This window comes from Streptomyces sp. NPDC048191 (genome assembly GCF_040652655.1).
GTDB lineage: Bacteria > Actinomycetota > Actinomycetes > Streptomycetales > Streptomycetaceae > Streptomyces.
Genome location: NZ_JBEZMO010000013.1, coordinates 57,366 through 113,088, shown reverse-complemented (window position 1 = coordinate 113,088; position 55,723 = coordinate 57,366). Strand labels below are relative to the sequence as shown.

At 72.6% G+C, this 55,723-nt stretch carries 53 protein-coding genes (2 of these 53 only partly in view); 28 read left to right on the top strand and 25 right to left on the bottom strand.

Going from position 1 to position 55,723, the window contains the following annotated elements; all coding sequences use genetic code 11:
• From AB0D93_RS21945 to polX, 3 genes are all read left to right on the top strand, one after another.
• Positions 1–3,547 carry the 3' portion of a Pls/PosA family non-ribosomal peptide synthetase gene (locus AB0D93_RS21945; RefSeq protein ID WP_362121718.1) on the top strand. Its footprint begins 314 nt before the window's first position, so the window shows 3,547 of its 3,861 coding nt (coding positions 315–3,861); its start codon lies off the left edge, out of view; the stop codon is at positions 3,545–3,547.
• A gap of 71 nt (positions 3,548–3,618) precedes the next feature.
• Positions 3,619–4,956 (top strand): M1 family metallopeptidase, encoded by a 1,338-nt coding sequence (locus tag AB0D93_RS21940; RefSeq protein ID WP_362121716.1) that lies wholly within the window; start codon positions 3,619–3,621, stop codon positions 4,954–4,956.
• A 9-nt stretch (positions 4,957–4,965) separates the two neighbouring features.
• Positions 4,966–6,687 carry a DNA polymerase/3'-5' exonuclease PolX gene (gene polX / locus AB0D93_RS21935; protein ID WP_362121714.1) on the top strand — a complete coding sequence of 574 codons (1,722 nt, stop codon included), beginning with the start codon at positions 4,966–4,968 and terminating at the stop codon, positions 6,685–6,687.
• A gap of 24 nt (positions 6,688–6,711) precedes the next feature.
• Here the strand turns inward: polX and AB0D93_RS21930 are convergent, their stop codons facing one another.
• A complete protein-coding gene (locus tag AB0D93_RS21930) occupies positions 6,712–7,026 on the bottom strand; it encodes a dsRBD fold-containing protein (RefSeq protein WP_362121712.1) in 315 nt (104 codons plus the stop codon).
• A gap of 116 nt (positions 7,027–7,142) precedes the next feature.
• On the opposite strand from AB0D93_RS21930, the gene AB0D93_RS21925 reads away from it, so the two are divergent.
• The gene (locus AB0D93_RS21925) at positions 7,143–7,526 is read left to right on the top strand and encodes a YchJ family metal-binding protein (RefSeq protein ID WP_362121710.1); all 384 of its coding nucleotides are present in this window, start codon (positions 7,143–7,145) and stop codon (positions 7,524–7,526) included.
• A 57-nt stretch (positions 7,527–7,583) separates the two neighbouring features.
• Here the strand turns inward: AB0D93_RS21925 and AB0D93_RS21920 are convergent, their stop codons facing one another.
• Positions 7,584–8,285 (bottom strand): FadR/GntR family transcriptional regulator, encoded by a 702-nt coding sequence (locus AB0D93_RS21920; protein ID WP_362121708.1) that lies wholly within the window; start codon positions 8,283–8,285, stop codon positions 7,584–7,586.
• Positions 8,286–8,425: 140 nt separating this feature from the next.
• Between AB0D93_RS21920 and AB0D93_RS21915 the strand changes: the two genes are divergently transcribed.
• Genes AB0D93_RS21915 through AB0D93_RS21900 form a run of 4 tightly spaced genes read left to right on the top strand, consistent with a single transcriptional unit; the run spans position 8,426 to position 12,197 of the window.
• Positions 8,426–8,944 carry a gluconokinase gene (locus AB0D93_RS21915; protein ID WP_362121706.1) on the top strand — a complete coding sequence of 173 codons (519 nt, stop codon included), beginning with the start codon at positions 8,426–8,428 and terminating at the stop codon, positions 8,942–8,944.
• 40 nt (positions 8,945–8,984) lie between these two features.
• Positions 8,985–10,382 (top strand): gluconate:H+ symporter, encoded by a 1,398-nt coding sequence (locus AB0D93_RS21910; RefSeq protein WP_362121704.1) that lies wholly within the window; start codon positions 8,985–8,987, stop codon positions 10,380–10,382.
• 13 nt (positions 10,383–10,395) lie between these two features.
• Positions 10,396–11,157, top strand: a complete 762-nt coding sequence (locus AB0D93_RS21905) for an SDR family oxidoreductase (RefSeq protein WP_362121702.1) — start codon at positions 10,396–10,398, stop codon at positions 11,155–11,157.
• 14 nt (positions 11,158–11,171) lie between these two features.
• Positions 11,172–12,197 carry an L-idonate 5-dehydrogenase gene (locus tag AB0D93_RS21900; protein ID WP_362121700.1) on the top strand — a complete coding sequence of 342 codons (1,026 nt, stop codon included), beginning with the start codon at positions 11,172–11,174 and terminating at the stop codon, positions 12,195–12,197.
• Here the strand turns inward: AB0D93_RS21900 and AB0D93_RS21895 are convergent.
• The 3 genes from AB0D93_RS21895 to AB0D93_RS21885 form a co-directional block, all read right to left on the bottom strand.
• A complete protein-coding gene (locus tag AB0D93_RS21895; protein ID WP_362121697.1) occupies positions 12,194–12,820 on the bottom strand; it encodes a cytochrome b/b6 domain-containing protein in 627 nt (208 codons plus the stop codon). The two genes, AB0D93_RS21900 and AB0D93_RS21895, sit on opposite strands and share 4 nt — an antisense overlap.
• Positions 12,804–13,532, bottom strand: coding sequence for a molybdopterin-dependent oxidoreductase (locus AB0D93_RS21890; RefSeq protein ID WP_362121695.1), 729 nt, complete (start codon positions 13,530–13,532; stop codon positions 12,804–12,806). Before AB0D93_RS21890 ends, AB0D93_RS21895 begins: the two co-directional genes overlap by 17 nt.
• 101 nt (positions 13,533–13,633) lie before the next feature.
• A complete protein-coding gene (locus AB0D93_RS21885; RefSeq protein WP_362121694.1) occupies positions 13,634–14,611 on the bottom strand; it encodes a hypothetical protein in 978 nt (325 codons plus the stop codon).
• A 329-nt stretch (positions 14,612–14,940) separates the two neighbouring features.
• Between AB0D93_RS21885 and AB0D93_RS21880 the strand changes: the two genes are divergently transcribed.
• Genes AB0D93_RS21880 through AB0D93_RS21865 form a run of 4 tightly spaced genes read left to right on the top strand, consistent with a single transcriptional unit; the run spans position 14,941 to position 17,099 of the window.
• Entirely contained in the window at positions 14,941–15,837 is an 897-nt protein-coding gene (locus tag AB0D93_RS21880; RefSeq protein WP_362121692.1) for a DMT family transporter, read from the top strand.
• A gap of 21 nt (positions 15,838–15,858) precedes the next feature.
• Complete coding sequence (locus tag AB0D93_RS21875; RefSeq protein WP_362121691.1) at positions 15,859–16,374, top strand: NUDIX domain-containing protein; 516 nt, start codon at positions 15,859–15,861, stop codon at positions 16,372–16,374.
• A 21-nt stretch (positions 16,375–16,395) separates the two neighbouring features.
• On the top strand, positions 16,396–16,788 hold the full coding sequence (locus AB0D93_RS21870) for a DUF202 domain-containing protein (protein ID WP_362121689.1): 393 nt from the start codon (positions 16,396–16,398) through the stop codon (positions 16,786–16,788).
• Positions 16,776–17,099, top strand: a complete 324-nt coding sequence (locus tag AB0D93_RS21865; protein WP_362121687.1) for a DUF202 domain-containing protein — start codon at positions 16,776–16,778, stop codon at positions 17,097–17,099. The genes AB0D93_RS21870 and AB0D93_RS21865 overlap by 13 nt, the downstream gene beginning before the upstream one ends.
• Positions 17,100–17,129: 30 nt before the next feature.
• On the opposite strand, the gene AB0D93_RS21860 is transcribed toward AB0D93_RS21865, so the two are convergent.
• Positions 17,130–18,137: an NADP-dependent oxidoreductase gene (locus AB0D93_RS21860; protein WP_362121685.1), complete on the bottom strand. Its 1,008-nt coding sequence runs from the start codon at positions 18,135–18,137 to the stop codon at positions 17,130–17,132.
• Between the two features lie 112 nt (positions 18,138–18,249).
• Between AB0D93_RS21860 and AB0D93_RS21855 the strand changes: the two genes are divergently transcribed.
• From AB0D93_RS21855 to AB0D93_RS21845, 3 genes are all read left to right on the top strand, one after another.
• Entirely contained in the window at positions 18,250–18,549 is a 300-nt protein-coding gene (locus AB0D93_RS21855) for a hypothetical protein (protein ID WP_362121683.1), read from the top strand.
• A gap of 168 nt (positions 18,550–18,717) precedes the next feature.
• Positions 18,718–19,740: a phosphotransferase family protein gene (locus AB0D93_RS21850; RefSeq protein WP_362121681.1), complete on the top strand. Its 1,023-nt coding sequence runs from the start codon at positions 18,718–18,720 to the stop codon at positions 19,738–19,740.
• Positions 19,741–19,746: 6 nt separating this feature from the next.
• Positions 19,747–20,961 carry an acyl-CoA dehydrogenase family protein gene (locus AB0D93_RS21845; protein ID WP_362121679.1) on the top strand — a complete coding sequence of 405 codons (1,215 nt, stop codon included), beginning with the start codon at positions 19,747–19,749 and terminating at the stop codon, positions 20,959–20,961.
• Between the two features lie 70 nt (positions 20,962–21,031).
• Here the strand turns inward: AB0D93_RS21845 and AB0D93_RS21840 are convergent, their stop codons facing one another.
• The 3 genes from AB0D93_RS21840 to AB0D93_RS21830 are packed head-to-tail and all read right to left on the bottom strand — an operon-like array spanning position 21,032 to position 24,089.
• Complete coding sequence (locus AB0D93_RS21840; RefSeq protein WP_362121677.1) at positions 21,032–21,625, bottom strand: TetR/AcrR family transcriptional regulator; 594 nt, start codon at positions 21,623–21,625, stop codon at positions 21,032–21,034.
• A 26-nt stretch (positions 21,626–21,651) separates the two neighbouring features.
• A complete protein-coding gene (locus AB0D93_RS21835) occupies positions 21,652–23,319 on the bottom strand; it encodes an AMP-binding protein (protein WP_362121675.1) in 1,668 nt (555 codons plus the stop codon).
• The gene (locus AB0D93_RS21830) at positions 23,316–24,089 is read right to left on the bottom strand and encodes an SDR family NAD(P)-dependent oxidoreductase (RefSeq protein ID WP_362121673.1); all 774 of its coding nucleotides are present in this window, start codon (positions 24,087–24,089) and stop codon (positions 23,316–23,318) included. Before AB0D93_RS21830 ends, AB0D93_RS21835 begins: the two co-directional genes overlap by 4 nt.
• Positions 24,090–24,193: 104 nt before the next feature.
• Here AB0D93_RS21830 and AB0D93_RS21825 point away from each other — a divergent pair, with 104 nt between their 5' ends.
• Both AB0D93_RS21825 and AB0D93_RS21820 read left to right on the top strand, forming a co-directional pair.
• A complete protein-coding gene (locus tag AB0D93_RS21825) occupies positions 24,194–25,414 on the top strand; it encodes a DUF1343 domain-containing protein (RefSeq protein WP_362121671.1) in 1,221 nt (406 codons plus the stop codon).
• A gap of 83 nt (positions 25,415–25,497) precedes the next feature.
• On the top strand, positions 25,498–26,802 hold the full coding sequence (locus AB0D93_RS21820) for a serine-threonine protein kinase (RefSeq protein ID WP_362121669.1): 1,305 nt from the start codon (positions 25,498–25,500) through the stop codon (positions 26,800–26,802).
• Between the two features lie 465 nt (positions 26,803–27,267).
• Here the strand turns inward: AB0D93_RS21820 and AB0D93_RS21815 are convergent, their stop codons facing one another.
• The gene (locus tag AB0D93_RS21815; protein ID WP_362121667.1) at positions 27,268–30,054 is read right to left on the bottom strand and encodes a penicillin acylase family protein; all 2,787 of its coding nucleotides are present in this window, start codon (positions 30,052–30,054) and stop codon (positions 27,268–27,270) included.
• Between the two features lie 208 nt (positions 30,055–30,262).
• Between AB0D93_RS21815 and AB0D93_RS21810 the strand changes: the two genes are divergently transcribed.
• The 3 genes from AB0D93_RS21810 (at position 30,263) to AB0D93_RS21800 (ending at position 33,616) form a co-directional block, all read left to right on the top strand.
• On the top strand, positions 30,263–30,865 hold the full coding sequence (locus AB0D93_RS21810) for a hypothetical protein (protein WP_362121665.1): 603 nt from the start codon (positions 30,263–30,265) through the stop codon (positions 30,863–30,865).
• A gap of 97 nt (positions 30,866–30,962) precedes the next feature.
• A complete protein-coding gene (locus AB0D93_RS21805) occupies positions 30,963–31,715 on the top strand; it encodes a 3-keto-5-aminohexanoate cleavage protein (protein WP_362121663.1) in 753 nt (250 codons plus the stop codon).
• Positions 31,716–32,548: 833 nt separating this feature from the next.
• A complete protein-coding gene (locus AB0D93_RS21800; RefSeq protein WP_362121662.1) occupies positions 32,549–33,616 on the top strand; it encodes an RNA ligase (ATP) in 1,068 nt (355 codons plus the stop codon).
• A gap of 279 nt (positions 33,617–33,895) precedes the next feature.
• On the opposite strand, the gene soxR is transcribed toward AB0D93_RS21800, so the two are convergent.
• Positions 33,896–34,363 (bottom strand): redox-sensitive transcriptional activator SoxR, encoded by a 468-nt coding sequence (gene soxR / locus AB0D93_RS21795; protein WP_362121660.1) that lies wholly within the window; start codon positions 34,361–34,363, stop codon positions 33,896–33,898.
• A gap of 114 nt (positions 34,364–34,477) precedes the next feature.
• On the opposite strand from soxR, the gene AB0D93_RS21790 reads away from it, so the two are divergent.
• A complete protein-coding gene (locus AB0D93_RS21790) occupies positions 34,478–34,939 on the top strand; it encodes a MaoC family dehydratase (protein WP_362121658.1) in 462 nt (153 codons plus the stop codon).
• 12 nt (positions 34,940–34,951) lie between these two features.
• Here AB0D93_RS21790 and AB0D93_RS21785 read toward each other — a convergent pair whose 3' ends face one another.
• The 3 genes from AB0D93_RS21785 to AB0D93_RS21775 all read right to left on the bottom strand — a co-directional run bounded on the left by AB0D93_RS21785 (position 34,952) and on the right by AB0D93_RS21775 (position 37,150).
• Entirely contained in the window at positions 34,952–35,575 is a 624-nt protein-coding gene (locus AB0D93_RS21785) for a TetR/AcrR family transcriptional regulator (protein WP_362121656.1), read from the bottom strand.
• A 74-nt stretch (positions 35,576–35,649) separates the two neighbouring features.
• A complete protein-coding gene (locus AB0D93_RS21780; RefSeq protein WP_069783954.1) occupies positions 35,650–35,937 on the bottom strand; it encodes a YiaA/YiaB family inner membrane protein in 288 nt (95 codons plus the stop codon).
• Between the two features lie 61 nt (positions 35,938–35,998).
• Positions 35,999–37,150, bottom strand: coding sequence for an acyl-CoA dehydrogenase family protein (locus tag AB0D93_RS21775; protein ID WP_362121931.1), 1,152 nt, complete (start codon positions 37,148–37,150; stop codon positions 35,999–36,001).
• 102 nt (positions 37,151–37,252) lie between these two features.
• Here AB0D93_RS21775 and AB0D93_RS21770 point away from each other — a divergent pair, with 102 nt between their 5' ends.
• The 3 genes from AB0D93_RS21770 to AB0D93_RS21760 all read left to right on the top strand — a co-directional run bounded on the left by AB0D93_RS21770 (position 37,253) and on the right by AB0D93_RS21760 (position 39,736).
• Positions 37,253–37,900, top strand: coding sequence for a TetR/AcrR family transcriptional regulator (locus tag AB0D93_RS21770; protein ID WP_362121653.1), 648 nt, complete (start codon positions 37,253–37,255; stop codon positions 37,898–37,900).
• 41 nt (positions 37,901–37,941) lie between these two features.
• The gene (locus AB0D93_RS21765; protein ID WP_362121651.1) at positions 37,942–38,655 is read left to right on the top strand and encodes a winged helix-turn-helix domain-containing protein; all 714 of its coding nucleotides are present in this window, start codon (positions 37,942–37,944) and stop codon (positions 38,653–38,655) included.
• Positions 38,656–38,806: 151 nt separating this feature from the next.
• Positions 38,807–39,736 (top strand): DMT family transporter, encoded by a 930-nt coding sequence (locus tag AB0D93_RS21760; protein ID WP_362121929.1) that lies wholly within the window; start codon positions 38,807–38,809, stop codon positions 39,734–39,736.
• 3 nt (positions 39,737–39,739) lie between these two features.
• Here the strand turns inward: AB0D93_RS21760 and AB0D93_RS21755 are convergent, their stop codons facing one another.
• The 9 genes from AB0D93_RS21755 to AB0D93_RS21715 form a co-directional block, all read right to left on the bottom strand.
• Positions 39,740–40,822, bottom strand: a complete 1,083-nt coding sequence (locus tag AB0D93_RS21755; protein WP_362121649.1) for a Zn-dependent alcohol dehydrogenase — start codon at positions 40,820–40,822, stop codon at positions 39,740–39,742.
• A 15-nt stretch (positions 40,823–40,837) separates the two neighbouring features.
• The gene (locus tag AB0D93_RS21750) at positions 40,838–42,226 is read right to left on the bottom strand and encodes an aldehyde dehydrogenase family protein (protein WP_362121647.1); all 1,389 of its coding nucleotides are present in this window, start codon (positions 42,224–42,226) and stop codon (positions 40,838–40,840) included.
• 159 nt (positions 42,227–42,385) lie between these two features.
• Positions 42,386–43,033: a class F sortase gene (locus AB0D93_RS21745; protein ID WP_362121645.1), complete on the bottom strand. Its 648-nt coding sequence runs from the start codon at positions 43,031–43,033 to the stop codon at positions 42,386–42,388.
• Positions 43,020–43,709 (bottom strand): hypothetical protein, encoded by a 690-nt coding sequence (locus AB0D93_RS21740; protein ID WP_362121643.1) that lies wholly within the window; start codon positions 43,707–43,709, stop codon positions 43,020–43,022. The genes AB0D93_RS21745 and AB0D93_RS21740 overlap by 14 nt, the downstream gene beginning before the upstream one ends.
• 101 nt (positions 43,710–43,810) lie before the next feature.
• Complete coding sequence (locus tag AB0D93_RS21735) at positions 43,811–45,046, bottom strand: MFS transporter (RefSeq protein WP_362121641.1); 1,236 nt, start codon at positions 45,044–45,046, stop codon at positions 43,811–43,813.
• A gap of 22 nt (positions 45,047–45,068) precedes the next feature.
• A complete protein-coding gene (locus AB0D93_RS21730) occupies positions 45,069–46,466 on the bottom strand; it encodes a citrate:proton symporter (RefSeq protein ID WP_362121639.1) in 1,398 nt (465 codons plus the stop codon).
• A gap of 126 nt (positions 46,467–46,592) precedes the next feature.
• A complete protein-coding gene (locus AB0D93_RS21725; protein ID WP_362121637.1) occupies positions 46,593–48,824 on the bottom strand; it encodes a molybdopterin oxidoreductase family protein in 2,232 nt (743 codons plus the stop codon).
• A 474-nt stretch (positions 48,825–49,298) separates the two neighbouring features.
• Positions 49,299–49,916, bottom strand: coding sequence for a TetR/AcrR family transcriptional regulator (locus tag AB0D93_RS21720; RefSeq protein ID WP_362121927.1), 618 nt, complete (start codon positions 49,914–49,916; stop codon positions 49,299–49,301).
• 66 nt (positions 49,917–49,982) lie between these two features.
• Entirely contained in the window at positions 49,983–50,570 is a 588-nt protein-coding gene (locus AB0D93_RS21715; RefSeq protein ID WP_362121635.1) for a hypothetical protein, read from the bottom strand.
• Between the two features lie 161 nt (positions 50,571–50,731).
• Between AB0D93_RS21715 and hmgA the strand changes: the two genes are divergently transcribed.
• Genes hmgA through AB0D93_RS21700 form a run of 3 tightly spaced genes read left to right on the top strand, consistent with a single transcriptional unit; the run spans position 50,732 to position 54,056 of the window.
• Entirely contained in the window at positions 50,732–52,078 is a 1,347-nt protein-coding gene (hmgA, locus tag AB0D93_RS21710) for a homogentisate 1,2-dioxygenase (RefSeq protein ID WP_362121633.1), read from the top strand.
• Between the two features lie 45 nt (positions 52,079–52,123).
• Positions 52,124–52,873, top strand: coding sequence for a GntR family transcriptional regulator (locus AB0D93_RS21705; protein ID WP_362121631.1), 750 nt, complete (start codon positions 52,124–52,126; stop codon positions 52,871–52,873).
• Positions 52,874–52,898: 25 nt separating this feature from the next.
• The gene (locus AB0D93_RS21700) at positions 52,899–54,056 is read left to right on the top strand and encodes a type ISP restriction/modification enzyme (protein WP_362121629.1); all 1,158 of its coding nucleotides are present in this window, start codon (positions 52,899–52,901) and stop codon (positions 54,054–54,056) included.
• Between the two features lie 350 nt (positions 54,057–54,406).
• Here AB0D93_RS21700 and AB0D93_RS21695 read toward each other — a convergent pair whose 3' ends face one another.
• Complete coding sequence (locus tag AB0D93_RS21695; RefSeq protein WP_362121627.1) at positions 54,407–54,916, bottom strand: aminoglycoside adenylyltransferase; 510 nt, start codon at positions 54,914–54,916, stop codon at positions 54,407–54,409.
• 29 nt (positions 54,917–54,945) lie between these two features.
• Complete coding sequence (locus tag AB0D93_RS21690) at positions 54,946–55,656, bottom strand: TetR/AcrR family transcriptional regulator (protein ID WP_362121625.1); 711 nt, start codon at positions 55,654–55,656, stop codon at positions 54,946–54,948.
• A 63-nt stretch (positions 55,657–55,719) separates the two neighbouring features.
• Between AB0D93_RS21690 and AB0D93_RS21685 the strand changes: the two genes are divergently transcribed.
• Positions 55,720–55,723, top strand: the start of a protein-coding gene (locus tag AB0D93_RS21685; RefSeq protein WP_362121623.1) for an ATP-binding cassette domain-containing protein. 965 nt of this gene lie beyond the right edge of the window; 4 of the gene's 969 nt are visible here — the first part of the coding sequence; the start codon lies at positions 55,720–55,722; the stop codon falls past the right edge of the window.

The following is a 55,723-nucleotide window of genomic DNA, read 5'->3' as shown; positions in this document are numbered from 1 at the left end:
CGCCGTCCTCGCCGCCGGTGCCGCCTACGTCCCCGTGGACGCCGAGGACCCGGACGAGCGGGCCGAGCTGGTGTTCGGGGAGGCCGGAGTGCGGGCCGTCGTCGGGGCCGGGCACGGCATCACCGTCCAGGGCGCCGCCGGCCCGCCGGCCGCGCGGCCCGGCACCGGGCACGACGCCTGGATCATCTTCACCTCCGGGTCCACCGGGAAGCCCAAGGGGGTCGCCGTCACGCACCGCAGCGCCGCCGCGTTCGTGGACGCCGAGGCGGCCCTGTTCCTCACCGAGGAGCCGATCGGGCCCGGCGACCGGGTCATGGCGGGACTCTCCGTCGCCTTCGACGCGTCCTGCGAGGAGATGTGGCTGGCCTGGCGGTACGGCGCCTGCCTGGTGCCCGTGCCGCGTTCGCAGGTCAGGAGCGGTGCCGATCTGGGGCCCTGGCTGGCCGAGCAGGAGGTCACCGTCGTCTCCACCGTGCCCACGCTGGCCGCGCTGTGGGAGCCCGAGACGCTGAACGACGTACGGCTGCTGATCTTCGGCGGTGAGGCCTGCCCGCCCGAGCTGGCGCAGCGGCTGATCACCGAGGGGCGCGAGGTGTGGAACACCTACGGGCCGACCGAGGCGACCGTCGTGGCCTGTGCGGCGCTGATGACCGGCGAGGAGCCCATCAGGATCGGGCTGCCGTTGAACGGGTGGGAGCTCGCCGTCGTCGACGAGACGGGTGAGCCGGTGGCCATGGGTGACAGCGGGCAGCTCGTGATCGGCGGGGCCGGGCTCGCGCGCTATCTCGATCCCGAGAAGGACGCCGAGAAGTACGCGCCGCTTCCGTCGCTGGGCTGGGAGCGGGCCTACCGCAGTGGTGACCTGGTCAGGGCCGAGCCCGAAGGGCTGGTCTTCCTGGGCCGGGCCGACGAGCAGATCAAGCTCGGGGGCCGGCGGATCGAGCTCGGTGAGGTGGACGCCGCGCTGCAGGCGCTGCCCGGCGTTGCCGGGGCCGCGGCCGCCGTACGCACCGCCCGCAGCGGCAATCAGCTCCTCGTCGGCTATGTCGTCACCCAGGACGGCTGGGACCACACGGCCGCCGTCGAGCGGCTGCGCGCCGAACTGCCCGCGGCGCTGGTGCCGTTGCTCGCGCCCGTCGCCGAGCTGCCGACCCGGACGTCCGGGAAGGTGGACCGGAACGCCCTGCCCTGGCCGCTGGAGGGCGTGCAGGCCCCCAAGGCCGGGCTGTACGGCACCGAGGCCTGGCTCGCCGAGCAGTGGGCGGAGGTCCTGGGCATCCCGGTGACCGGCGCGCACGACGACTTCTTCGCGATCGGCGGCGGCAGCCTGGCCGCCGCCCAGCTCACCACCCGGCTGCGTACCCGCTATCCGAGCGCCGCCGTCCTCGACATCTACCAGCAGCCCACCCTGCGCAAGCTGGCCCGGCGGCTGGAGGCCGCGGCGCAGGAGGACGGCAGGGCCCGCACGGTCGCGCCGGTGCCGGTCCGGGCCCAGGCCGCCCAGCTCCTGCTGCTGCTCCCCCTCGTCACGCTGCTCGGGCTGCGCTGGACGGTGCTCCTGGCCGCCGCCGGGAATCTGCTGCCCGGCTACGGCTGGCTGCCGACCGCCCCCTGGTGGCTGCTCGCGGCCGGCGCGCTGCTGTTCTTCAGCCCGCCCGGCCGGATCGCGCTCGCGGCGGGCGGCGCGCGACTGCTGCTGCGGGGGCTCGCGCCCGGGCGGTATCCGCGGGGCGGGAGCGTGCATCTGCGGCTGTGGACCGCCGAGCGGCTGGCCGAGTTCAGCGGGGCCACCTCGCTGACCGGGTCCTGGCTGGAGCGGTACGCGCGGGCGCTGGGCGCCAAGGTCGGGCAGGACGTGGACCTGCACTCGCTGCCGCCGGTCACCGGCATGCTCAAGCTGGGCCGGGGTGCGGCCGTCGAGTCCGAGGTCGACCTGTCCGGGTACTGGCTGGACGGCGACCGTCTGGAGATCGGCCCGGTCAAGGTCGGCGCGCACGCCACCGTCGGGACCCGGAGCATGCTCTTCCCCGGGGCCCGCGTCGGCAAGCGGGCCGAGGTGGCGCCGGGCTCCGCGGTCTCCGGGCAGGTCCCCACCGGTCAGCGCTGGGCGGGCGCGCCCGCGGTCAAGCTCGGCCGGGCCAAGCGCAACTGGCCGAAGGAGCGGCCGCGGCGGGGCACGTACTGGCGGGTGATGTACGGCGTGGCGGGTGTCGCGCTCGGTGTCCTGCCGCTGGTCGCGGGGGTGGCCGCGCTGCTGGTCGCCCGGGTCTTCGTGACGCCCGGCGGCCCGCTCGGCGAGGCCCTGCGCGGGGCGGCGCTCGGGCTGGTCCCGGCCACGCTCGCCTACGGGCTGGCGTACGCGCTGCTGATCCTGGTCGCCGTGCGTGCGCTCAGCCTGGGGCTGCGCGAGGGGACGTACCCGACGCACAGCCGGGTCGGCTGGCAGGCGTGGACCGTGACGCAGCTGATGGACCGGTCCCGGGAGGTGCTGTTCCCGCTGTACGCGGGGCTGGTCACGCCGGTGTGGCTGCGGCTGCTGGGGATGCGGATCGGGCGCGGCGCCGAGGTGTCGACCGTGCTCGCGCTGCCGAGCCTGACGACCGTGGGCGACGGGGCGTTCCTGGCGGACGACACGCTGACGGCGCCGTACGAGCTGGGGGGCGGCTGGGTGCGGATCGGACGCGCGGAGATCGGGCGGCGGGCCTTCCTCGGGAACTCCGGGATGACGGCGCCGGGCCGGAGCGTGCCGGACGGCGGCCTGGTCGGCGTGCTGTCGGCGACGCCGAAGAAGGCGAAGAAGGGCACCTCGTACCTGGGGCTGCCGCCGGTGAAGCTGCCGCGCAGCGCCTCCGGCGGGGACCGGAGCCGTACCTACGACCCGCCGGCCCGGCTGCTGTGGGCGCGCGGGCTGGTCGAGCTGTGCCGGATCGTGCCGGTGCTGTGTTCGGCGGCGCTGGCCGCGGCGACGGTGGCGGCGCTGTGTGCGCTGGGCGTGTGGGCGTGGCCGCTGTCGGGGCTGCTGCTGCTGGTGGCCGGTGCCGCGGCGGCCGTGGTGTCGATCGTCGCGAAGTGGCTGCTCGTGGGGCGGCACCGGGCCGGGGAGCATCCGCTGTGGAGTTCGTTCGTCTGGCGGAACGAACTGGCGGACACCTTCGTGGAGGTGCTGGCGGTGCCGTGGCTGGCCGGGGCGGTGCCGGGCACGCCGGTGATGACGGCGTGGCTGCGCGGGCTCGGCGCGCGCGTCGGCAGGGGCGTGTGGGTGGAGAGCTACTGGCTGCCGGAGACGGACCTGGTGACCCTTCAGGACGCGGCCACCGTCAATCGCGGCTGCGTCCTGCAGACCCACCTCTTCCACGACCGGATCTTGCGGACGGATACTGTGATCCTCCGTGAGGGCGCCACGCTGGGCCCTGGCGGGATCGTGCTGCCCGGCAGCACGGTCGGGGCCCGTACGACCCTGGGTCCCGCGTCGCTCGTCATGGCCGCGGAGTCCGTCCCGGACGACACCCGCTGGCTCGGGAATCCGATCGAGGCATGGCGTCCCTGAGCGCGGGCCGCCCGGGGCCGGTGGGCGCACCGGCACCTCGTGGTGGCACAGCGCAGGGAGCGGACACAGCAGTGGCAGTTCAGCAGCCGGCCGGACCGGACCCGTACTTCCCGGACAACGGCGATCCCCGGTACCGGGTGCACCGGTACGAACTCGCGCTGGACTACCGGCCCGGACCGAACCGGCTGTCCGGCACGGCCCGGATCAACGCCATCGCGGGCCGGGCGCCGCTGGCCGAGTTCCAGCTCAACCTGGCCGACTTCAGGATCGGCCGGGTGCGCGTGGACGGCCGGCAGCCGCACTACACGCACCGGGGCGGACGGCTGCGGGTCCGCCCGGCCAAGCCGGTCCGGGCCGGGGCCGCCTTCACGGTCGAGGTCCACTGGTCCGGCAATCCCAAGCCGGTGGCGAGCCCCTGGGGCGGGCTCGGCTGGGAGGAACTGACGGACGGGGCGCTGGTGGCGAGCCAGCCGGTCGGGGCGCCGTCCTGGTTCCCGTGCAACGACCGGCCCGCGGACAAGGCGTCGTACCTGATCTCGGTCACCACGCCGTCCGCGTACGCGGTGGTCACGGGCGGGCGCCTGCTGACGCGTACGACGAAGGCCTCGACCACGACGTGGGTGTACGAGCAGTCCGCGCCCACGTCCAGCTATCTCGTCGGGCTGGCGATCGGTACGTTCCAGACGGTGCTGCTCGGCGACCCGGGGCCGGGCGGTGTGCCGCAGCACGGGCACATACCGGCGCGGCTGCTGCCCGAGTTCTCCCGGGACTTCGCGCGGCAGCCCGCGATGATGGAGCTGTTCCAGGAGCTGTTCGGGCCGTACCCGTTCGACGGTTACGCGGTCGCGGTGACCGAGGAGGAGCTCGACGTGCCCGTGGAGGCACAGGGGCTGTCGCTGTTCGGCTCCAACCACGTGGACGGTGCCCGCGGTTCGGAGCGGCTGGTGGCGCACGAGCTGGCGCACCAGTGGTTCGGCAACTGCGTGTCCATCGCCGACTGGCGGCACATCTGGCTGAACGAGGGCTTCGCCAAGTACGCGGAGTGGCTGTGGTCGGAGCGCTCGGGCGGCCGTGGTGCCCAGCAACTGGCCGCCGCGGCACACCGGTTGCTGTCCACGCTGCCGCAGGACCTCCGGCTGGCCGACCCGGGGCGCAAGGCGATGTTCGACGACCGGCTCTACGAGCGGGGCGGCCTGGCCCTGCACGCGGTGCGCTGCGCGCTGGGCGACGACGCGTTCTTCCGCATGCTGCGCGGCTGGGTGCGGCTGCACCGGGGCGGGGTGGTGACGACGGCGGCGTTCGCCGAGCACGTGGCCCGGTTCGCGAGCGAGCCGACGGCCGGGCTGTTCCAGGAGTGGGTGTACGGGGCGGAGCTGCCGCCGCTGCCGGTGCTCGGGGACGTTCCCTAGACTTGAGGGGTGGCCCGGCCCAATGACGAGGTCGAGGCGCTCCTGCGGGAGTACGCGGACCTCATCGCGATCACGGGGGGCGACGCCTTCAAGGCGCGCGCCTACGAGAAGGCGGCGCGTGCCATCGGCGGGTATCCGGCTGACGTCTCCAAGCTGGACGCGGACGGGCTGAAGGAGATCCCGAACGTGGGGAGGTCGATCGCCGACAAGGTGGCCGAGTACCTGCGCACGGGGAAGATGGCGGCGGTCGAGGAGCGCCGGGCGAAGATCCCCTCCGGGGTGCGGGAGCTGATCACGATCCCCACCCTGGGCCCGAAGAAGGCGTTGCGGCTCTACGAGGACCTGCACATCTCGTCGGTCAGCGAGCTGGCCGCGGCGATCGAGGCGGACGCGCTGGCCGATCTGAAGGGCTTCGGGGAGAAGACGCAGGACAACATCCGGCACGGCATCGAGCTGCTCCAGCGTGCGGGTGCCCGGGTGCCGCTGTCGCTGGCGCTGGACACGGCCGAGGAGATCGTCGCCGAGCTGTCGGGGGTGACCGGGTGCAAGCGCTGCGCGTACGCCGGGTCGCTGCGCCGGATGCGGGAGACGGTCGGGGACCTGGACGTCCTGGTCGCGGCGAAGCGGTCGGAGGCGTTCATGGCGGCGCTGTGCGAGCTGCCGGCCACCGCGGAGGTCGTCGCGCGGGGCGCGAAGAAGACGTCGGTCCGCACGGCCAAGGGGCTCCAGGTCGATCTGCGGGTGCTGCCGCCGGATTCCTGGGGTGCCGGGATGCAGTACTTCACCGGTTCCAAGGCGCACAACATCCGTACCCGCACGATCGCCGTGCACAGGGGGCTGAAGCTGTCCGAGTACGGCCTGTTCGACGCCGAGAGCGGGGACTCGCTGGCCTCGCGCACCGAGGAGGAGGTGTACGCCCGGCTCGGGCTGGAGTGGATCCCGCCGGCGCTGCGGGAGGACCGCGGGGAGATCGAGGCGGCCCTGAACGGTGAGCTGCCCGAGGTGGTGACCGAGAAGGACATCCGCGGTGACCTGCACACCCACACCGATCTCACGGACGGCCTGGCCCCGCTGGACGTGATGGTGGCGGCGGCCGCCGAGCGCGGTCACGCGTACTACGCGGTCACCGACCACGCGCCCAACCTGTACATGCAGCGCATGACCGACGAGAAGATCCTCGCCCAGCGGGAGCGGGTGCGGGAGCTGGACGGCGCCCACCACAGGATGCGCCTGCTGCACGGCACCGAGCTCAACATCGACCCGGACGGCGAGGTGGACTGGCCGCAGGAGTTCCTGGCCGGCTTCGACCTGTGCGTCGCCTCCCTGCACTCGCACTTCGACCTGGGCCGGGCGGCGATGACCCGGCGGCTGGTGCGGGCCTGCGAGAACCCGTACGTCAACATCCTGGGTCATCCGACGACCCGGCTGATCGGCAAGCGGCCGGGCGTGGACGCCGACTGGGACGAGGTGTTCGCGGTCTGCGCGCGCACCGGTACGGCGCTGGAGGTCAACTCCCAGCCGGACCGTCTCGACCTGCGCGACGAGGACATCCTGCGCGCCAGGGAGCACGGGGTGAAGTTCGCCGTGAACACCGACGCGCACTCCGTCCCGCACCTCGCGCAGCTGCGCTACGGCGTCGGCACCGCGCAGCGCGGCTGGCTCACCCGGGACGAGGTGATCAACACCTGGCCGCTGACCCGGCTGCGCCGGTTCCTGCGCAAGGGGAGGTGAGAGGGCCCCTCCCCCGGCAGATGGTCACTCCCGGTCCAGCCACAGGGGTGACAGGTCCTCCTCCTCGTCGAAGGCTCCCACCGCCTTGATGTCCCCGTCGGCGGCCCGCAGCAGCCTGCGGCCCATGGCGATCAGGGCGCGTCCGGCGGCGAGTTCGTCGCCGATCTCCGGTACGTCGGGGTCGTACGGGTTGCGGCGGGCCTCCGCGTGGCTCTCCAGGACGTTCTCGCCGGTGTCGAGGATGATCCGGGCGGTGGTGTCCGGGTCGTGCTCGGAGAGGTACAGGTTCAGCCGCCACTCCTTGACGGCCGGAGGACGGCTGGTCACGGGTCGGGGCATTGGTCCGCCTCCTCGGTCCGCGGGTGGTGCCGCGATGGGCCGTCGGTCGTCTGCCGGTCCGGCTCTTCCACTGTGCACCCGGCCGTGCACGGGCGCCTTCCCACGGCCCGGGCACAATGGTGGCCATGACCTCGCGCACCTGCCCCTGCGGGCTTCCCCAGCCCTACGACGCCTGCTGCGGCCGTTTCCACGCGGGTGCGGCCGCAGCGCCGAGCGCCGAGTCGCTCATGCGCTCGCGGTACAGCGCGTTCGTGACGGGGAACGCGGGCTACCTGCTGCGCACCTGGCACCCGCGGACCCGGCCCGAGCGGCTGGACCTCGATCCCCGGATGAAGTGGACCGGCCTGGAGGTCCTGGACACCGCCGACGGGTCCGCGTTCCACCGCACGGGCACGGTGACGTTCCGCGCCTCCTACCGGGGTGGGTCGCTGCACGAGCGGAGCCGGTTCGAGCGGGTCGACGGGGCGTGGGTGTACGTGGACGGGGACTTCCTGGATTAGGTGCGCCGTCCCGGGACGTCGGTGACACGCGGGCCGGGACAGCACTCCTGGCTCCGGCTAGGGCGCCAGGATGTCCAGTTCCTGCAGGGCGCCCGTGGTGATCTCCCGGGTCAGCTGCTCGGCGCGGGCGGCGTCGCCCGCACGGACCGCCTCCGCCACCCGCACGTGCAGGGTGACCGCCGCGGGGTCGGGGTCCTCGAACATGACCTCGTGATGGGTGCGGCCGGCCAGTACCTCCGCGACGACGTCACCGAGCCGGGCGAACATCTCGTTGCCCGAGGCGCTCAGGATGACCCGGTGGAAGGCGACGTCGTGCACCAGGTACTCCTCCAGCTTGTGGCCGCGGGAGTTGGCCACCATCCCCAGTGCGCACTCGGTGAGTTCGGCGCACTGCCGTGCCGTGGCGTGCTGGGCGGCGAGGCCGGCCGCGACCGGTTCGATCGCGGAGCGCAGCACGGTCAGCGAGCGCAGCTGGTGCGGGCGGTCGGCGCCGGCGAGGCGCCAGCGGATGACCTGCGGGTCGTAGACGTTCCACTCGGCCTTCGGGCGGACGGTCACGCCCACGCGGCGGCGGGACTCGACCAGGTGCATGGACTCCAGCACGCGGACCGCCTCGCGCATCACCGAGCGTGACACCTCGAAGTGCTGTGCGAGTTCGTCCGTGCGCAGCACGCTCCCCGGCGGGTACTCGCCAGCGGTGATGGCGGGGCCGAGGGTGTCCAGTACATGGCCGTGCAGCCCCCGGCCCGGTGTGGTCATGCACTCAGCGTACGGCGTGGATCACCGACTGAAAAAGTCAGACTTATATGTCACACACTCTTGAATTCGTCGTACCTAATGGGTTTCAGTGTGGCGACGCCGATGCGGCGTCGGATGTCGAGGAAGACAGCGAGGCACTCATGCGAACCCCCCAGGTCGTCGTCGTGATGGGCGTCGCGGGGACGGGCAAGACCACGATCGGTCCCCTGCTCGCCGCGCGGCTGGGCGTCCCGTACGCCGAGGGCGACGACTTCCACCCGCAGGCCAACATCGACAAGATGTCGGCCGGGATCCCGCTCGACGACGCCGACAGGTGGCCCTGGCTGGACGCCATCGGTCACTGGGCGCACGGCCGGGCCGGGCTGGGCGGGGTGGTCAGCAGCTCGGCGCTGAAGCGGTCCTACCGCGACCGGCTCAGGGCCTCGGCTCCCGGTGTCGTGTTCGTGCACCTCACCGGGGACCGCGAACTGATCGAGGACCGGATGAGGCAGCGGCAGGGGCACTTCATGCCGACCGCGCTGCTGGACTCCCAGTTCGCCACGCTGCAGCCCCTGGAGCCGGACGAGGCGGGAGTCGCCGTGGACGTCAGCGGCAGCCCGCAGGAGATCACCGAGCGCGCCGTTCGAGCGCTGGACTCGCTTCCCGTGGCATCCGAGTAGCACCTCACCCCCGTCCCCCCGTTATCGCAAGGGAACCCCCGTGACCAGACTCAGCGTCGAGATGCTGGCAGCGGACGCACCTCCGCCGATCACCTCCGCCGGACACGCCCAGCTGGGCATAGCCGTCCTGGTGGGCATCGCCGTGATCGTCCTGCTCATCACCAAGTTCAAGCTCCATGCCTTCCTGGCGCTGACCATCGGGTCACTGACGCTCGGGGCGGTCGCCGGAGCGCCGCTCGACAAGGCCATCACCAGCTTCACCACCGGGCTCGGCACCACCGTGGCCGGCGTGGGCGTCCTGATCGCGCTCGGGGCGATCCTGGGCAAGCTCCTCGCCGACTCCGGGGGCGCCGACCAGATCGTCGACACGATCCTCGCCAAGGCGGGCGGGCGCTCGATGCCCTGGGCGATGGTGCTCATCGCCTCCGTGATCGGCCTGCCGCTGTTCTTCGAGGTCGGCATCGTGCTGCTGATCCCGGTCGTGCTCATGGTCGCCAAGCGCGGCAACTACTCCCTGATGCGCATCGGCATCCCGGCGCTCGCCGGCCTGTCCGTGATGCACGGCCTGATCCCGCCGCACCCCGGCCCGCTGGTCGCGATCGCCGCGCTGCACGCCAACCTGGGCGTGACGCTGGCGCTCGGCATCCTCGTGGCCATTCCGACCGTGATCATCGGCGGCCCGCTGTTCTCGAAGGTCGCGGCCCGCTGGGTGGACGTCCCGGCGCCCGACCGGATGCTGCCGCAGCGCCCCTCGGAGGAGCTGGAGCGCCGTCCGGGCTTCGGCGCGACGCTCTCCACGGTGCTGCTCCCGGTGGTGCTGATGCTGGCCAAGGCGCTGGTGGACATCGTCATCGACGACCCGGCGAACTCGACCCAGCGCGTCTTCGACGTCATCGGCTCCCCGTTGATCGCCCTGCTCGCCGCCGTGATCGTCGGCTTCTTCACGCTGGGCCGGCCCGCCGGGTTCAGCAAGGAGCGGCTGCAGCAGACGGTCGAGAAGGGCCTGATGCCCATCGCCGGCATCCTGCTGATCGTCGGCGCGGGCGGCGGCTTCAAGCAGACGCTGATCGACTCCGGGGTGGGCCAGATGATCCTGGACATCTCCCGGCACTGGTCGATCCCCGCCCTGCTGCTGGCCTGGCTGATCGCGGTCGTGATCCGGCTCGCCACGGGTTCGGCGACGGTGGCGACGGTCTCGGCGGCGGGCCTGGTGGCCCCCCTCGCGGCCGACATGTCGACCACCCACACCGCCCTGCTCGTCCTCGCCATCGGCGCCGGCTCGCTCTTCTTCAGCTTCGTCAACGACGCGGGCTTCTGGCTGGTGAAGGAGTACTTCGGGCTGAGCGTCGGGCAGACCGTCAAGACCTGGTCGATCATGGAGACGATCCTCTCGGTGGTCGGCGGCGGCCTGGTCCTGCTGCTGTCGCTGGTCATCTAGGGACGGTACGACGATGACGGCTCACCCTCTCTTCGACATCGGCGGCCGCACCGCCCTGGTCACCGGATCCAGCCGGGGCATAGGCCTCGCGCTGGCCCGGGGCCTGGCCGAGGCGGGCTGCACGGTGGTCCTCAACGGGCGCGACGCCGGCCGGCTGGCCGAGGCGGCGGCGCAACTCCCCGGTGACATCCGCACGGCGGTGTTCGACGTGACCGACGGTCCGGCCGTGGCCGCCGGGATCGCGGAGGTCGAGGAGCGGGTGGGCCCGCTCGACGTCCTGGTGAACAACGCGGGCATGCAACTGCGCGCCCCGCTGCTGGAGTTCGCCGACGCCGACTGGCACCGGATCCTGGACACCAACCTCACCAGCGCCTTCCTCGTCGGCCGCGAGGCCGCCCGGCGGATGACGGAACGCGGCCACGGCAAGATCGTCAACATCTGCTCGCTGCAGAGCGAGGTCGTCCGGCCCGGCATCGCGCCGTACGCGGCCACCAAGGGTGCGCTGAAGATGCTCACCAAGGGCATGTGCGCCGACTGGGGGCCGTACGGCGTGCAGGTCAACGGGCTCGGACCCGGCTACATCGAGACCGAGCTGACCCGTCCGCTGGTGGACGACGAGGAGTTCAGCTCCTGGGTCCGCCGGCGCACCCCGGCCGGACGCTGGGGCCGCACCGGGGACCTGGTGGGCGGCCTGCTCTTCCTGGCCTCCGCCGCCTCGGACTTCGTCAACGGTCAGACGCTGTACGTCGACGGCGGCATGACGAGCGTGCTCTGAAAGGGGCTGTGGCGATGCTGGGTTGTGTGATCCACGGCGCGGGCGATCTGCGGGTGGCGGAGCTGCCCGCGCCCCGCCCCGGGCCGGGCGAGGCCCTGGTGGCCGTCCGCCACGGCGGGGTGTGCGGCTCCGACCTGCACTACTGGCGCCACGGCGGGGTCGGCGACTTCCGGCTCCGGGAGCCCATGGTGCTCGGGCACGAGGTGGTGGGCACGGTGGTGTCCTACGGCGCCGGGGCCGACGGTCCCGGGCCGGGTACGGCGGTCGCCGTGCACCCGGCCACCCCGTGCGGGCGCTGCCCGGAGTGCGCCGACGGGCGGGCGAACGTGTGCCGGGACACCCGGTATCTGGGCAGCGCGGCCCGCTTCCCGCATGTCCAGGGCGGCTTCGCCGAGCGGATCGCCGTACCGGCCGGGCAGTTGCGGGCGCTGCCCGACGGACTGGGGCTGCGCCGGGCCGCGCTCGCCGAGCCGCTGGCGGTGGCCCTGCACGCGGTGCGGCGGGCCGGGGACGTGTCCGGCAGACATGTGCTGGTGACCGGGGCGGGGCCGATCGGGTGTCTGGTGGTCGCGGCGGCGAAGGCGGCCGGCGCGGCCCGGGTGACGGTGACCGACCTGGTCCCGCAGGCCCTCGGGTACGCGGCCGTGGCCGGCGCCGACACTCTCGTACGGGCCGACGATCCGGGTGATGCCGGGTGGCCGGAGGAGGTGGACGTGGCCGTCGAGGCGTCGGGGGTCGCGGCCGGGCTGGACACGTGTCTGCGGCTGGCGCGACGCGGGGGCGTGGTCGTCCAGCTCGGGATGCTGCCGCCGGGGCAGAGCCCGTTCGCCGGGAACCTGCTGGTGAGCCGGGAGATCGAGCTGCGTGGCGCCTTCCGGTTCGACGCGGAGTTCGACGACGCGCTGGAACTGCTGGCCGCTCGGGGCGAGTTCGACGGGCTGGTCAGTGCGGTGGTCCCGGTACGGGACGCCGAGGAGGCGTTCGTGCTGGCGGCGGACCGGAGCCGGTCCTGCAAGGTGCTGCTGGAATTCGGGGGCTAGGGACGCCACAGGGGGTGTTCCCGCTTCGCCCACTCCTGGCTCACCGTCCCCGTGCGCAGCCCCCTTCGCGCCTCGGGATCCGCCAGGGCCATGCCGATGTGGCCGGCCAGGACCACGCCGATCGTCAGGGCCAGCCAGTCGTGGACGAAGGTGGCCGAGGTGCGCCACATCAGGGGGGCGAGGTGGGTGAACCACATCAGCAGGCCGGTGCCGAGCATGACCAGCGTGGCGCCGGCGATCCAGGCGGCGTAGATCTTCTGGCCGGCGTTGAACTTGCCCGCGGGGCGTGAGGAGTGACGCTTGTCACGGCGCCGGGCGGCGCGCAGCCAGAGCCGGTCGTGCGGGCCGAAGCGGTTCAGGAGGCGCAGGTCGGCGCGGAAGGCGCGGGAGGCCAGGCCGAGCAGGACGGGGAGGGGCAGGGCGAGCCCGGCGCACTCGTGGATGCGCACGACCAGTTCGCGGCGGCCGACCATGACCGCGAACTGGGGGATGTAGAGGACGGCGGCCGTGACCACGCAGACGCCCATCAGCGCGGCCGTGGCGCGGTGTACCCAGCGCTGGACCGGCCCGAAGCGGCGGAGCCGGGCGCTGGGCGGGGCCGGGGTGTCAGCTCGTAGGCTCATCGGTCCGTCCGTTCGACCGGCCGACCCAGGCGTCGACGTCGTAGCCGAGGTGCTCCCAGTAACCGGGCTCGACCCGGTCGGTGACCGTGATCCCGGAGAGCCACTTGGCCGACTTGTAGAAGTACATGGGGGCGACGTAGAGGCGGACCGGGCCGCCGTGGTCGTGGGAGATGTCCTTGTCCTGCATGCGCAGCGCGACCAGGATGTCCGGCCGGCGGGCCTGTTCGAGGGTCAGGCTCTCGGTGTAGGTGCCGTCGAAGCAGGTGAAGCGGATCGCCTTCGCGGTGGGGCGCACCCCGGCCGCGTCCAGCAGGTCGGCGAGGCGCACGCCCTCGAAGGGGGTGCCGGGGACCCGCCAGCCGGTGACGCACTGGACGTCCTTGACCAGCCGGGTCTGCGGCAGGGCACGCAGATCGGCCAGGGTGTAGGTGTGCGGACGGTCGACCAGGCCGCCGATCTTCAGGTGGTAGTCCGTGGCGTCCAGGCGCGGCACCGACGCGGCGACGGAGTAGTAGCGGAAGCCGCCGCCGTTGGGCAGCAGGCCGGTCAGGCCCGTGGGGTCCTTGCCGGCGACGGCGCCGAGGAAGCCCTCCAGGCCGCGTTGCAGCGTGGGCGCGGCGACCACGCCGAGCGCGCCCAGACCGAGGGTGCCGAGGAAGACGCGGCGGCCGACGGGTGTGCCGCCCTGCTCCCCGGATTGTTCAGAGTTCACGCATTCATTCGAGCACTCGGGGCCACGGGGGGCCAGGGAATCCGGTCAGTGGTCAGGGTTCTGTAATCACTTCTTACGTACGTCTCGCGCAGGCGTGCCGTTCAGTGCCCCAGCGCGCGGGCGCGGGCTGCCTCGAAGGCCTCCCGCGGGTCGCGGTGCGCGTAGGACCAGGGGGCCGGGGTGGCGTGCCGGCCGATGCGCTGGAAGAGGGCCGCCGCCTCGGCCGGGCGGCCGGCGCAGGACAGGGCGAAGGCGAGGTGGTTGAGGTCGGTGTGGCGGCGGGGGTGTTCGTCGTGCTCCCACTCCAGCCACCAGTCGAAGCAGGCGCGCAGGATCCGGCGGGCCCGGGGGCCGGACCAGTGCCCGGAGGCGGCGGGGTCGGCCGGCGCCAGGCCGGTGGCGGCGAGGACCCGGTAGCGCTCGGCGTACGCGACGACCGGCAGGAGGGCGAGCGGGGAGTCGGCCGGGGCCTCGGCGGCGGCCAGCTCGGCGAGGTCGTACACCTCGTGGTCCTCGGCCGCCCGGCCGCCGGAGGGCCGTTCCGCGAGGCGCGCGAGGAGCAGGTGGTGGGCGTGGTGGTGCTCGGGGTGGCGGCGGCGCAGTTCGGCGAAGGCGCCGAGCACCTCGCGCTCCGGGCCGAGGGTGCGGGCCAGCAGGAGCAGGCCGAGCCACGGGGTGGGGTCGGCGGGGGCGTGCGCGGCGGCGGTGGCGCAGGCCTCGCGGGCCCGGTCGGGGTCCTCCTTGCCGCGCAGGGCGCGCTGGACCCGGGCCAGGGCGTGGAGCACGGCGGCGTCGGCGGAGCCGGGTTCGGCGTGCAGCCAGTCGCGGGCCCAGGCCACGGCGTACGGCTCCTGGGCGAGCACGGTGAGCCGGTGGCCGCGGCGGTCCCATTCGTCGCCCGTGTGCAGCAGCAGGGAGCGGGCGGCCTGCCGCCGGCCCTGGGCCAACGCGGCGCGTGCGGCGCGCAGTTCGGCGTCGTCGAGGGCGTCGTCGAAGGCGCCGGAGTCGTCCGGGGCGGTGACGCCGGACTGGTCCGTGACGGCCCGGCCGGCGCCGAGCAGGGGTGGGAGTGGGGGCACCGCGGGACTTCCTGTTTCTCGGGCTGCCATCGACCGATCACGCACAGCAAACCCCCAGCCAAGGTTTGCGTCAAGCGGAACGGGGCTGTTGCTGGGTTCAACTTCCGTCACGCACAGGGAACTTGGGGAACTCCGCGCAGGTGGGCGGTGCCCGGGCGGGGGTACCCGGCGGCGGGCTGTGGCGTACGCCATGGCGCCGGGCCGCCGGGCCCCCGACCATGGCGAGTCAACTGCCCTGTTCCCCGTGCTTCCGGGTCAATGCCGTACCGGGGGCGCTACAGTCGGCCACTACGCACCCGTGGTCCGGCCGGATGATCGAGGTACGCAGCGTGTCCGTTCTGGTTCTCCTTCTCGCCGTGAGTGCCGCCTGCTGTCTGGGCCTCGGATTCGTCCTGCAGCAGAACGCCGCGCAGAAGGCACCGCTGAGCGACTTCCTGTCGTTCCGGCTGCTGCTCGACCTGATGCGGGTGCCGCGCTGGCTGGGCGGGCTCGGGCTGATGATCGCGGGCATGGTGCTCGGCGCGATCGCGCTCGGCAAGGGCGAGATCTCCCTGGTCGAGCCGCTGCTGGCGACCAACCTGCTGTTCGCGCTCGCCCTGTCCCGGTACCAGACCAGGCAGTCCCTGGGCCGCCAGGGCTGGGCCGGGCTGCTGCTGCTCGCGGGCGGGGTGAGCGCGTTCATCATGGCGGGCGAGCCGCGGGCCGGCAGCGCCGTGTCCGATCCGCTGCGGCACTGGCTGATCATCGGCGCGACGGTCGGCGCGGCCCTGGTGCTCACGACGTACGGCAAGCGCTCCCGGCTGAGCTGGGGCCCGGTGCTGCTGGCCACCGCCGCCGGGCTGCTGTACGGCGTGCAGGACGCGCTGACCCGGGTGAGCGGCACCCGGTTCTCCGAGGGCGGCTTCACGGAGCTGTTCACGAGCTGGCAGCCCTACGGCGTGCTGGTGTGCGGGGCCACCGGGCTGCTGTTGGTGCAGAGCGCCTTCGAGACGGCCCCGCTGCGCATGTCGCTGCCCGCGCTGACCGCCGCCGAGCCGCTCGCCGGGATCCTGTGCGGCGTCGGCTTCCTCGGTGACCGGCTGCGCACCGACACCGGAGCGCTGGCCTGGGAGGCGGCCGGACTCGCGGCGGTGGTCACGGGCATCGTGCTGCTCGGGCTGCACCCGGCGATGCCGTGCGGCCCGACGGAGCCGGAGCCCTCGGCCCGGGATCTCCAGCGCCGCTGAGCCCCCTGCTTGGATGGGGCCATGAACCCTGCTGAGGAGATCCTCGACATCGTCGACGAGCACGACCAGGTGATCGCCCAGTCCCCGCGCGGCGAGGCGTACGCCCGGGGGCTGCGCCACCGCTGTGTGTTCATCGAGGCCCGGGACGCCGACGGCCGGCTCTTCGTGCACCGGCGCACCGCCACCAAGCTGGTCTTCCCCTCCCTGTACGACACGTTCGTCGGCGGGGTCGTCGGGGCCGGCGAGTCCTACGACCAGGCCGCCCTGCGGGAGGCCGAGGAGGAGCTGGGCGTGAGCGGGCTGCCCCGGCCCTCGTTCCTCTTCAAGTTCCTGTACGACGACGGGGCCGGGAACAGCTGGTGGTCGGCGGTGTACGAGGTGCGCTGCGAGCTGCCCGTGCGCCCTCAGGCGGAGGAGGTCCAGTGGCACGGCTTCCTGCCCGACGAGGAGGTGGAGCGGCGCCTCGGCACCTGGGAGTGGGTGCCGGACGGGCTGGCGGCGTACGAGCGGCTGAAGGCGTTCCGGGCGGGCCGGTGACCGCCCGGTAGGGTCGGCCGCGTGAGCGAATTCGTACAGAACATCCGGCTGTGGTTCGCGCCGGAGCAGGTGCGGGACGAGGGCGGCACGCCCGACTACCGGTTCTCGCTGGCCAACGAACGCACCTTTCTGGCCTGGCTGCGCACGGCGCTCGCGCTGATCGGCGGCGGATTCGCGGTGGACCAGTTCCTGCCCGGCCTGCGCTGGGGGTGGCGGGTCGGTCTCGCGCTCGCGCTGCTCGGCGCCGGTGTGCTGTGCTCCCTGCGCGCGGTGAACCACTGGGTGCGCTGCGAGCGGGCGATGCGGCGTGGCGAGGACCTGCCCGCGTCCCGGTTCCCGGCGGTGCTGAGCCTGGTCGTCGCGGTGGTGGCCGTGGCGATGGTCGTGGTGGTGCTGGCCGGATGGGCGGGGTGAGCACCGGCGGGCGCGACCCGGGGCTGCAGCCGGAGCGCACCCGGCTGGCCTGGCGGCGCACGACCCTCTCGGCCGGTGTCGCCGCCGTACTCGCGCTCAAGACCGCCCTGCACGGCGGCGTCTCGGTCACCGCGGTGGCCGTCTGCGCCCTGTGCTGTCTGCTCTTCCTGGGCTTTCTCGGGGTGGCCCACCGCCGGATCCGGGCCCTCACGGCCGGCCCGCGTCCACGGGTGCTCGCCCCCCGGCACGCGACGGCCGCCGCGCTGTACGCGCTGGCCCTGGCGGTGTGCGCGGCCGCGCTGGTGGTCTAGAAGTCCAGGCCGCGCTGGTGGTCCAGAGGTCTAGAAGGTGCCCTCCTGACTGGCGCTGTAGAGAGCGCTCCCCTCTTCCCTGGCCCAGACGCCGTCCTCCCCTGTCTCCTCCCTGTGCACCGTGACCACGATCTTGCCGCGGGTGCGGCCCTCCTGGTTCAGCCGCTGCGCGTCCGCCGCCCGCTCCAGCGGGAACGTCTCCTGGACGTGGACGCGGACGGCACCCTGTTCGGCCAGGCGGGAGAGCTCCTTCAGGTCCCCGGCGTCCGGGCGGACGAAGCAGTAGCGGCCGCCGTGACCCAGCACGTCCGGGTCGGCGATCGACGCCAGCCGGCCCTCCGGGGCGAGCAGGTCGGCCGAGGTCCGCAGCGTGTCGCCGCCGACGGTGTCGAAGACCGCGTCCACGCCCTGCGGGACGAGCCCGCGCACCCGTTCGGCCAGGCCCTCGCCGTAGGTCACGGGTTCGCCGCCGAGGCCGCGCACGAAGGCGTGGTTGCGCTCGCTCGCCGTACCGATGACCCGGGCGCCGAGGTGGACGGCGATCTGGACGGCGAGGGAGCCGACCCCGCCGGCCGCCGCGTGCACCAGCACGGTCTCGCCACCCCTGACCTCCAGCGCCTTGACGAGCACCTGGTAGGCGGTGAGCCCGGCGAGCGGGAGTCCGGCGGCCTCCTCGAAGGAGAGGTTGCGCGGCTTGCGGGCGAGGGTGCGCACGGGCGCGGCGACGTACTCGGCGAAGGTGCCGCGGGAGAGGAAGTCCTCGCGGCAGTAGCCGATGACCTCCTCGCCGGCCGCGAACTCCGTGACCGAGGCCCCGGGCCGGACGACCACCCCGCTGACGTCCCAGCCCGGGATGACGGGGAAGACGGCGTCCAGGAACGCGTCCAGGTGGCCCTCGCGGCACTTCCAGTCGACCGGATTGACGGCCGCCGCGCGAACCTCGACCAGCACCTGGTCGGGGCCGACCTTCGGGTCGGGCAGCTCGCCGTACTCCAGCACCTCGGGTCCGCCGTAGCGGCGGTAGCTGATGCCCTTCATGCCCTCGACCCTCCGGGGTACTCGTACGCCACGCAAGCGGTATGCGCCGATATGCGCCGCCTCCCGCATAGCCTTTCCGCCGTCAGATCCCTGTATCCCGAAGGTGAGCACCATGACCGTCCTTCACCAGGAACACACCGGACACGGCACGCACCGCCACGGTCCGGGCTGCGGGCACAACGCCGTGACGCACGGGGACCACCTGGACTACGCGCACGACGGGCACCTGCACCGCGAACACGACGGCCACTGGGACGAGTGCGAACCGGCCGGCCACACCGTCCACGAGGGCCATGAACACGTGCACTACGACGAGTGCGGGCACGCCCAGGTGACGCACGGCGACCACGTCGACTATCTGCACGACGGGCACCGGCACGCCGAGCACGAGGGACACTGGGACGACCACTGACCACGTCGGGAACAGGGACCGACGGCCCCTCGGGCTTCGCGCCCGGGGGCCGTCGGCATATCGTGGCCCCGATCACGTTTGACCTGATGTTGGGGTCACCCACTGGACTACATACCGACCGGTCGGCATCATAAGTGAGTCCTGTTCACCCGTTCGTAGGAGTGACGTATGAGCGCCGACCACCCGCCCGGACTCGACCTGGACCGGCTGCGCGCCCTGCTCGACCGCGAGCGCCCCGGTCTGGTGACCGGCCCCCTGACCGGCCGGCTGATCGAGGGCGGACGGTCGAACCTCACCTACGCGCTCTCCGACGGCACCTCGAAGTGGGTCGTACGCCGGCCGCCGCTCGGCCATGTCCTGGCCACCGCGCACGACATGAAGCGCGAGCACCGCGTGATCAGCGCCCTGCACCCTACCCGGGTGCCGGTCCCGCGCCCGGTGCTGCTGTGCGAGGACGAGGAGGTGCTCGGGGCGCCGTTCTACGTCATGGAGTTCGTCGAGGGCACGCCGTACCGCACGGCGGACCAGCTCGCCCCGCTGGGTGCCGAGCGCACCCGGAACGCCGTGCTGTCCCTGGTGGACACGCTGGTCGACCTGCACGCGGTCGATCCCGCCGAGGTGGGCCTCGAGGACTTCGGCCGCCCGGAGGGCTTCCTCGACCGGCAGCTGCGCCGCTGGGGCAAGCAGCTGGCCGCCTCCCGCAACCGCGAACTGGCGGGCATCGACGAGCTGCACGCGGCCCTCGGGCGCCGGCTGCCGGCCTCGCCCGCTCCCTGCGTCGTGCACGGCGACTACCGCCTCGACAACGTCCTCATCGGCGACGACGACCGGATCAAGGCGATCCTCGACTGGGAGATGTCGACCCTCGGCGACCCGCTCACGGACCTGGGCCTGCTGGTGATGTACAGCCAGCCGCTGGGCACGGCCGACTCCCCCGTCTCCACCACCGCCGAGGCCCCGGGACACCCCTCCCCGCAGGAACTGATCGAGCGGTACGCGGCGCGCTCGGGGCGCGACGTCTCCGGCGTCTCCTGGTACACGGCGTTCGCCTGGTTCAAGCTCGCCGTGATCCTGGAGGGCATCCACTACCGGTACACGCTGGGCCAGACGGTCGGGCGCGGCTTCGACCGGATCGGCGATCTCGTACCCGTCTTCATCGACCACGGACTGACCACTCTTCAGGAAGGCTGACCGGTCATGGACTTCGCGTTCGACGCGCGCACCGAGGAGCTGCGCGCCAAGCTGCTCGCCTTCATGGACGAGTACGTCTACCCGGCCGAGCCGGTCGCCGAGGAGCAGCGGGCGCGGCTCGCCTCCCCGTGGGACACCCCGGCGGTGGTCGAGGAGCTGAAGGCCGAGGCCCGCAGGCAGGGCCTGTGGAACCTGTTCCTGCCGGACGCCGAGTACGGTGCCGGACTGACCAACCTCCAGTACGCGCCGCTCGCCGAGATCACCGGCCGTTCCCCGCACCTCGCGCCCACGGCGACGAACTGCGCCGCGCCCGACACCGGCAACATGGAGGTGCTGGCGCAGTTCGGCAACGAGCAGCAGAAGAAGCAGTGGCTGGAGCCGCTGCTGGCCGGTGAGATCCGCTCGGCGTTCGCGATGACCGAGCCGGAGGTCGCCTCCTCTGACGCCACCAACATCACCACGCACATCGAGCGGGACGGCGACGACTACCTCATCACCGGCCGCAAGTGGTACATCTCCGGCGCGATGAACCCGGACTGCAAGATCTTCATCGTGATGGGCAAGACCGACCCGGACGGCGCCGACATCCGCCGCCAGCAGTCGATGGTCCTGGTCCCGCGCGACACCCCGGGCGTGACCGTCAAGCGCGCCATGCAGGTCTTCGGCTACGAGGACCACTCGCACGGCGGCCACGCCGAGGTGGTCTTCGACCACGCGCGCGTGCCGGTGACGGACCTGATCGGCCAGGAGGGCGGCGGTTTCGCCATCGCCCAGGCCCGGCTCGGCCCCGGCCGGATCCACCACTGCATGCGGCTGATCGGCATGGCCGAGCGGGCGATCGAGCTGATGTGCCGGCGGGCCGTCTCGCGTACCGCGTTCGGCAAGGCGCTGGCCCAGCAGGGTGTCGTCCAGAACTGGATCGCCGACGCCCGGGTCACCGTCGAGCAGCTGCGGCTGCTGGTGCTGAAGACGGCCTGGCTGATGGACACCGTCGGCAACAAGGGCGCCCACACGGAGATCCAGGCCATCAAGATCGCCACCCCGCGCGCGGTGGTCGGCATCCTGGACCGCGCCATCCAGCTGCACGGCGCGGGCGGCGTGAGCCAGGACTTCCCGCTGGCCGAGGTGTACGCGGCCGCCCGCACCCTGATGCTGGCCGACGGCCCGGACGAGGTGCACCAGCGGTCGCTGGCGCGGCAGGAGCTGAAGAAGTACCTGTAGCGCACGGTGCGCGGAACGCGCGTAAGGGGCGGTCGCCTGGCGACCGCCCCTTACGCATGTCGGGATGCCCCTACGGGCGCAGCGCCCTCAGCAGCAGATCCGCGAGGTGGTCGGCGACCTGCTGCCCGGTGAGCGGGCCGTCGGGGCGGTACCAGGTGGACAGGTGGTGGACGGAGCCGAAGTGGTAGTCCACGACCAGGTCGGCCGGGGTCGCCGTGGAGAAGACGCCCTCCTTCTGGCCCTCCTCGATGAGCGCGCGGAACCGTTCGTGGTAGCGCCGGCGCTCGGCGCGGACCTGCTTGTTCTTCTCCGGGCTGAGATGGTGCATGGACCGGAAGAAGATCATCGCGTCGTCGAGGTTGTCGATCGTCGTGACGACCACGTCCGCCGCGGCGGCTCTGAGTCTCTCCTCCACCGGCGCGTCCATGCCGGCGAAGTGGTCCAGCCGCTCCTGCTGGATGCGCAGCACGCGCGCGTACACCTCGTGCAGGAGGTCGTCCTTGGAGCCGAAGTAGTGGTACAGCGCCCCCTTGGTGACGCCGGCCGCCTCCACGATCTCCTGCACCGAGGTGCGGTCGTAACCCCGCTCGGCGAAGAGCCGGGTGGCGGCGGCCAGCAGCCGCTGCGGGACGGGCGTCCCGTCTCCGTCCGTCGTCCTGGGCACTGCCGCCACCTGCCTTCCAGAGATGCTTACCGATTGCCCTGCGCATGGGAACGCAGTTCCCGACGGAGGATCTTCCCACTTGCCGTCTTGGGCAAGTCGGGCAGGATCTCCACCTGCCGCGGGTATTTGTAGGCGGCCAGTCTCTCCTTGCAGTACACCGCGAGTTCATCGGGGTCCGTGTCGGCGTCCGGACGCAGGCTGATGTACGCCTTGACGGTCTCGCCGCGGTAGCCGTCGGGGACACCGACGACGGCCGCCTCGCGCACCGCCGGGTGGGTGTACAGCACGTCCTCGACCTCGCGGGGCCACACCTTGAAGCCGGACGCGTTGATCATGTCCTTCTTGCGGTCGACGACGTAGAGCCAGCCCTGTTCGTCCATGAAGCCGATGTCACCGGTGCGCAGCTCGCCGTCCGGGAAGGACTCGGCGGTGGCGTCGGGGCGCCCCCAGTAGCCGGGGATCACCTGGGGCCCGCGTACGACGATCTCGCCCTGCTCCCCGAAGGGCACCTCCTCGCCCTGCTCGTCCACGATCCTGACGACCGTGTCGGCGCCGGGCAGACCCACCGACAGCGTCCCGGAGACGGGGTCCACGGGGGCCTCCAGACCGGGCGGGACGGCGGCGCAGGGGCCGGAGCACTCGGTGAGGCCGTAGCCGACGCGGATGTACGGCCCGAAGCGCTCGCGGAACTTCTCCACCAGGGCCGGGGGCACCGGCGCGCCGCCGGAGGACAGGTTCACGAAGGAGGCGAAGTGCTCCGGGGAGGAGTCCGGGTGGGCGGCGAGCGCCATGTAGGCGGTGGACGGGCCGACCGTGTAGTGCGGGTGGTGCTCGGCGAAGGCCTCCAGGACGAGTCCGGGCTCGAACCGGTAGGCGAGCACCAGGGTGCCCGCGCTGTTCAGGCAGGCCCCGAACTGGCAGACCATGCCGGTGATGTGGAACAGCGGCGCGAGCGCGTAGTAGACCGGCGCCGCGGGCAGCGCGAGCCCGGTCCGCTGCCGCTCGGCGTTGTGCATGATGTTGCCGTGCGTGTTGGTGGCGCCCTTGGGAGTTCCACTGGTGCCCGAGGTGTAACTGATCAGCGCGATGTCGTCCGGGTGCGGCTCCCGGCCCTCGGGCGCCTTGCCGCCCTGCCGGGCGACGGCCACGAGGTCGTCGGCGTCCGGCGCCTTCGGCAGCCGCTCGAACCCGAGCACGCGCGCGTCGTTGCGGGTCTGGAAATCCAGCTCGCACGCGGTGAGCACGGTGCGCACCGGCGTCCCGTCGGCCGCCTCGCGCAGATACGACTCCCAGGCCCGGTCGGAACAGACCAGCGCGGCCACCTCGCCGTCCCGCAGGATGTGCCCGACCTCGGCCGACTTGTACATGGGGTTGACCGGGACGACGGTCGCGCCGGCCTTCCAGGCGCCCAGCACGGCGAGCACGAAGTGCGGGGAGTTCTGCAGCAGCACGGCCACCCGGTCGCCCCGCTCCAGCCCGCGCGCGGCGAGGTGGGCGGCGACCGAGTCGCTCAGCTGGTCCACCTCGCGATAGCTCAGTCGGGCGTCGAAGTAGGCCAGGAAGGTGCGCTCGGGTGCCTCGCCGACGGCGGCCCGCAGGGCGTGCACCAGCGAGTCGACGGGGTCGATCGGAGCGCGCTGGGCGTCGTCGAGCAGGGCCAGCCAGGGCCGTGCCGCGTACCGGGAGCCGGTCACCGGGCCTCCTCCCACTTGCGCTGCAGGTGGTTCATGCCGCTCAGCCAGCGGTCCGGATCGGCGGCCCGCGCCTGGTAGTACTCGGCCACCTCGGGGTGCGGCAGGATCAGGAAGCGGTCCTCCTCGATGCCGCGGAACAGGGCGTCCGCGACGGCTGCCGGTTCGATCGCGGTCGGCTGCAGCACCAGGTCCCCGGCGCTGCCGGTCGCGGCCAGCATGTCCGTGCGCACGCCCTGCGGGCAGATCGCGTGCACCTTCACGCCCCGGTGGCGGTAGGTCAGCGACAGCCACTCGGCGAAGGCGTAGGCGCCGTGCTTGGTGACACTGTAGGAGGGGGCGCCGATCATGGTGAGCAGCCCGGCGGCGGACACCGTGGACACGAACCGGCCGGCCCCCCGCTCCAGCCAGGACGGCAGCAGCTCGTGCGCCGCGCGGACGTGCGCCATCACGTTCACGTCCCAGGCGGCCGCCCAGGTCCTCTCGTCGAGCGGCCCCGCCTCGCCGCCGTCCTCGAAGGCGACACCGGCGTTGGCGCAGTAGACGTCGACGGTACCGCCGAGCGCCTCACGGGCGTCGCCGACGATCGCGGAGGCGTCGCCCGGCACGGCGATCCCGCCGATCTCCTCGGCCACCGCCTTGGCCCGGTCGCCGTCCAGGTCGTTCACGACGACCCGGGCTCCCCCGGCGGCGAACCGCCGGGCCAGCGCGGCCCCGATCCCACCGCCGGCCCCGGTGACGACCACTCCCGCATCCTGCACGGCTTCCACCATCGGTCTCCTTCGACACGACTTCGCGCGGCGCGCATCGGCTCTGACCGGTTCAGACTAACCGGTCGGTATGTGTGAAGGAAGGGTCATCGCACCAACCTCTAGCCATGCATCTGTCTCGACGGAACGTCCTCGCATCGGCCTCGATGGCGGCCCTGCCCGCCGCACCCCGACACCGCGAACGACCGCACACCGGCTTCGAGAGACTCGCGGCCGACGGTTACTCCCTGCTGCAGGGACAGCGCGTCGGCGTCGTCACCAACCCCACCGGCGTCACCCGCGACGTCCGGCACATCGTCGACGTCATGCACGCAGACCCACGCGTCGGCCTGAGGGCGGTCTTCGGCCCGGAGCACGGCTTCCGCGGCACCGCGCAGGCCGGCGGATCCGAGGGCCGCTACGACGACCCGGCGACGGGGCTGCCCGTCTACGACACGTACCTGAAGAGCGGACAGCAACTCGCCGACATCTTCACCACCGCGGGGGTCGACACGGTCGTCTTCGACATCCAGGACGTGGGCGCCCGCTTCTACACCTACATCTGGACGCTGTACGACTGCATGGAGGCCGCGCAACTCGCGGGCAAGCGGTTCGTCGTCCTCGACCGGCCCAACCCGGTGACCGGCCGCGCGGCCCAAGGGCCCGTCCTGCACAAGGAGTTCGCGACCTTCGTCGGCCGGCAGCCCATCGCGCAGGCGCACGGCATGACCGTCGCGGAGCTGGCGCGGCTGTTCAACGGCGAGTTCCTGAGCAGGCCGGTCGCGCTGGACACCGTCCTGATGAGCGGATGGAAGCGGACGGACTGGTACGACACCGCCACGCTGCCGTGGGTGCCGCCGAGCCCGAACATGCCGACCCCGGACACCGCCCTCGTCTACTCCGGCACCTGCATGTTCGAGGGCACCAACCTCTCGGAGGGCCGGGGCACCACCAGACCCTTCGAACTGCTCGGCGCCGACGGCGTCGACGGCCGCTGGGCCGCCGCGGCGAACGAACTCGCCCTGCCCGGCGTGCGGTTCCGGGAAGCGTACTTCGCGCCCACCTTCTCCAAGTTCCAGGGCAAGACGGTCGGCGGGGTGCAGATCCATGTGCACGACCGGGCCGCCTACGACCCCGTACGCACCGGGATCGGGCTCCTGGTCACCGCGAAGAAGGTCTGGGACGGCTTCGCCTGGCGGCCGGACAACTGGATCGACAAGCTCACCGGCTCCACCCGGGTGCGCACCATGATCGACGCGGGGGCGGCCACCGACGAGGTGACCGGCGCCTGGCAGGAGGAACTGGCCGCGTTCCGCAGGGTTCGAAAGGAATATCTCCTCTACAGGTGAGACGCGGTGTATGGCCAACCTTGCCCCGCCGCAGGACGATGCGTCCGAGACGCATGGATTCCGGGGGGACGAGGGAGCCTGGCATGGCGGATCCTGGGATGAGCGTGACTCCCTACTGGGAGCTGACCTTCGACGCGGACGGGGACGTGGACGGCCCCGAACGCGACCGACTGCTGCGGCAGGTCACGGAGCACGGCGTCCGCGACCTGATCGTCTTCTCGCACGGCTGGAACAACGACCGCTCGGGCGCGACCGCGCTGTACCGCCGCTTCTTCGCGCCCCTCCCGGCACTCGCCCCACGGGCCCGGCTCGGGTACGTGGGAGTGATCTGGCCGTCCATGCGGTTCAGCGACGAGCCGATCCCGGACTTCCCGAGGTCGGTGGCGGCCGAGGCGGCGGAGGCGGCGGCACCGTCCCCGGCCCTGGACAAGGACACCCGGCGCGCCCTGCTGGAGACCTTCCCGGGCCGGACGTCCGTGGTCGACCAGCTGGCCCGGATGCTGGACGAACGGCCCGGCGGGGCCCAGGGGCTGACGGACTTCGGCCGGCTGGTGCGGCTGCTGGTGGACGACGGCGGCCGGGCGGGTGTGGCGGACACCGACGAGGAAGGCGAGCCGACCGTGTTCACCGAGGACCCGGCGACCGCCTGCGACGAGTTCGCCGAGGCGCTGGCCGCGGTGCGGTCACCCGGCACGCCGGCCGGATTCAGCATCCCGAACCCATGGGACGGCGCCAAGGAGCTGCTGCGGCAGGCGACCTACTACACGATGAAACGGCGCGCCGGGACGGTCGGCGAGCACGGCCTCGGGCCGGTGATCGGGCAGGTCGCACAGGCGGCGCCGGGGGTGCGGGTGCATCTGGTCGGGCACAGCTTCGGGGGACGACTGGTGTCGTTCGCGCTGCGCGGGCTGCCCGACGGGGTGCGCGCGGTGAAGTCGGTGACCCTGCTCCAAGGCGCCTTCTCGCACTACGCGTTCGCCGACCGGGTGCCACAGGCTCCCGGCAAATCGGGGGCGTTGCAGGGCCGGCAGCGGCGCGTCGACGGCCCGCTGGTGTGCTGCTACTCGCACTTCGACGCGGCCCTCGGCACCTTCTATCCGCTGGCCTCGCGGCTGGCCGGGGACGACCGCTCGTGCGCCGGCAGCGAGATCGCGGCCGTGCTGGGACCGGAGTGGGGCGCCATGGGGCACGACGGGGTGCAGGCGGTGCCGGGCACCGCCCGGATGGACCTCGCCGCGGCCCTGGGCGGCCCGCTGCCCGAGTCGGGGTGCGTGAACGTCGACGCGGCCTCGGTCGTCTGCCACGGCGGCCCGCCGTCCGGGGCGCACAGCGACATCGTGCACCCCGAACTGGCCCGGTTGGTGCTGGCGGCGGGCCACATCACCTGACCTGCGGCCACCTGCAGTTGCTACGGGTGTTGACCAACAGGCGTTGACCAACCGGAGTTGACCAACAGGCGTTGACCAACAGGCGTTGACCCACGGGGGTGGGCCGTCAGGGGTGGACCAACAGGCGTTGGCCTACGGCCGTCGGCCATCCGGTGTCGGCATCGGCCGCTGGCCAATCGGGGCTGGACCGCGGCCGCCGGTCCACCGGTGTTGGCCAACCGGCGTTGACCTGCGGCCGCCAGCCCACTGGTGACCCACGCGTGTTGGCCCACCGGCGTCGACCCGTACGTGTTGGCCCACCGGCGTTGACCAAACGCCCGTTGGCCAACAAGTGTCGACCAACGGGCGTTGGCCGACGGGCGTTTGCCGACGCCGGTTCCCCGACACCGGTTCCCCAACGTCGGTTTGTCAACGCCCGTTCGCCAACGCCCGTTTGCCAACGCCGGTTGGCCAGCGGCCGGCTGGTCAGCGGTGCGAGGTGTACTCCACCACCTGTTGGAAGGTCGGCCGGTTCTGCCAGCTGATCTTGCCGTGCTTGATGCCGCCCAGGGTGCGCTGGACGATCGAGTCGGCGCACCACTGGTCGCCCGCCGAGCACTGGTCGTCGCCCGGGTAGACCTGGGCGGCGGTCATCCCGGCCGCCTGGTCCAGGGTGCTGATCAGGGCGTCGCGGCAGGCGCTGAGGCTGCCGCCGCCGCAGTACTTCTCGGCCAGCCCGCCCTGCACGTTCTCCCCGAGCACCGCCCGGATGTCCTTGTCGACATAGCTCCACCAGCCGTACTGGAAGGAGCTTCCGGCGTGCGAACCGGTCGGGCCGTGTCCGGCGGACGGGGCCTCGTCCACGGGGATGTCGTTCGTGATCGCCGTGTACAGGTCACTGCCAAGGCCCGGTTCGAACTCCGCCTTGACCAGCAGCGGCCACCACGCGTCCAGGATGCGGATCGCGTCGGCGTCGGCATAGGCCTTCGAACCGGCCGACGTCTCCGTGCGCTTGGCACCCGCGTTCACCCACGCCTGGAGCTTGCTCACCGCGGCGGCGGCCGTGGAGTCGGTCACCGCCGAGGAGTTGATCACCTTGAGCAGCTTGGGCAGCACGTCCTCGGCGCGCAGGTCGGCGAGGGCCGCGTCGGCCATGGCCTGCACCAGCTTCGTACGGGTCACCCCGCCGGCCGCGACCAGCCTCTTCACCCGGTCCTGGAGCAGGTTGCCGCGGTGCACGGAGCCGTCGCCCCAGGAGGCGGTCGTGTAGTCCTTGGCCTGCTTGTTGTTCCAGGAGATGTAGTAGTCCTGGTCGATGGAGCCGGGGTGGGCGGAGGCCGGGGTGTAGTCGGCGGTGTTGGTGGCCGGATCCCAGTTCCGCCACTCGTACGCCGGCTGCGCCCAGACCGGGAACTCGGAGTCGACGCCGGAGGCCCGCACCGGGTTGTCGCCGCTGTTGTAGTACGCGGTGTGCTGGGAGTCGGCGTAGAACCAGTTGAAGGTGTAGTTGATGTGCTGGGCCGCGCTCTGGAAGTCCTTCGGGCCCTTGACGAAATCGGGGTCGTTCAGCATCTGGAAGCCGATGATCGAGTCGGCCTCGTGCAGATACGAGGAGCGCAGCGTGGTGTAGGCGACCCTCTTGCCGCCGACGGTCGCGCGGTACTCCACCGGGCCGTACTTCGTCCGCCAGACGCGCATGGTGTACGACCCCGCCGGCGTGCTGTCGGCCGTGGTCGGCGACCAGGCGTTCTTCTGCTCGACCTTGTCCATGGCCGTACAGGTGCCGTGGTACAGGTAGTGGTAGTCGTCCTGGCACAGCTCGACGGCGTAGGTGTCGATGATGTCCTGGCCGGAGGTGGTCGCGGACCACGAGTAGTCCTGGCCGCGGCCGAGTTCGACGTACATGCTCAGGCCCGCGAAGGAGGCGCCGCGGGCGCTGATGCCCGGGCCCTGGATCTCCTGGAGCATGAGCAGCTGCGGGGCGAAGTAGCCGGTCTGCGGGCCGAATACGGCGATGGGATGCCCGCTCGCGGTGTACTTGCCGCTGACCACGAGCGCGTTGGACATCCCGCGCTTGGCGGAGCCGAGCGTGGTCTTCGCGGCGGTGGCGGAGGTGCTCTTGGCGGCCGCGGTGGCCGCGCTGCCGGTACGGTCGTAGACGAGCGGTTCCTGGGTGACCGAGCCGGCGTCGGGCAGGGCCTCGCCCTTGGCGTCGGCGGGCTTGGTGCCGTACGGGAAGCTCTCGCCGTTGTGGACGGTCAGGGCCGCCTCGGGGTCGTTGCGCTCGCGGAAGGACTCCCAGACCTTGGTGCCCTCCTCGACGCCGTACTTGTCCTGGGCGGCGAGCAGGGAGAGGGCGTTGCTGACCTCACCGCCTCCGCCGGAGCCGAACAGCGAGCCGATGACGGAGGCGAGGGCGACCAGGTCGGTGATCTTGAAGTGGTCGATGGTGCCGGCGTTGGTGATCGGGTCCTTGTGACCGGTCAGGTCGTACTCGCCGGGGAAGTAACGGCCGCTGTCCGAGGCGTCGATGTAGGCGTTGACGCCGGCGAGATAGGCGTTCGCGTCGGCGAGGGCCTGCTGGCCGCGGGCGCCGTTCTTGGCCACCGCGTTGTCGATCTGCGCCTGCAGGTCGGCCTCGGTGTACGGCGCGTTGCGGTAGAACTCCTGCTCCAGGCCCTGGTTGGCGGCGGCGCCGCCGGCGAAGGAGGTGAGCTGGCCGCGGCCGACGTGCCGGAAGACGTCCATCAGCCACAGCCGGTCCTCGGCCGCCGCGTAGCCGGCGCCGTACTCGGTGCCGTACCGGGTGGTGCCGGTGATGTGCGGCACACCGGTCTTCTTGTCCCGGACGATCGTCACGTCGCCGCGCCCGCCGGGCTTCTCGGTGGAGGCGACCTGGTCGGACGGGACGCCGAAGGAGGCGTCGTTGAAGAAGTTGTTGATGGTCGAGTCGGACAGGCCCGCGTAGCCGGTGGAGAGGCCCGCGTACGGGCCGAGCTGGTCCTCGGCGTGCGAGGGCTGGGTGCCGAAGGCCTGGTTGAGCAGGATCTGCGCGAGCGTCGCGTTGCCGTTCTCGCCGGGCGGCAGGATGTCGGAACACTGGCCGCCGCAGTAGTCGTTCGGGGCGGCGGCCGCCGCGGCGGCCGCCTGCTGGGTGAGTGGGGAGAGAAGACCGCCGACGAGAACGCATATCGACGCGGTCTTCAGGAACCCGGTGAAGCGGCGGGACGTTCTCAGTCTGTCAAGGGCGGTGCGTGGGGTTCGCCGTGGCATGGCAGCTCCTAGCGACAGGGGTGGCCGAACGTTACCGCCGGTATCCCCGAGTTTGAAGATGAACATGCGTCACTTTCTGGAGTCCGCAGGAAGACCCACGAGAAGAGATGGAGCCGAATCGCCTGTCGATACGTCTATTCGGCGACGTCCGTACGGAGACGCCGAAGTGACCGAAGTACAGGTGCAGGTGTGACGGAGGTGCAGGGCGATGGCCGGTTTCCGGAGTCTGGCGAGACAGGTACGCGATCCGGGCTGCGATCTGGCACTGCGGCGCTACTCACTGCGCAAGTGCCTTGAGAAGTTCGCCCCTTACGGGCATCGGGCGACCTGGGACCATCTGTGCTCCCGGGCGGGCTTCGGCCCCGAGGACCGCTCCCCCGACCCGGCGCGGCTCGTGGCCGCACTGGAGGAGCTGGAGGAGGCGCGGTCCGTCTGGCTCGCCTACGAGACCGACTTCACCGAGCGGCGCAGGAAGGAGAAGCACGACGGGCTGCGCCGGCCGGGCAGCGTGGACGACTGGCACCGGATGACCTGGGGTGGCTTCGGGGTCGCGTGGTGCGACGACCCGCGGGTCCATCCCGGCGAGCCGCTCGCCGAGGTGCTGCGCCGGCTCATCGCCGCGCTGGAGCGCGAACCGGGCGCGGGCTGCCCGGTGTGCGGCGGGGACCGCCTGGTCTGGCGGTACGGCCTGGACCACGAGCCGTCGTCCGGCCCGGTCTGCACGGACTGCGGAATCCTCGTGCCGCGTCCGGTGCTCACTCCGCAGGCGCTGGCCTTCGCCGGGCGGGGTCGGCTGCTGATGTCGGCCTGAGATCGGGGACTTCCCCCGGGGGGTGCGTAGGGGGATGCCGCACCCCTGTCGGGCTGGACGACCGCGGCCGCCCGACGGCATTGTCGTGACGCCACCCATGACGACCCTTCCAACGGAGCGTTTTGTGCAGGCGTGTCTGAACGGCCGCCGTTCCCCGGCGGACAGCGCCACCGTGCCGATGTCGCCCGAGGACATGGCCCGTTCCGCGGCGGAGGCGGTCGCGGCCGGTGCCACCTCGGTCCACGTCCATCCGAAGACTCCGTGCGGCCATGACAGCCTTTCCCCGCGCGTCCTCGCTCCGGTCCTGGAGGCGGTACGGGCGCGGGTGCGGGTGCCGGTCGGGGTGACGACCGGCGCCTGGGCGGAGCCCGGCCCGGAGGCCCGGCTCGCCCGGCTGCGCAGCTGGTCCGTGCTGCCGGACTTCGCCTCGGTCAACTGGCATGAGCCGGGCGCCGAAGCGGTCGCCGAAGAGCTGCTGGCCATCGGCGTGGGCGTCGAGGCGGGCATCTGGTCCGGTACGGACGCAGCGACCCGCTTCGCGGCCTCGCCGCTCGGGCCGAGGGTGCTGCGCGTGCTCGCCGAGGTGACCGACCCCGATGCGGCGACCGCGGAGGCCTCGGCGCGGGCCCTGCTGGCCGAGCTGGGGACCGCCCACGGCCGGCCGGTGCTCCTGCACGGCGAGGAGGGCGGCACCTGGCCGGTGCTCCGGCTGGCGGGACGGCTGGGCCTCGCGACCCGGATCGGGCTGGAGGACACCCTGTTCCTGCCGGACGGCCGACGCGCGTGCGGCAACGCCCAGTTGGTGGCGGAGGGACTGGTCCAGTACAGGGCGTTCCAGCGTTCGTCGTAGGGCGGGCCGAGCAGTTGGGCACGTTTGGCCAGGCCGACTTGCCCCGTGCCCGCAGGTGGGCGGGCGGGCGTGTGCCGGGCGGGCCAGGACCGCAGCCCGGTGACGGTGGCGGCCGCGTCGTCCCGGTCCCACCAGGTGAACGTCCACCCGTCGCTCATCAGGTCGTACAGCGGGGACCGCGAGGCGGGCGGGGCGGGCGTCGGCGACGGGACCGACCGGCCACCGGACGGGCAACGGGGTCATGGTGCCCAGGTTCGAGGCGCACGTCTCGGACACGTCCTCGGCCGGGTGGGGCGGCCCGGACGCCGGGAGCACGTCCTCCCACCCGGCGAGCGCGAACACCTCGACGGCCGGGGGCCTGCTGTGCGGGCGGGCCAGGCGCGCCGGTTCACCCGGCTCAGACCGTGCTGCCGCCGGCCGACGCCCTCCGGGGTGCCGCCGGCCGTCGCGCGGGCACACCGCGGCAGCAGGCGCCGCGTCACGGCGGCGTGATCCTCGGAGCGGTCCGGCACCTTGTGCGCGAACCGGTTCAGCTGGCCGGGCGGGAGACGGGTGCACGGCGTGCGCGGACACGCTGTCTCCCGCGGTGCGAAACAGCGCTCGCGGCCGGTCTTCGCGGGGCCGGCCCGGCCGTTGGACACCGTGTCGAGGTCGGCGAGGGTGGCGGCAAGGGCAGGCGTGGGCACGGGAGTCCGGCCCCGGACCGGTACTCGGTGCGCGGCGGCGCGGCCGGTCGAAGGGGCCGACGCTACCAGCCCCGAATCCGCTCGCTCCAACGGATTCCCGTCCGGACAGTGGAGGCGATGAAACCGAACCCATGAACGGGGAGTCCCATGTCCACTCTGCGCGTCACCGCCGAAGTACTGACCGTCCACGAGCATCCGAACGCCGACGCGCTCGAACTGGCCCAGGTGGGCTTGTACCGGGCCGTCGTCGCCAAGGGCGCCTACCGCACCGGTGAGGCCGCCGTCTACATCCCCGAGCAGTCGGTGCTCCCGTCCGGTCTGATCGAGGAGCTGGGGCTGACCGGGCGGCTGGCGGGCGGCGAGGCCAACCGGGTCAGGGCGGTGCGGCTGCGGGGCGAGCTGTCGCAGGGGATCGTGTGCAGGCCCGAGGCACTGGCGGACGTCGACCTGACGCGGGCGGCGGCCGAGGGGACGGACTTCACCGAGCGGCTGGGCATCACCAAGTGGGTCCCGCCGGTCCCGCCGACCATGAACGGCGAGGGGGAGTCCGCGCCCGGCCTGCTGCCCTGGGTCGACATCGAGAACATCCAGCGCTACCCGGACCTCTTCACGCCGGGCGAGCCGGTGGTCCTGACGGAGAAACTGCACGGCTCGGCCTGCCTGCTGACGTATGTCGCCGACGAGGGACGGGTGTACGTGTCCTCCAAGGGCTTCGGCGCCAAGTCCCTGGCGCTGCGGGAGGACCCCCGGAACCTGTACTGGCGGGCCGTGCGCGGGCACGGGGTGGCCGAGGCGGCGGCGAGGCTCTGTGAGCGGCTGGGCGCCTCGCGGGTCGGCGTCTTCGGGGAGGTGTACGGCGTGGGGGTGCAGGACCTGTCCTACGGCGCCGACGGGCGGCGGGACACGCTGGGGTACGCGGCGTTCGACGTCTCGGTCGAGGTCGACGGCACCGTGCGCTGGCTGGACGCGGCGGAGTTGCTGGACGGTGAGCTGCCGGTGGTGCCCCGGCTGTACGCGGGGCCGTACGACGTCGCGCGGGTGCTGGAGTTCGCGAGCGGGCGGGAGACGGTGTCGGGGCGGGGGCTGCATCTGCGGGAGGGCGTGGTGATACGGCCTGCGGTGGAGCGGTACAGCGCGGTGACCGGGGGCCGGGCCATCGCCAAGGCGGTCAGCCCGGCGTACCTGACGCGCAAGGGCGGCACGGAGTACGAGTGACCGCTTCCGTGCCCGGTGACGGTGACGGTGCCGGTGCCGCTGCCGGTGCCGGTGCCGGTGAGCGCGCGGTGAGCGGGCGGTGAGCGGTCCCGTCCAGGGTGGACCCACGACCGGCCCCGGGAGCGGGACCGGACCGACCGAGGGAGTCGACGATGGGTGCTCTGACCGGGAGGACGGCGCTGGTGGCCGGCGGGTCACCGCGGTGCAGTCCTGGACAGCTCCACCCCACCGGAGGTCTTCGCCGTGATCAAGCCCAGCGAGCGTTGACAACGCTCGTGATCAATACACCTGGCGCTGCTCGGCCATGAGCCGCGATCCCGTCAGCCGCTCGCCGAACACGTCGTCCGGGTTGGACAGCACGCAGGTCTCCAGGGACAGGCACCCGCATCCGATGCAGTCGGTCAAGTGGTCGCGCAAACGGTTCAGCTGTTTGATGCGTTCGTCGAGTTCCGAGCGCCACTTCTCCGACAGCCGCGACCAGTCCTCCCGGGTCGGCGTGCGTTCCTCGGGCAGTTCCGCCAGGGCGTCGCGGATCGTGGCGAGGGGAATCCCGACCCGCTGGGCGGCGCGGACGAAGGCGACCCGGCGCAGGGTGTCTCGGCTGTAGCGGCGCTGGTTGCCGGTGGTGCGCCTGCTGGTGATCAGGCCCTTGGACTCGTAGAAGTGGAGGGCGGAGACGGCGGCGCCGCTGCGCGCGGACAACTGGCCGACGGTCAGCTCGTGGATCTTCTCGGGGATCTGGGGCACCCCTCAGAGCCTAGTCGCCCGCTGCCGGTCGCGATCCGTTGACAGGCGCCGCTCACCCGACCATGCTAAGCAGTCGCTTAGAGATGCGAGCGAGACGAGCGAGAGGCCGGGAACATGGCAGAACCGAGGACCTTCACCTCCCCCGACGAGCTGAAGGCGGCCGTCGGCGAGCAGCTGGGGTACACCGACTGGCTGGAGGTCGACCAGAAGCGCATCGACCTGTTCGCCGAGGCCACCGGCGACCACCAGTGGATCCACGTGGACCCGGAGAAGGCGGCGGCCGGGCCGTTCGGGACGACCATCGCGCACGGCTATCTGACCCTCTCGCTGCTCCCCCTGTTCGGGCCGCAGCTCATCCGGGTCGAGGGCGTGAAGATGGGCGTGAACTACGGCACCAACAAGGTCCGCTTCCCCTCTCCCGTCCCCGTCGGCTCCCGGCTGCGCGCCACCGCGAAGATCACCGGCGTGGAGGACGTCACCGGCGGTGTGCAGGTGACCATCGCGTTCAGCGTGGAGCGCGAGGACGGCGACAAGCCGGTGTGCGTCGCGGAGTCGGTGTCCCGGTACTACTTCTGAGCCGGGGACCGGCTACCGCGCCCCGACCATCCGGAGCACGAGGTCGGCGTAGAGCGCGCCGACCTGCTCGGGGGTGCGCGGGCCGTTCACGGTGAACCAGCGCGCCACGTCGATGCACAGGGACAGCACGGCGAGCGTGGTGCCCTGGACGTCCGCCACGTCGAACTCGCCCGAGGCCACGCCGTCCTCGATGATCCCGCGCACCTCGGCGTCGACCTGGCGGCGCAGCGCGACGATCTCGGCGCGGGCCTCGGGGCCGAGCGCGTCGAGTTCGTACTGCACGACCCGCGCGGTGGTGCGCCGTCCCGCGTGCCAGCGGACGAAGGAGCTGACCGCGTCGGCCAGCCGTTCCTTCGCGGGGCCCTCCCGCCGGGCCGCCGTGCGCAGGATGTCGAGGGCCTTGTCGTGGCCGATCCGGCTGATCCGGTGGAGCAGCTCTTCCTTGGTCTTGTAGTGGATGTAGAGCGCGGCCGGGCTCATGCCGGCGCGGCCCGCGATGTCGCGGGTGGTCGTCGCGTGGTAGCCGCGCTCGGCGAAGGCCTCCACGGCGGCGACGAGCAGCCGTCGGGCCGCGTCCGGGGTGACCTCTTCCCACGGCTCCACTTCGCCGCCGGTCGTCTCCTCCGCCGTACTCATCGCTCGCTCGACCCCTCTCGGTGACAGGAGCACCACCATACCGCCGAAGGTGAGCGAGCGCTTAGCGCGCCTGCTCAGATCTTCTCGAAGGGATCGTGCTCGGCGAGCAGCTTCTCCAGCCGCGCCTGGTCGACCCGGCTCACGATCTGCCCCGCCTCCTGCCGGTCCCTGATCACCTTGGCCAGGGTGAAGGCGGAGGTGACGAGGTACAGCACCGCGATGGCGAGGAAGCCCCGGACCCAGGCACTGGTGTCCAGCTGGTAGATGCCGATGGCGGTGGCCGACATGGCGACCGCGAAGGAGGCGACGGCCTGGCCGTAGAAGGCTGCCGTGCTCTGCTGCTTGACCGGTGTGTCACTCATGGCAAAGAGCATCGGCGGACGTGGCCCCCGCCACATCCGCCGAAGTACTCAGACGACGTACTCAGAACGCCGAAACCCCGGTCAGGGCACGGCCGATGAGCAGTTTCTGGATCTGGCTGGTGCCCTCGTAGAGGGTCATCACACGGGCGTCGCGCAGGAGTTTGCCGGCCGGGTACTCGTCGATGTAGCCGTAGCCGCCGAAGACCTGGAGGGCGTTGTTCGCGGCACGGACGGCGGCCTCGGAGGCGAACAGCTTGGCCTTGGAGGACTCGACGGCGAACGGCCGGCCGCGGTCGATCAGATCGGCGACCCGCCAGGTGAGCAGCCGGGCGGCGTCCACGTCGACGGCGATGTCGCTGATCAGCTCCTGCACCAGCTGGTGGTGGGCGATGGGCCTGCCGAACTGCTCGCGCTCACCCGCGTACCGCACGGCCGCGTCCAGTGCGGCCTGGGCGATTCCCACACAGCCCGCGGCCACCGACATCCGGCCCTTGGCGAGCGCCGACATGGCGACGGAGAAACCCTTGCCCTCCTCGCCGAGCAGCGCCGAGGCGGGTATCCGCACGTCCTCGAGGACGAGTTCGGCGGTGGCCTGGCCGCGCAGGCCCAGCTTGCCGTGGATGGTGCGGCGGGTGAGGCCGGGGGTGTCGGTGGGCACCAGGAAGGCGCTGACGCCCTTGTGGCCGGGGGCGTCGGTGGAGCGCGCGAAGAGCAGGACGACGTCGGCCCAGGTCCCGTTGGTGATGAACATCTTCGTGCCGTTCACGACGTAGTCGTCGCCGTCGCGTACGGCACGGGTGGTGAGGTTGCCGGCGTCGGAACCGGTGCCGGGTTCGGTGAGGCCGAAGCAGCCGACGTACTCGCCCGCGGTCAGCCCCGGCAGCCAGCGCCGCTTCTGCTCCTCGTCGCCCCAGGCCGCGATCGTCTTGGCGACGAGCCCGAGGGACACGGACACGATGCCGCGCACGGAGGAGTCGCCGCGCCCCAGTTCCTCGGTGACCAGGCAGTAGGCGAGGTGGTCGCCGCCGGAGCCGCCGTACTCCTCGTCGACGGTCAGCCCGAGGAAGCCGACCTCGCCGAGCTTCTTCACGATGCCCCGGTCGACCTCTTCGGCCCGGTCCCAGGCGACGACGTGCGGGGCGATCTCGCGCTCCACGAAGTCCCGGGCGAGCTGCCGTACGGCGGCCTGTTCCTCGCTCAGCTCCAGGTTCACCACGCGATCACCCCACACAGAAAGAATCCCTCGACGGATCTTGAAACCCGTACATTTAAATTAGCACTGCTAGTTTCCAGCCGCAGCCCTACTATGTGCGCCATGGCCCGACCGCGCAAGCCCCTCCTCAGCACCGACCGGATCGTCGAGACGGCCCGGGAACTCGTGGACCGGGAGGGACTGGCCGCCGTCTCCACCCGCCGGCTCGCCGCCGAGCTCGGCGTGAGCGGGCCCTCGCTCTACAACCACTTCCGCACCAAGGACGAGATCCTGGAGGCGGTCGCCGACTCGGTGAGCGCGCTGGTCGACCTGTCGGTGTTCGAGGACGGCCGGGACTGGCGCACCGCGCTGCACGACTGGGCCGTCTCCTACCGGGCGGCCCTGCGCGACCACCCGAACATCGTGCCGGTGCTCGCGCGAGGCCCCGGGCGGCGCCCGGCCGCGCTGCGGGTGGCCGACGCCGCCTACGGCGCGATGGTCGACGCCGGCTGGCCACCGGCCCAGGCGACCTCCATCGGCGCGCTGATGCGGTACTTCATCATGGGCTCCGCGCTCGGCTCCTTCGCCGGCGGCTTCGTGGACGACGCCAGCGCGTACGACCCCGCCGACTACCCCCACCTCGGGCAGGCCCACCTCCTCGCCGAACAGCAGGAGAAGATCGACGAGCGGGCCTTCGAGACCGGGCTGACGGCACTGCTGGACGGGCTGGCGCAGCAGTACGAGCAGGTACGGCAGAGCGTGCAGCGATAATTCGGTGGGCGCCGAAGTGTCCGTCGCGCATGCTGGGGTTCATGACCGCCAAGGACCCCCAGGCCGCCGGTCTCGCCGCGCTCGCCTCGCTGATCGCCGACGAGACCCGGGCGGCGTGTCTGCTGGCCCTGCTCGACGGGCGGGCCTGGACCGCCGGTGAGCTCGCCCGGCGCGCCGGGGTCGCCCCCTCGACGCTCAGCGAGCACCTGGACAGACTGGTGACCGGCGGCCTGCTGGCGCAGGAACGGCAGGGGCGGCACCGGTATGTCCGGCTGGCCGACGCGCGCGTGGCGGAGCTCGTCGAGGGGCTCACCGCGCACCTGCCCCCGGCGGCCGTACGGCGCCCTCCCCGGTCGCTGCGGGAATCGAGTGCCGGGTCCGCGATGGCCCGGGGCCGTACCTGTTACGACCATCTCGCCGGGCGGCTCGGGATCGCGGTCACCGATGCGCTGACCCTGCGGGGCCTGCTGCGGCAGGACACCGGGTTCGCCCTCACGGAGGCGGGGGTGGAGTGGTTCGGTACGGCGGGCATCGCCCTGGACGTGTCGGGCCGGCGCCCACTGGCCCGTGCGTGCCTCGACTGGACCGAGCGGCGGCCCCATCTGGCGGGAGCGGCGGGGGCCGCGCTGTGCCGGCACGCGCTGGACGCCGGGTGGTGTGTGCGGATCGGGTCGGAGCGGGCGGTGAAGGTGACTCCGTCGGGGGAGCGGGAGTTGTCGGTCCTCCTCGGTATCTCGCCGGAGGAGCTGTGCTGAGGGCGGCCTCGCGGATGGGGGGTTCCGTGATCCGCCGGGTGCGGGTCCGTCGTGGCCGGTCGCGCGGTCCCCGGCGCCTGTCCCGGGCGCTCCGACGCTGTCCGGTTTCCGCCAGCCACGCCCCAGTCCCCTGCCTAACCTCGGGAGCATGATGAACGCCGCCCCACGCCACCGTCTCCTTCCCGCCGGCGCCGCCTGCGTGACCGTCGTCCTCTGGGCGTCCGCCTTCGTGGCGATCCGCAGTGCGGGCCAGGAGTACTCCCCCGGTGCGCTGGCCCTCGGACGGCTGGCGTCGGGAGCCGTGGCCCTGGGGATCATCTGGGCCATACGCGGGGAAGGACTGCCGCCCCGGGCCGCGTGGCGCGGCATCCTGCTCTCCGGGGTGCTGTGGTTCGGCTTCTACATGGTCGCCCTGAACTGGGGTGAGCAACAGGTGGACGCCGGTACCGCCGCCCTCGTCGTGAACGTCGGCCCGCTGCTGATCGCCCTGCTCGGCGCCCGGCTGCTCGGTGACCCGATGCCGCCGCGCCTGCTGGCGGGCATGGCCGTGTCCTTCGCGGGTGCGGTGACCGTGGGGCTGTCGATGTCGGGCGGGGGCGGATCCTCCGTCCTCGGCGTGGTGCTGTGTCTGCTCGCCGCCGTGGCGTACGCCGCCGGTGTCGTCGCGCAGAAGCCGGCCCTGGGACACGCGAGTGCGCTGCAGGTGACGACGTTCGGGTGTCTGGTCGGGGCGGTGGCGTGTCTGCCGTTCACCGGGCAGCTGGCGCACGAGGCGGCCCACGCGCCCGCGTCGGCCACCCTGAACATGGTCTACCTGGGCGTCTTCCCGACCGCGCTGGCCTTCACGACCTGGGCCTACGCCCTCGCCCGCACCACCGCCAGCCGGATGGGCGCGACGACGTACGCCGTGCCCGCGCTGGTGGTGCTGATGTCGTGGCTGCTGCTGGGCGAGGTGCCGGGGCTGCTCACACTGGCCGGCGGTGTGCTCTGCCTCGCGGGTGTGGCGGTGTCGCGCTCCCGGGTCCCGGGGCGGAGCCGGCGGGTCGCGGCCCGGGAGCCGCGACCCGAGAAGGTCGGCTGAACCTCAGAACACGACCAGCGCGCGGCCGCCCTTGCCCGCGAGCATGTTCTCGAAGGCGCCCGGGATGCCGTCGAGGCCGATCCGTTCGGTGACGAGTGCGGAGAGGTCGAGGCGGCCCGCCCGTACGTGCTCGGCGAGCACCGGCAGATCGCGGGCGGGATCGGTGTTGCCGTAGACGCAGCCGGACAGGGTGCGGCCCCAGTGGAAGATCTCCAGGGCGTTGAAGGTGACCTCCTGGTCCTTGCCGCCGATGCCGACGACGGTCGTACGGCCGCCGCGGCGGGTGGAGTCCCAGGCCGCGCGGATGCTGACCGCGCGGCCCACGCACTCGACCGAGACGTCGACGCCCTGCTTGCCGGTGAGGGAGCGGATCTCGCGGGCGGTGGTGTCGGAGGCGAGGACGTAGTCCGTGGCGCCGGCCGCTCGGGCCAGCGCCTCCTTCTCGGGGGAGACGTCGACGGCGATGATCCGGGACGCGCCCGCGATGCGGGCCGACTGGAGGGTGGCGAGGCCGACTCCGCCGACGCCGAAGACGGCCACCGTCTCGCCCCGGCGGACCCGCGCCGAGTGGTGGACCGCGCCGTAACCGGTGAGGACGGCGCAGCCGAGCAGGGCGGCGTCGACCAGCGGCACCCCCTCCGGCAGGGGCAGCACGCAGGACGCGGAGACGACCGTCTCCTCGGCGAAGGCGGCCACGTTCAGGCCGGGGTGCAGCTCGGTGCCGTCGGTGGTGCGGGCGTGGACGTCGGCGGCGCCGTTCAGGGCGTTGGCGCACAGCCAGACCTCGCCGAGCGCGCAGGCGTGGCAACGGCCGCAGGACGGGGCCCAGTTGAGGACGACGGGGTCGCCCGCGGTGACGTGCGTGACGCCCTCGCCCACGGCCACGACCGTGCCCGCGCCCTCGTGGCCGAGGACCGCCGGGACCGGTACGCGCATGGTGCCGTTGGACAGGGACAGGTCGGAGTGGCAGACGCCGGCGGCGGCGAGGCGGACGCGGACCTGTCCGGGGCCGGGGTCGGGCAGGTCGATGCCGGTGATCTCCAGGGGGGCGCCGATGGCGGGCAGGACGGCGGCTCGTACGGCCATGGGTCGCGTACTTCCTTAGAACTGGAGGGACTTGGTCTGGAGGTACTCGGCGAGTCCGTGCGCGCCGAGTTCCCGGCCGACCCCGGACTGCTTGTAGCCGCCGAAGGGGGCGAGGGGGTTGAACCGGCCGCCGTTGATGTCGACCTGGCCGGTGTCCATGCGGCGGGCGAAGGCCACGGCCTCGGCCTCGTCACCGGCCCAGACGGCGCCGGCGAGGCCGTAGACCGTGCCGTTGGCGATGCGCAGGGCGTCCTCCTCGTCGTCGTACCGCAGGATCGACAGGACCGGGCCGAAGATCTCCTCCTGGGCGACGGTCATGTCCGCGGTGACGTCCGCGAAGACGGTGGGGCTGATGAAGTAGCCCTTCTCCTGGGGGGACTCGGGTCCGCCGGCGACCACGCGGGCGCCCTCGGCGATGCCCTTCTCGATGTAACCGCGCACCCGCGCCCGCTGCTTGGCGTTGACGACCGGGCCGATGCGGTCGCCGTACTTGGCGGCGGCCGCGGCGGCCAGCTCGACGGCCTCGTCGTACCGGTCGCGGTGGACCAGCATCCGGGTCCAGGCGCTGCACGTCTGGCCGGAGTTGGACATCACGTTGGCGACGCCGACGTTCACCGCCCTGGCCAGGTCGGCGCTCGGCAGGATGACGTTGGCGGACTTGCCGCCGAGTTCGAGGGCCACCTTCTTGACGGCCGCGCCGGCCACCGCGCCGATCTGCCTGCCCACCGCCGTGGAGCCCGTGAAGGAGACGAGGTCCACGTCCGGGTGCTCGGCCAGGGCCTGGCCGGCGACCGGACCCAGGCCGGTGACGAGGTTGAAGACGCCGGCCGGCACGCCCGCCTCATGGACGGCCTCCGCGAACAGCTGGGCGGTGAGCGGGGTGTCCTCGGCGGGCTTGAGGACGACCGCGCAGCCCGCGGCGAGCGCCGGGGCGACCTTGGCGACGATCTGGTGGAGGGGGTAGTTCCAGGGGGTGATCGCGGCGACCACGCCGATCGGCTCGTGCAGGACGGTGGAGTTGCCGACCTTCTCCTCGAAGGGGTGGGTCGCGGCCAGTTCGGCGTAGGAACCGGCCACCGCGATCGGCACGGCCGCGTGCACGGCCTGGGAGAACGGCAGCGGGGAGCCCAGCTCGGCGGTGACGGTCTCGGCGATCTCGTCCTTGCGGGCCACGAGGACGTCCCGGAGGGCGGTGAGGCGCGCGGCGCGCTCGGCCGGGGGTGTGGCCGCCCAGCCGGGCAGGGCCGCCCGCGCGGCGCGTACGGCCGTGTCGACGTCCAGGGCGCCGCCCGCCGGCACCCTGCCGATGACCTGCTCGTCGGCAGGATTCACGACCTCGATGACGTCCGCGCTCGCGGCTGGGCGCCAGGCGCCGTCGATGTACAGGCCGTCGTGTGCCTTCATGCTGCTTCCTCCCGGCGGGGCTACGTCGTCCGGCACACAAACTAGCGGCGTTAGTTTTTCGGCGCCAGACGTACCCGGACATCATCGCCGGGGGCGGCCGCGGCTCACCGGCCGGGGCAGGGTGGCGGGCCGGGGGAGCGCGCCGCGCGGTCCGGTCCGTCACCTGGTCGCGCTCAGGTGCGCGAAGACCACCACGTTGCTGGTGTAGCCCGTCCGCTTGCTGAAGTAGCCGCCGCAGGTGAGCACGCGCAGTTCGGGGCGCCGGGAGGGGCCGTAGACCTCCTTGTCGGGGAAGCCGGCCTTGTCGAAGACCTTCACCCGGTCCACGGTGTAGACGGCGGTGCGGCCGTCGGCGCGCCTGGCCTCGATGGGCTTGCCGGGCTTGACCAGAGCGAGCGCGGAGAAGACGGCGGGACCGGTCGTGGTGTCGCGGTGGCCCACGGCGACCGCGGTGCCGGACTCGCCCGGTGTGGCACCGCCCTCGTACCAGCCGACGAGCCGGGGCTCGTCGACGGGCGGGGTCTCCAGCCGCCGGTCCTTGTCGAGCCCGAGGGCCGTGACCGGGGCGTCGATCCCCAGCGAGGGGATGCGGAAGGACGTCGGCCGGGAGCGGGGCAGCGGGTGGGGCGGCGGGGTGGGTGGGGCCGCGGCCGCCACCGCGTCCGGGCCGCCGGACCCGGCGTGCCCGCCATGCCCCCCGCACCTGCCGCCCACCGCCACCAGGACGGTCACCAGCACGGCCGTCCTGGTGAGGCGGTAGGCGCGGGTCCGGTACCAGGGCCTGCGTCGGCGCCTACGCGGCGCCATGAGGCCGTCGGCGGTTGCGCCGGAGGTACATCACACCGCCGACCGCGCTCAGGCCCACGGCACCCGCGGCGGCCACCGGCGAGTACGCGGCGGCCGTGTCGACGAGACCGCCGCCGCCCGCGTGCACACCGCCCCTCGGCGGGTCGTCGTGGTCGTCCCGCCCGCCCCAGCCCGGGCCGTCCTGATCACGGTGGTCCTGGTGGTCCTCGATCTGCCCGGGACCGCGCCCCTCGTCGTGCCGGTCGTGCTGTTCGTGCTGCTCGTGGCAGTTGACGCGGAAGAGCTTCTCCTTGACGGCGCCCGCGGCGACCCAGGTGAGCTTGTACTGCCCGTCGGCCAGGCCGATCACGTCGGTGTGCCCGGCGCCTTCGGCGAGCTGGATGACACCGGTGACGGTGGCGGCGCTCGGCAGCGGGGGCTGCGCCTGGATGATGTAGGGGATGTTGGGCAGGATGTCGAAATTGACGGCATCGAGGTAGAACTTGCAGACCACCGGATCGTCCTGCGCCATCGCCTGGTGTCCGACCACGTTGTGCACTCTGATGTCGCCGTTCGCCCCTTGGGCCGCCGCGTTCGGCGCCGCCACCCACGACGCACCCACCGCGGCGAGGGCGGCGAGGACGACAGTGGCGCCTGCACGGGAGCCGATGACACGGGGTGAGGTCTGGGTGGGCATACACATTCCTCCGAGTCAGACGATTTTCATACAAATCGCTCTTTCGCCTGGACTCTGCGCGATGTTCGCCTCTCCCCACGGCACCGACGCCCGACGCGCCGTCAGAGATCGCTCGTGCGGCGCAATCCGGTGCCCCTCGCCCGCTCCCCCGCCACCCGTCCGGCCCCCTCCGGCCGCCCCGGCGAGCGCCTTCCCGCCACCGACGACAGCAGCAGCAACGCCCCCAGCATCACGAACGGCGCCGCCACCCCGGCCAGCCCCGCGACCAGGCCCGCCGCGGCCGGCGCGGCGACCTGGCCCAGCCGGTTGCCCGTCAGGCGCAGCGCCAGCGCCGTGGAGCGGGCCTCGTCTGGCGCCGCCTGCACCACCGTCGTCATCGACAGCGGTTGCCCCACGCCCAGGCAGAAGCCCAGGGCCGCGAGCATCGCGCCCAGCGCCCACACCGGCACCGGAAGCGCGACCCCGGCGCACAGGACGGCCGCCAGGAAGCAGGTCAGGGTGAGCAGCGCGGGACGGCCGAGCAGCCGGAGCAGCGGGGTGAGGACCAGCCGGCAGGCGATGGTGGCACCGGCGCGGAGGCCGAGCAGGACGCCGACGACCGCGGGGGCGATGCCCCGGTGCTCGCCGACCACCGGAAGGTAGGCGGTGAGGATGTCGGTCGCGGACAGGACGGACAGGCTGATCAGCATGCCCGCGGGCACGCCCCGGGCGCGCAGGATCCCGGCGACCGGCACACGGGCGCCCCGCGGCGGGCGGGAGCCGACGGCCGTACGGTCCTCGATGCGCCACAGCGAGGTGAAGGCGACCGCCGCGCCGGCGCCCGCCACCACCAGCGCGAGCGCGCTGCTGCCCGCCATGTCCGGGCCGCCGATCAGCGCGCCCGCGGCGACCGGGCCGACGAGCTGGCCGAGGGAGGCGCCGATGGTGAAGTGGCCGAAGTTGCGGTCCTGTTCGTGCGGCGATGACTGGCGGGCGACCAGCGACTGCGCGCCGATGACGAAGCAGAGGTGGCCGAGGCCCATCACCCCGCTCCACAGGGCCATCGCCCACAGGGAGCCGACGAGTCCGCTCAGCGCGCAGCCACCGGAGATCAGGACCACGCCCGCCGGGAGCAGCGGTGCGCAGCGGCCGTGGTCGGTGCGCCGGCCGAGGGGGACGGCGGCGAAGAGCGGGAGCAGGGCGTAGACGCCGGCGATGACACCGACGGCGCGTTCGTCGGCGCCCAGCGCCAGGGCCCGGTAGGAGACCGCGGGCCGGGCCATCGACACCGCCCCCTGCGCGAAGCCGAAGGCGAGGACGAGGCGGAGCAGCCAGCCGCGGTTCCCACCGGGCGCCATGGACACGACCTCCGTCGAGAGCTCAGATGATGCCGAACAGGACGGCCGCGCCGAGCACGACCAGCGACGTGAGCGCGGCCCACTTGACCACGAACCGGGTGTGGTCGCCGAACTCCACCTTGGCCATGCCGACCAGGACGTAGACGGCGGGGACGAGCGGGCTGGACATGTGCAGCGGCTGACCGACGATCGAGGCGCGGGCGATCTCCAGGGAGGAGACGCCGTGCGCATGGCCCGCCTCGGCGAGCACCGGCAGGATGCCGAAGTAGAAGCCGTCGTTGGACATGAAGTACGTGAGCGGGATGCTCAGCACGCCGGTGACGAAGGCCATGTGCGGGCCCATGCCGGCCGGGATGTTGTCCACCAGCCACGTGGCCATGTGGTCGACCATGCCGGTGCCCTGGAGGACCCCGGTGAAGACGGCGGCGGCGAAGACCATGCCGGAGACGTTGAGGACGTTCTCCGCGTGGGCGGCGATCCGCGCCTTCTGGTCGGGCATGTACGGGAAGTTGACGGTCAGGGCGAGGGCCGCGCCGAGCAGGAACAGCACCGGGATCGGCAGCCACTCCATGATCATGGCGGTGAGCAGGGCCACCGTCAGCAGTCCGTTGAACCAGTACAGCCCGGGGCGCAGGGTGGGGCGGTTCGGGTCGAGTCCCTGGAAGCCCTCCTCCTCGGGCCGGCCGGGAAGGCCCGCGGCGGGACCCGGGCCGCCACCGGTGCCCTGGGCGGCCCTGCCACCACCGGCGCCGGCGCCCACCAGCACGGTCTCCTTCTCCTCCACCCGCACCTCGTCCAGCGTGAGCACGCCGAGCCGCTTGCGCTCACGGCGGCCGAGGACGTACGCGAGGGCCAGCACGAAGACCAGGCCGACGGCGAGCGCCGGGATCATCGGCACGAAGATGTCGCTCGCGTCGACCTTGAGCGCGGTGGCGGCCCGGGCGGTCGGGCCGCCCCACGGCAGCGTGTTCATCACGCCGTTGGCCATGGCGGCCACGCCGGTCATCACGACCAGGGACATCTTCAGGCGCTTGTACAGCGGGTACATCGCCGAGACGGTGATCATGAAGGTGGTGGAGCCGTCGCCGTCCAGGGAGACGATCGCGGCGAGGACCGCCGTACCGACGACGATGCGCAGCGGGTCGGCCTTGCAGAACCTGAGGATGCCCCGCACGATCGGATCGAAGAGGCCGACGTCGATCATCACACCGAAGTAGACGATCGCGAACATGAGCATCGCCGCGGTGGGGGCGAGGCCGGTGACGCCGTCGATGACGTAGTCGCCGAGCTTGGCGCCCTTGCCCACGAACACGCAGAACAGCGCGGGTATGAGCACGAGCGCCGCGATCGGCGACATCTTCTTCAGCATGATCAGGACCAGGAAGGTCGCGATCATGGCGAAGCCGAGGATGGTCAGCATATGAGTGGATACCTAACGTTCGCCCTTGAACATCCCACCTGGGGGTCGGCGGTGCGATGACGTTAGGTCGCGTCGACTGGCGTTAACAAGATGTTGACGCGTGAGCAATACGCGCGAAAGTCCAGGTCACAGGCTTGCGGCGAGTTGGACGGGGATGCCGTTCAGGACAGCGTTGCCCGACAGCGGGTCGAGCAGGCTGCCGTCGAGGAGCTGGTTGACGTTGACTCCGGGCGCCGTGGCGGCGTGGCCGAGGCGGGTGCCGGGGCGGTCGTGGCCCCAGCCGTGCGGCAGGCTCACCACTCCCGGCCGTACGGCGTCGGTGACCTCGGCGGGCGCGACCACCTCTCCCCCGGCGCCCTTCACCCGTACGTCCGTCCCGTCCCGGACACCGAGCCGGGCCGCGTCCTCGGGGTGGATGTGCAGGGTGCAGCGGTTGGAGCCGCCGGTGAGGGCCGGGACGTTGTGCATCCAGCTGTTGTTGGAGCGCAGATGGCGGCGGCCGACGAGGACGAGCCCCTCGGGGCGCTCGCGCAGGGCCGCGCGCAGCCGGGGCAGGTCGGCGGCGACCGGCCCGGGCAGCAGCTCGACCTTGCCGCTCGCGGTCCTCAGCGGCTGCGGCAGACGCGGGCGCAGCGGACCGAGGTCGATGCCGTGCGGGTGGGCGAGGAGCTTGTCCAGGGTGAGTCCGTCGGGTCGCACGCCGAAACCGTCGCCGTACGGGCCGAGGCGGAGCATCATGTCCAGCCGTCGCTCGGGGCCGGTGTCGCCGGTGAGCTGCCCGGCGAGTTCGCGCGGGTCACGGCCGTGCACCGGGGAGTGCTCCTCCTGTACGGCCTTGCCGAGGGTCTGGTCGACGACCATCGCGTCGACGGCGGCCGGGTCGGCGCCGTGCATGCCGGTGGCCGCGAGGATCAGCCGGGCGAGGATCTCACTCTCGGCCATCCGGCCGGGCTCCAGCGGGACCGCGGGCCGGCTGTAGCGGACCTGGTTGCGCACGGCGAGGGTGTTGAAGGCGAAGTCGTGGTGCGGGCTCTGGGAGGGCGGGGGCGGGGGGAGTACGACGTCGGCGTGGCGGGAGGTCTCGTTCAGGTAGGGGTCGACGCTGACCATGAAGTCCAGCGAGCCGAGGGCCCTGTCGAGGCGGTCGCCGTCCGGGGCGGACAGCACGGGGTTGGCGGCCACGACGATCAGCGCGCGGAGCGGCTCGCCCTCGTCCGTCGCGGTGTCGATCTCCTCGGCGAGCGCGGAGATCGGCAACTCACCCTTGGCCTCGGGGAGTTGGCGCACCCGCGAGTGCCAGCGGCCGAGCGCGAAGCCGCGCCCGGGACCGGCCGGGCGGGGCGTCCGGTCGGTGGCGGCCTGCGGGAAGAGCGCGCCGCCGGGCCGGTCCAGGTTGCCGGTGAGGATGTTGAGGACGTCCACCAGCCAGCTGGCCAGGGTGCCGTGCGGGACGGTGCAGCTGCCGATGCGGGCGTAGACGGCGGCGGTGGGGGCGGCGGCGAGTTCGCGGGCGAGGGCACGGATGGTCGGCGCGTCGATGTCACAGGCCTCGGCCACGGCTTCCGGGGTGAAGTCACGTATGGCTTCCCGGAGTTCGTCGAGTCCCTGGACGTGCGGGGCGAGGTGGGCGAGGCCGACCAGGTCCTCCGCGAAGAGGGTGTGTGCCATCGCGGCGAGCAGCAGGGCGTCGGTGCCGGGGCGGATCGCCAGGTGCCGGTCGGCGAGCTTCGCGGTGCGGGTGCGGCGCGGGTCCACCACGGTGAGGTGTCCGCCGCGGGCCTTGAGCGCCTTGAGCTTGCCGGGGAAGTCGGGGGCGGTGCACAGACTGCCGTTGGACTCCAGGGGGTTGGCGCCGATCAGGAGCAGGTGGTCGGTGTGGTCCAGGTCCGGTACGGGGATGGCGTTCGCGTCGCCGAAGAGCAGGCCGCTGGAGACGTGCTTGGGCATCTGGTCGAGCGTGGAGGCGGTGAACACGCTGCGGGTGCGCAGGCCGGCGAGCAGCACCTGCGGGTAGAGGGCGCCGGCCACGGTGTGCACGTTGGGGTTGCCGAGCACCACGCCGACCGAGTTGGCGCCGTGGCCCTCCAGGACCGGGCGCAGACCGGCGGCAACCGCGTCGAAGGCCTCCTCCCAGGTGGCCTCGCGCAGCTCGCCGTCCCGGCGGACGAGCGGGGTGCGCAGCCGGTCGGGGTCGGAGTCGACGGCCCCGAAGGAGGCGCCCTTGGGACAGATGAACCCCTTGCTGAAGACGTCCTCGCGGTCACCGCGGGCGCCGGTGACACGGGTGCCCTCCACGGTGAGGGTGAGCCCGCAGGTGGCCTCGCACAGGGGGCAGATTCGCAGGGCGGTGCGGGACACGGGTCCTCCCGGAGGGTGGGCGGCGATGCCGGACGAGCACGGACGGGCGACCGGCTCAGCGCGAGCATACCGACCGGTATGCATGGAGGGGAGTCCTGTCGCGGCACACGTTCGGGTTCGTTCGGCGCCGCTCCTCGTCGCGAGGCGCCACGGGAACCGACGCGGCGGGCCGCCGACCGCCGGCGCGCACGGCGACCGCACCCACCCCCGCCACAGGGTGCGGACCGGGCTCGCCGATGTCCACGGCGGCGAACCGGACCGAGCCGCCCCGGCCCAGCGGGCGGCAGCCTTTCAGGCTCGGGGGGCGTGTGCCGCTTCCGGGGGCGAGGCGGCGCACCGTGTGCCGCTTCCGAGGGTGAGGCGGGGCACCGTGTGCCGCTGCGGCGTGGACCCGCGGCCGGTGGCAGATGGCCCCGTCCTCGGCCCCAGGGCGTGCCGTGACTCCGGTCGGCGGCGGTGCCGGTCCGCCGCGGGTCAGTCGAGTACGCGCCCCAGGTACGCCCGCAGCAGCTCCCGGGTCTCGGTGATGATCGCCTCGTCACCGGCCGGGTCGGTGCGGAAGGCCAGTTGGACGAGGGTGTCCGCGCTCTCCACGGCGACCAGGAAGACGCGGCGCAGGTCGTCGTCGGGGGTGCGGTCCAGGTAGCCGGAGAGCAGTGCGGTGAGCCGGTCGGCGACCCGGGTGTTGGGCTCGGAGTGGCGGGCGCCGACCGGTATCTGGTTGCCGAAGTCGACCAGGGAGAAACCGGGCGCGGTGCGCTTCATGGCCAGGTACTCGTCGAGGACCGCGTCCATCGCGGCCCGCCAGTCACCCTTGACCGCCTTCCTGAGCCGCTCGGTGACGCGCTCGGTGTACCGCTCCAGGTTGCGCTGGGCGAGGGCGTCGGCCATCTGCCGCTTGTTGCCGAAGAACCGGTAGACGGAGCCGATGGGCACACCGGCGCGCAGAGCGACCGCGCGGGTGCTCAGGGCGTCGTAGCCGACCTCGTCGAGGAGTTCGGCGCAGGCGTCGAGGATCCTGGTCAGCCGTTCGGCACTGCGCCGCTGGACGGGCGCACGGCGGAGCGATGTCGCGTGGGGCACGGGCTTCATCATGCCTCTCCCCCTTCGGTCCGGTGAACCTCGCCCTCCAGATACGGAGAAGAGTGGCCGGTGCACTCATTTCCGCACGGTCGCGGTCGCGGTCGCAGTCGCGGTCGCCGTACCGGCCGGGGGATCGGCCGTGGCCGTGTCCGCGCCGGTCTCCTCACCCGACACCGTTATGTCGGCGGTGCTCTGGACCGGCTTGCCGTGGACGGCCCACACGGTGCCGTCGTCGGCGTACAGGCGCGCGGTGACGTGGTGGGTGCCGTGCCGGACGAGTCCGTCGGGGAGGTGGTACCCGTGGGAGCGCAGCCCGGTGATCCGCCGGCCGTCGACGAAGAGGTACACGAGACCGCGTCCGGTGACCGCCTTCGGTCCGGCACCGGGCGCGGAGCAGCGGAAGTGGCGGAAGGTCAGCCGCACGTCCCAGCCGCCGCCGGAGTCGGGGGTCACCTCGACGCCGACCTCCGGAGCGCCCTTCTTGTCGACCTCGCGCAGATGCCGGCCGGTCCCGTCGGTGTCGTCCAGGACCTTGCCCACCGGCGAGGGCGAGACCGTGCCGCCCTGGGCGTGACCGGTCGCGCAGGCCGCGGCGCCGAGCGGCAGCAGGACGCCCGCCGCGAGCGCGGCGAGCGTCCTGCGGGTCCACGACGTCCTCGGCATGCCCGGAGAGTAGAACAACACTCCGGTCCGCCGAATCCGCCTCAAGTCTGGTTCCACCCGCCCCACGCGGTCCCCCTGACGGAGTACTCGATGCCCTCTTGCGCCTGCCCCCACCTATTCCTACGGTGTTACATAGGAATCAGGAGCGCAAGGGAGCGATCATGAGCGATGGGGGCACCTCTCGCGCGAGCGGGTTCGCGCGCGGGGAAGCGCGGAAGACCGCCGCGGGGCTGTCGTATCTCACCGGGTTCGGCAACGAGCACGCCTCGGAGGCGGTGCCGGGCGCCCTGCCCGAGGGCCGCAACTCGCCACAGCGGTCCCCGCTCGGGCTGTACGCGGAGCAGCTGAGCGGTACGGCGTTCACCGAGCCGCGGTCGCACAACCGCCGCTCCTGGCTCTACCGCATCCGCCCGTCGGCCGCGCACCCGGCGTTCACCCGCACCGACAACGGCGCCATCCGCACGGCCCCGTTCACCGAGACCGTGCCCGACCCCAACCGGCTGCGCTGGAACCCGCTGCCCGAGCCGCCGGCCGGCACCGACTTCCTGGCCGGCCTGTGGACCCTCGGCGGCAACGGTGACGCCACCCAGCGCACCGGCATGGCCGTGCACCTTTACCACGCCAACGCCTCGATGGAGCGTGTCTTCTCCGACGCCGACGGCGAGTTGCTGATCGTGCCGGAGCGCGGCGGACTGCTGGTGCACACCGAGTTCGGCCGGCTCGCCGTGGAGCCCTCCCATGTGGTGCTGATCCCCCGTGGGGTGCGCTTCCGTGTGGAGCTGCTGGACGACTCCGCCCGAGGTTATGTGTGCGAGAACTACGGGGCGCCGTTCCAGCTCCCCGACCTCGGCCCGATCGGCGCCAACGGGCTGGCCAACGCCCGGGACTTCCAGGCACCCGTCGCCGCCTACGAGGAGGCGACCGGCCCGGTGGAGGTCGTGAACAAGTTCTGTGGCAACCTCTGGACGGCGACGTACGACCACTCGCCGCTCGACGTGGTCGCCTGGCACGGCAACCATGTGCCGTACATCTATGATCTTCGCCGCTTCAATGTGATCGGCACCATCTCCTACGACCACCCGGACCCGTCCATCTTCACGGTCCTGACCTCTCCCTCGGACACCCCGGGCCTGGCCGGCGTCGACTTCGTCGTCTTCGCCCCGCGCTGGCTGGTGGGCGAGGACACCTTCCGGCCGCCGTACTTCCACCGGAACGTGATGAGCGAGTACATGGGCCTGGTCGAGGGGGCCTACGACGCCAAGGCCGAGGGCTTCGTGCCGGGTGGTGGCTCGCTGCACAACATGATGTCGGCGCACGGTCCGGACCGGGAGACCTTCGACCGGGCGAGCGCCGCCGAGCTGAGGCCGCAGAAGATCGACGACGGGCTGGCGTTCATGTTCGAGACCCGCTGGCCGGTGACCCTCACCCCGCACGCGACCGGCGCCGACCACCTCCAGCGGCGCTACGACGACGTGTGGCGGGGCCTCGAGCCTCATTTCCGCGCATGACGCCCCGGTTGCGCCCCATGTTCATCGACAGGTACGGATAGCCGCGTGACCTCCTTCGCTCCGGATTCGATCGTCCTGAACCGCAAGCTGCCGCTGTGGTACCAGGTGTCGCAGTCGCTGCGCGCCTCGATACTCGGCCGCTCCCCCGAGGACCCGCTGCGGCTGCCCACGGAGGAGCGGCTGGCGGAGCACTACGGCGTGAGCGTGCTGACCATGCGGCAGGCGCTGAAGGAGCTGGAGGACGAGGGGCTGATCAGCCGTCACCGGCGGCGCGGCACGTTCATCGAGCCCGGGGCGCGGCGCGGGGCGCCGGTGCGGCTGCTGGGCTCGGTGGACGCGATCGTGGCCCAGCAGTCCGGGATGACGACCGAACTGCTGGACCACGGCGGCGTGCCCGTGCCGCCCGGCCTCGCCGAGTACTTCCCGGACCTCGCCCAGGTGGCCACCTACCACCGGCTGCGCTGTGACGAGAAGACCGGCGAACCGACCAACCACGCCGTCAACCACATCCGCCCCGAACTCGCCGCGCGCATCGACCTGGAGGACCTGATCCGCTGGCCGATGACCAAGGTGCTCCGGGACGTCGTCAAGGCGGATATCAGCCGCATCACGGACACCGTGGAGGCGCGGCTCGCGGACCCGGAGACGGCCCGGCTGCTCCAGGTGCCGCTGCTCAGCCCGATCCTGCACTACACGGGTGTGACGTACGACAGCGGTGGGCGGGTGCTGGACGTGGCGGTGATCCAGTACCGGGGGGACCGGTTCTCGTTCACCGTCACGCTGGACGCGACCTGATACCGGGGCGGGACAAGGCCGTAGCATGCCCTGCGTGACGCACGACGACGCTCCGCTGCTGGCGGACCTCATGCCGTGGTCCGTCGCACCACTGCGGCCGGGCCGCGCCTGGCCGACGGCACCCGATCCCGGTTCCCTGAAGGCCCGCTGGGACGCCCTGCTGAAGGCCGAAGGGCCGCAGCGGGAGGCCCTGTTCGAGCCGACCCGGATGCGGAACCTCACCTCCGCCGTGGGGCAGCTGCCCGGCCAGTCCACCGGTACCGGGCGGCTGGCCCGCGCCGGGGGTCCCTGCGCCGAGCCGGTCCGCGTGCTGGCGGCGCCCTTCGACGAACAGTGGCTGATCCCGGACCACCGGCTGATCGACACGGCCCGGCCGGAGCTGTGGCGGGTGACGGACGCGCACCAGGTCTTCACGGTGGAGACGGGCGACGAGGACGACCCCCTCCTGGTGACCTCACTGCTGCCGGCCCTGCGCACGGGCCGTGTCCGCCCGCTGTACCGACGCCCCGGCGGCGCGGAACCGAACCTCGCGCCGGGACTGGCGGCGCATCTGGCCGGCCGTCTGGGCGGAGCCCCGGCGTCCCCCACGGACATCCTGGCCTGGATCCTCGCGGCCACCGGCCCCGGCCTCACCGTGCCGCTCACCGACGACCCCGCCCTCTGGTCGGCCGGCGTCGAACTGGGCCGCCGCATGCTGTGGCTGATGCGCCGCGACGGGGAGCGGCCCAAGCTGCCGGGCGGCCGCCGCCCCTACGTCCGCGCGCCCCTGCCGGTCCGGCCCCTGACCCTGGCCTACGACGAGGACGAGGAGACCCTGCACCTCGACGAGGGCCGCGTCTCCCCCGTCCCGGCGGAGGCGTGGGACTACGAGGTGGCCGGCACCCGGGTCCTGGAGTCCTGGTTCGCCGCCCGCACGACCGTGCCCGCCCCCGGCACCCTCGCCGCGATCCGCCCGGCGACCTGGCCGCCGGCCTGGACGTCGGAACTGCTGGAACTGATCACGGTCCTGGCACTGCTGGCGGAACTGCGGCCCCGGCGGGACGAGTTGAAGGTGACGACCTCGATCACGGCCACCGAACTCCGCGAGGCCCGTGTCCTCCCGGCACCGGAGGCGTCCCGCCGCCCCGCCTCGGTCCTGGACCACCACGAGGAGGGCCCGGAGGGACAGTTCACGCTGATCTAGGGCTGGTCGTTTGGTCTGCGGCGTGATCCAAACGGCAGGCCCCAGGTGCACTGTCCACCGGATCACGCCCCGACCACCGCCCGAAGACCCCGGCGGCGACTCCGAGGCGGCCGACGCCCTCAGCGCACCCCGCCACCCCTACCCGAAGACCCTGACAGCGACCCGGAACGGCTCCCAGGCAGGCAATGACCTCGACGCACCCCGCCACCCTTGGCCAAAGACCCTGACAGCGCCCCAGAGCAGCTCCCCCACGGACGACGCCCTCAGCGCACGCCGCCACCGCGCCACCTCGAAGGACCCAGCGGCAAGCCCAGAACGGCTCCCGCACGGGCGATGGCCGCCCGGAGGGCCTAGCGGCGGCGCAGAGCGGCTTCCAGGCGGGTGATGTCCTCGGCGTCCTTGGCGCGGCGGGGTCGTGAGGGGTCCCAGACGGGCATCATGCGCTTGATCTCGATCTGCGCGCGGGGGCTGACGATCGGCGCCTCGATGTCTTCGATACGGCCGGGCCGGGTGTCCAACAGCCCTTCCGGCCACGGCGTTCCGGCCCAGGGTCCACCGGCGACGACCACCCGTCCGGCCGTGTCCCGGTCCAGCAGGGTGAAGCTGCTGTCCAGCCCGTCCTTGACGAAGTCGAGCTGGAGACCGGGGGGCGGCCCGGGGACCGGTGTGTGCCCGAGGCCGGCCAGCATCCCGGCGAGGGCCGCCGCGTCCCCGGCCCAGGCGAACCAGTCGACGTCCCCGTGCTCCCGGGTGACCTCCCCCAGGAAGAAGTCCATCGCCCAGCCACCACGCAGCCACAGCGGGATGCCGCGGTCGCGCGCCGCTCCCAAGGTCTCCGCGATCAGATCGAGTTGCCTCATGTCGGCCGCCCCCACCACGTACGACCGGCCTACCGGGGCGCGAACGCGTCCAGGACCCGCCCCAACGCCCGCTCGAAGACCGCCTCCAGATCGATCGGGCCCGCGTCCTCCGCGAACGCCGCCGCCATCCTCGGATACGCCCCGGATGCGACCTGCCCCCCGAGATAGGCGATCCGCACCGCGTTCTCCTCGTCCTCCGACCACGGCAACGCCCGCACCCGCTCCGCCGTGTCGAGCTCGTTGCGGACGTACGTCGTCACGACGCCGTTCACCATCGCGATGAGCTCCAGCTTGGTGCCGTACGTCGTCTCCAGCGGGTCCAGGCAGGCCAGGCAGTGCTCCAGGTACCGCAGGGCGTGCGGGCTGAAGCCGTACACGGGGGACATCAGCCGGGGAATCCAGGGATGCCGGTGCATCAGGGACCGCGTCTCCCGGGCCACCCGGAGCATGTCGGCCCGCCAGTCCCCGCCCGGCTCCCACAGGACGTGTTCGGCGCTGACCGCGTCCATCATCAGCTCGTACAGGTCCTCCTTGCGGGGGACGTAGTTGTACAGCGACATCGTGCCGCAGCCCAGCTCGGCCGCGACATGCCGCATGGACACCGCGTCGAGTCCCCGCTCGTCGGCGATCCGGACCGCGGCGGCCGCGATGTCCTCGCGGGTGTACGCCGGCTTCGGACCCCGTCCGGTGCGCTCGGGGCGCGCCCAGATCACCTCGGGAACGGCCCCTCGGACTGCCATCGATCACCACCTCGACAACCATCGTAGTTACGTACGGCGTACGTAATGCGCTATGGTCGACCCATGA

Bases quoted from the DNA above. Each gene is read 5' to 3' on its own strand.
- AB0D93_RS21745 (WP_362121645.1), bottom strand. From the start codon at position 43,033: ATGGCGCCGCGTAGGCGCCGACGCAGGCCCTGGTACCGGACCCGCGCC.
- AB0D93_RS21735 (WP_362121641.1), bottom strand. From the start codon at position 45,046: ATGGCGCCCGGTGGGAACCGCGGCTGGCTGCTCCGCCTCGTCCTCGCC.
- hmgA (WP_362121633.1), top strand. From the start codon at position 50,732: ATGAGCGATGGGGGCACCTCTCGCGCGAGCGGGTTCGCGCGCGGGGAA.
- AB0D93_RS21915 (WP_362121706.1), top strand. From the start codon at position 8,426: ATGCGAACCCCCCAGGTCGTCGTCGTGATGGGCGTCGCGGGGACGGGC.
- AB0D93_RS21785 (WP_362121656.1), bottom strand. From the start codon at position 35,575: ATGAGTACGGCGGAGGAGACGACCGGCGGCGAAGTGGAGCCGTGGGAA.
- AB0D93_RS21900 (WP_362121700.1), top strand. From the start codon at position 11,172: ATGCTGGGTTGTGTGATCCACGGCGCGGGCGATCTGCGGGTGGCGGAG.
- AB0D93_RS21855 (WP_362121683.1), top strand. From the start codon at position 18,250: ATGACCGTCCTTCACCAGGAACACACCGGACACGGCACGCACCGCCAC.
- AB0D93_RS21790 (WP_362121658.1), top strand. From the start codon at position 34,478: ATGGCAGAACCGAGGACCTTCACCTCCCCCGACGAGCTGAAGGCGGCC.
- AB0D93_RS21830 (WP_362121673.1), bottom strand. From the start codon at position 24,089: ATGGTGGAAGCCGTGCAGGATGCGGGAGTGGTCGTCACCGGGGCCGGC.
- AB0D93_RS21895 (WP_362121697.1), bottom strand. From the start codon at position 12,820: ATGAGCCTACGAGCTGACACCCCGGCCCCGCCCAGCGCCCGGCTCCGC.
- AB0D93_RS21715 (WP_362121635.1), bottom strand. From the start codon at position 50,570: ATGCCGAGGACGTCGTGGACCCGCAGGACGCTCGCCGCGCTCGCGGCG.
- AB0D93_RS21860 (WP_362121685.1), bottom strand. From the start codon at position 18,137: ATGAAGGGCATCAGCTACCGCCGCTACGGCGGACCCGAGGTGCTGGAG.
- AB0D93_RS21740 (WP_362121643.1), bottom strand. From the start codon at position 43,709: ATGCCCACCCAGACCTCACCCCGTGTCATCGGCTCCCGTGCAGGCGCC.
- AB0D93_RS21695 (WP_362121627.1), bottom strand. From the start codon at position 54,916: ATGAGGCAACTCGATCTGATCGCGGAGACCTTGGGAGCGGCGCGCGAC.
- AB0D93_RS21765 (WP_362121651.1), top strand. From the start codon at position 37,942: ATGACCGCCAAGGACCCCCAGGCCGCCGGTCTCGCCGCGCTCGCCTCG.
- AB0D93_RS21770 (WP_362121653.1), top strand. From the start codon at position 37,253: ATGGCCCGACCGCGCAAGCCCCTCCTCAGCACCGACCGGATCGTCGAG.
- AB0D93_RS21815 (WP_362121667.1), bottom strand. From the start codon at position 30,054: ATGCCACGGCGAACCCCACGCACCGCCCTTGACAGACTGAGAACGTCC.
- AB0D93_RS21845 (WP_362121679.1), top strand. From the start codon at position 19,747: ATGGACTTCGCGTTCGACGCGCGCACCGAGGAGCTGCGCGCCAAGCTG.
- AB0D93_RS21825 (WP_362121671.1), top strand. From the start codon at position 24,194: ATGCATCTGTCTCGACGGAACGTCCTCGCATCGGCCTCGATGGCGGCC.
- AB0D93_RS21690 (WP_362121625.1), bottom strand. From the start codon at position 55,656: ATGGCAGTCCGAGGGGCCGTTCCCGAGGTGATCTGGGCGCGCCCCGAG.
- AB0D93_RS21730 (WP_362121639.1), bottom strand. From the start codon at position 46,466: ATGCTGACCATCCTCGGCTTCGCCATGATCGCGACCTTCCTGGTCCTG.
- AB0D93_RS21750 (WP_362121647.1), bottom strand. From the start codon at position 42,226: ATGAAGGCACACGACGGCCTGTACATCGACGGCGCCTGGCGCCCAGCC.
- AB0D93_RS21700 (WP_362121629.1), top strand. From the start codon at position 52,899: ATGCCCTGCGTGACGCACGACGACGCTCCGCTGCTGGCGGACCTCATG.
- AB0D93_RS21720 (WP_362121927.1), bottom strand. From the start codon at position 49,916: ATGAAGCCCGTGCCCCACGCGACATCGCTCCGCCGTGCGCCCGTCCAG.
- AB0D93_RS21920 (WP_362121708.1), bottom strand. From the start codon at position 8,285: ATGACCACACCGGGCCGGGGGCTGCACGGCCATGTACTGGACACCCTC.
- AB0D93_RS21805 (WP_362121663.1), top strand. From the start codon at position 30,963: ATGACGACCCTTCCAACGGAGCGTTTTGTGCAGGCGTGTCTGAACGGC.
- AB0D93_RS21810 (WP_362121665.1), top strand. From the start codon at position 30,263: ATGGCCGGTTTCCGGAGTCTGGCGAGACAGGTACGCGATCCGGGCTGC.
- AB0D93_RS21850 (WP_362121681.1), top strand. From the start codon at position 18,718: ATGAGCGCCGACCACCCGCCCGGACTCGACCTGGACCGGCTGCGCGCC.
- AB0D93_RS21780 (WP_069783954.1), bottom strand. From the start codon at position 35,937: ATGAGTGACACACCGGTCAAGCAGCAGAGCACGGCAGCCTTCTACGGC.
- AB0D93_RS21800 (WP_362121662.1), top strand. From the start codon at position 32,549: ATGTCCACTCTGCGCGTCACCGCCGAAGTACTGACCGTCCACGAGCAT.
- AB0D93_RS21905 (WP_362121702.1), top strand. From the start codon at position 10,396: ATGACGGCTCACCCTCTCTTCGACATCGGCGGCCGCACCGCCCTGGTC.
- AB0D93_RS21930 (WP_362121712.1), bottom strand. From the start codon at position 7,026: ATGCCCCGACCCGTGACCAGCCGTCCTCCGGCCGTCAAGGAGTGGCGG.
- AB0D93_RS21875 (WP_362121691.1), top strand. From the start codon at position 15,859: ATGAACCCTGCTGAGGAGATCCTCGACATCGTCGACGAGCACGACCAG.
- AB0D93_RS21760 (WP_362121929.1), top strand. From the start codon at position 38,807: ATGAACGCCGCCCCACGCCACCGTCTCCTTCCCGCCGGCGCCGCCTGC.
- AB0D93_RS21755 (WP_362121649.1), bottom strand. From the start codon at position 40,822: ATGGCCGTACGAGCCGCCGTCCTGCCCGCCATCGGCGCCCCCCTGGAG.
- AB0D93_RS21820 (WP_362121669.1), top strand. From the start codon at position 25,498: ATGGCGGATCCTGGGATGAGCGTGACTCCCTACTGGGAGCTGACCTTC.
- AB0D93_RS21865 (WP_362121687.1), top strand. From the start codon at position 16,776: ATGGGCGGGGTGAGCACCGGCGGGCGCGACCCGGGGCTGCAGCCGGAG.
- AB0D93_RS21925 (WP_362121710.1), top strand. From the start codon at position 7,143: ATGGTGGCCATGACCTCGCGCACCTGCCCCTGCGGGCTTCCCCAGCCC.